Origin of the sequence: Pseudomonas sp. LPB4.O (assembly GCF_038383825.1) — a bacterium.
Classification (GTDB): Bacteria; Pseudomonadota; Gammaproteobacteria; order Pseudomonadales; family Pseudomonadaceae; genus Aquipseudomonas; species Aquipseudomonas putida.
Map to the genome: position 1 here is coordinate 1,952,501 of NZ_CP151298.1, position 56,243 is coordinate 2,008,743.

The following is a 56,243-nucleotide window of genomic DNA, read 5'->3' on the forward strand; positions in this document are numbered from 1 at the left end:
GCGCTTGACTGCGAGACACACACGTCGAGCAGGTACGAAAGTAGGTCTTAGTGATCCGGTGGTTCTGTATGGAAGGGCCATCGCTCAACGGATAAAAGGTACTCCGGGGATAACAGGCTGATACCGCCCAAGAGTTCATATCGACGGCGGTGTTTGGCACCTCGATGTCGGCTCATCACATCCTGGGGCTGAAGCCGGTCCCAAGGGTATGGCTGTTCGCCATTTAAAGTGGTACGCGAGCTGGGTTTAGAACGTCGTGAGACAGTTCGGTCCCTATCTGCCGTGGACGTTTGAGATTTGAGAGGGGCTGCTCCTAGTACGAGAGGACCGGAGTGGACGAACCTCTGGTGTTCCGGTTGTCACGCCAGTGGCATTGCCGGGTAGCTATGTTCGGAAGAGATAACCGCTGAAAGCATCTAAGCGGGAAACTTGCCTCAAGATGAGATCTCACTGGGATCTTGAATCCCCTAAAGGGCCGTCGAAGACTACGACGTTGATAGGTTGGGTGTGTAAGCGCTGTGAGGCGTTGAGCTAACCAATACTAATTGCCCGTGAGGCTTGACCATATAACACCCAAGCAATTTGAGCCTAAGACGCCAAATTGTGGTGGTGAAGATGACACGAACCGAAAGTTCGCAACAACCCACAAATATCGCATATCCGGATTCGCTGGGCTGTCCATCTGGACATTCTGGCTACAGAATTTCTTGACGACCATAGAGCATTGGAACCACCTGATCCCATCCCGAACTCAGTAGTGAAACGATGCATCGCCGATGGTAGTGTGGGGTTTCCCCATGTGAGAGTAGGTCATCGTCAAGATTCATTTCGCAAAACCCCTATCTGCGCATGCAGGTAGGGGTTTTGTCTTTGCAGCGCAAATACCCCAGTCCTGCCCGACTCCCTGTAGGAGCAGCCTTGTGCTGCGAAGAGGCCGGTAAGGCTAAAGATTATCTTGGGTTGCAATGGCCTCTTCGCAGCACAAGGCTGCTCCTACAGGGGCCGCGGAAACAGGTCAGGATCATGAAATGTACGTCATTAATGCCTGATGATCCGTAGGGCAATGCTACGCTCGCGGAAATACTCAGCACGGATACCCACCATGGACATGAACTGGCACCAGGCCCTGCAAGAGAGCCTGAGATGGTTGGCAATCGCTTCGTTCATCACCCTTGTCTGCTTTACCGCTGCCGCGACACTGGCTGTCCGTTGCACACGCTGGGGCAGCCAGTTCTGGCAGCTTGCCGGGCCCTACTTCAGTTTCAGGCGCAGTTGGCGGCCACTATTGGTGTTTGCGCTGTTGCTGGTGTTGACGCTGTTCTCGGTGCGCCTGAACGTACTGTTCTCGTTCTGGTACAACGGCTTCTACAGTGCCTTGCAAGGCCTGGATCAATCCGCCTTCTGGTACATGCTCGGCGTCTTTGCCGTACTGGCCACCATCCACGTGCTGCGCTCGCTGTTCACCTTCTATGTAACCCAGGCATTCAGCATTCGTTGGCGGGTCTGGCTTACCGAGCGCCTGACCCACGACTGGATGCATGGCGATGCCTACTACCGTGGTCAGTTTCTGGCCGAGCCGGTGGACAACCCTGACCAGCGCATCGAGCTGGATGCCAATGCATTTGTCACCAACTCGGTCACCCTGGCCTTGGGCGCTGTCAGTGCACTGGTGTCGCTGGTGGCCTTCACCGGGATCCTCTGGTCGCTGTCGGCACCGCTGGCGGTTGCCGGTGTGGAAGTCCCCCGGGCGATGGTGTTTGCCGTGTACCTGTATGTCATCGTTGCCACCTGGATTGCCTTCCGCCTTGGGCGCCCGTTGATCCGCCTGAACTTCCTCAATGAAAAACTCACCGCCAACTTTCGCTATGCGCTGATGCGCCTGCGCGAGAATGCCGAGAACATTGCCTTCTACCAAGGCGCCTTGGTGGAGCGTGGCACGTTGCTGGGCCGCTTTGGCGCCTTGATCGTCAATGCCTGGGCGCTGGTGTTCCGGAACCTGAAATTCAGTGGTTTCAACCTGGGTGTTAGCCAGGTTGCCGTGGTGTTCCCGTTTATACTCCAGGCGCCACGCTTCTTCAGCGGTGCGATCAAGTTGGGTGACGTCATGCAGACCGCCCAGGCCTTTGGCCAGGTGCAGGATTCATTGTCGTTCTTCCGCGAATCTTACGATGCATTCGCTCAATACCGGGCCACCCTCGACCGTCTGACCGGTTTTCTTGATGCCAACGAGCAGGCGAGCGCCTTGCCGCGTGTCACCACCGAGGCTCAGCAACATGCGTTGGAAATCACTGATCTGCAGGTACTGCGGCCAGACGGGCATGCGCTTGTCGCTGACCTTGACCTGAGCCTGCACGCCGGTCAGGCATTGTTGATCAAGGGCCCGTCGGGCAGTGGTAAAACCACGCTGCTACGAGCCCTGGCGGGTCTTTGGCCATACGCTGAAGGTAAGATCAGGCGCCCGCCAGGCCATCAGGCGTTGTTCCTGTCGCAGCGCCCCTACCTGCCCCTGGGCGACTTGCGGGCGGCCATCGCCTACCCGGCAGCCAGCAAGCCCGAGGACGAAATACGTATGCAACAGGCCTTGCGCCAGGTCAACCTGGCTCATCTGGCGGAGCGGCTGGAGGTCAGTTGCGACTGGTCGCATATTCTCTCGGTGGGTGAGCAGCAGCGCCTGGCGTTCGCACGGGTGCTGTTCAACCGGCCTCAGGTAGTGTTCCTCGACGAGTCCACTTCGGCGATGGACGAAGGGCTCGAGCACGCCCTGTATTCGCTGCTGCGTACGGAAATGCCGGGTGCGCTGCTGGTCAGTGTTGGCCATCGCAGCACACTGGCGGGGTTCCATACTCACCGGCTTGAGGTGGATGGGCGCGGGGGCTGGTCGTTGCTCAAGCAGGAACCGGCGTTGGCCTAATCCGGTGTGCTCACCGTAACAGCATCACCCCCACCAGGGTGGTGCTGGCAAGCCCTGCGCCGACCAGGAAGGTTGCCTGGAACCCCGCACCATCCCACAACAACCCTGCCACCACGCTGGCCGCCAGCAGTGCCACCCCGGTCAGCAGGTTGAACAGGCCGAAGGCGGTCCCGCGCAGGTTGGCGGGTGCGCTGTCGGCGATCATGGCCGCGAAGATGCCCTGGGTGAAGCCCAGGTGCAGCCCCCAGGCGGCAACCCCCAGGGCCAGCGCCGTCCAGCCAGGCAGCAGGGCCAGCAACAGGTCGGCGGCGATCAGCATCCCCAGCCCCGTCATCAGCACGCCGTGGCGCCCCAGGCGGTCCGACAGCACTCCGGCAGGGTAGGCCGACACCGAGTAGGCCAGCGCCATCAGCACCAGCACCGCCGGCGCCCACATTGGCGCCAGGCCCATGTCCTGGGCGCGCAGCAGCAGGAAGGCCTCGCTGAAGCGGGCAAGGGTGAACAATGTGGCCAGGCCGATCAGCCTCCAGTAGGCCGGGCTCAGGCGGACCAGTTCGTGTACCGCCAGCGGTGCGCGCACGGGCCGTGTCGTGGCCGGCGTTTCAGGTTCGCGGACGAAGGCGATGAGGATGTACACCGCCACGAACGCCGGGATCACCGCCACCCAGAACACCGTCTGGAAGTGGCTCGCGGTCAGCCAAATCAGTAAGATCGCCAGCAATGGCCCGAGGAAAGCACCAACCGTATCCAGCGCCTGACGCAGGCCGAAGGCGGCGCCACGCAACTCGGGGGGCGTGACATCCGCCACCAGCGCGTCGCGCGGCGCCCCACGAATGCCTTTGCCGACCCGGTCGACGAAACGTGCTGCGGTCAGCCACTCCAGCCCGGAGGCCATGGGGAATACCGGCTTGGTCAGCGCCCCCAGGCCATAGCCGAGCACCGTCAGCAGCTTGCGCTTGCCCAGGCGGTCGCTGAGGGCACCGGAAAACACTTTGCTGATCGAGGCGGTTGCCTCGGCGATACCTTCGATAACGCCCACCGCCACCACCGAAGTGCCGAGCACGGTGACCATGTACAGCGGCAGCAGGGCGTGGATCATCTCCGAGGAAATGTCCATGAACATCGACACAAAACCCAGCGCCCAGACACTGCGCGGGATCTTAGGCAGGGTTCGGGTGGCATTGGCGGAGCTGCTGTCTTCATTGCTGCGCATCTGGGGGCTCGGCAGTGTTCCTACGATTCAAACTGTAGGAGCCCGGGCGCAGGATGCAAACCGTCCGGCTACCTCAAACACTCAACCAAAGTGCCAGGGCCGCCAAGGTCGCCAGCAGCACCGGCACGGTCAGCAGTACGCCGACCTTGAAGTAATAACCCCAGCCGATCACCACCCCTTTGCGCGCCAGCACATGCAGCCATAGCAACGTGGCCAGGCTGCCTATCGGGGTGATCTTCGGCCCCAGGTCGCAGCCGATGACATTGGCGTAGATCATCGCCTCGCGCACCACGCCCTGGGCTTCGCTGGCATGGATCGACAAGGCGCCGATCAGCACACTGGGCAGGTTGTTCATCAGCGACGAGAGCAGCGCCGCAATCAGCCCGGTGCCCAGCGTAGCCGCCCACAGCCCATGCCCGGCGAGCCAGTCCAGTACCCCGGCAAGGGCGTCGGTCAGGCCGGCATTGCGCAGCCCGTACACCACCAGGTACATCCCCAGCGAAAACACCACGATCTGCCACGGTGCTTCGCGCAGCACGCGGCGGGTTGAAATCACGTGGCCGCGGGCGGCCACGGCAAACAGCACGGCGGCGCAGGCCGAGGCCACCGCGCTGACCGGGATGCCCAGCGGCTCCAGCACGAACAGCGCGGCCAGCAACACCACCAGTACCACCCAGCCCGCACGGAACGTGGCGCGATCGCGCACCGCCAGGGCAGGCAACTGCAGGTCGTCGGTGGCGTACCGCAGCGGGATGTCGCGGCGAAAATACAGCCACAGCACCAGCAGCGTGGCCGCTACCGCCACCAGGTTCACCGGCACCATCACGGCGGCGTAGGCGTTGAAGCCGAGCCCGAAGTAGTCCGCCGACACGATGTTTACCAGGTTCGATACCACCAACGGCAGGCTTGCGGTGTCGGCGATAAAACCGGCGCCCATCACGAAGGCCAGGGTTGCCGTGGGGGAAAAGCGCAGCGCCAGCAGCATCGACATGACGATGGGGGTAAGGATCAGTGCTGCGCCATCGTTGGCGAACAGCGCGGATACCGCTGCCCCCAGCAGCACCATGAAGGCAAACAGGCGACGCCCGTCGCCTCGGGCCCAACGCGCCACATGCAGCGCCGTCCAGGCGAAGAAACCGGCTTCGTCCAGCAACAGGCTGATGACGATCAGGGCGATGAAGGTGGCGGTGGCGTTCCAGATGATTGCCCAGACGGTGGGGATATCGTGCAGTGACACCACACCGCACAGCAGGGCCAGCAGCGCACCGAAGGTGGCACTCCAGCCGACGCCGAGGCCTTTGGGTTGCCAGATGACCAGGGTCAGGGTGAACAGGAAAATCAGCGTGGCTGGGAGCATGAACAGATGGCTCGGGTTAGAGGAAGGCAAGTGTAGCCAGTGCAGAAGCCAATTACTTCAGCATGACCAGGATTCTGTGTGAGCGGGAATACGGCGCTCTACCGCGCGCTTCAGCAAAGTTCGGTTACAAACATGTAAACTTCGTAAATACGATTTACTCTCATTTGCGATTCCCTATATTTACCACCTCTGTTGGCCACCAGACTGTGTTTGCGAGGCCGGTGGGCGAGGGCTCCCGGTTTCCGACCGGGATGTGCCGTTTCGCTCATGAATCGCAGGAGATGTACCCATGCAGTGCAGAACTTCACCCAACAGCCTGGCCTTGGCGTTCGTTGCGCTGGCGTCACCGGCCGTGGTGGCCACCGCGGCCCAGGCTGAAGAGCAGCGCACGGGTGAGGTGCTGGAAGTGCCGGTTGCCGACAACGCGCTGGTGATTCAGGACACCCTGATCACCGCCGAGCGCGAGGCGCGTCAGGCCTTGGGTTCGTCGATCATCACCGCCGACGACATCAAGCGCCACCCGCCATCCAATGACCTGTCCGATATCATCCGCCGCGAGCCCGGCGTCAACCTGACCGGCAACAGCGCCAGCGGCGCACGCGGCAACAACCGGCAGATCGACCTGCGGGGCATGGGTCCGGAAAATACCCTGATCCTCATCGATGGCAAGCCCTCCAGCGCCCGCAACGCCGTGCGTTATGGCTGGAACGGTGACCGTGATACCCGTGGTGAAACCAACTGGGTGCCCGCCGAGGCAGTCGAGCGTATCGAGATCTTGCGTGGCCCGGCCGCCGCTCGCTATGGCTCCGGCGCCATGGGCGGGGTGGTGAATATCATCACCAAACGCCCCACCGACGAGCTCAAGGGCAGCGTCAGCCTGTTCACCCAGTTGCCGGAAGACAGTGCCGAGGGTGCCAGCCGCCGCGCCAACTTCAACCTCGGTGGCGGCCTCACCGATAACCTTGGTTTCCGGCTGTTCGGCGGCCTGGCCAAGACTGACGCTGACGACCTCGATATCAACGCCAGCCACGCCAACAGCGCACTGGTTGCCGGCCGTGAGGGTGTGCGCAACAAGGACATCAACGGCCTGCTCAGCTGGAAGCTGAACGACGAGCACCGCTTCGAAGCCAGTGCAGGCTACAGCCGGCAGGGCAATATCTATGCTGGCGACACCATGAACAGCAACGGCGGCAGCGACGTCGCACTGATTTCCAGCCTGTATGGCCACGAAACCAACGTCATGCAGCGCAGCACCTATGACCTGACCCACCTGGGCGACTTCACCTGGGGTACCAGCAAGACCACACTGGCCTACGAATACGTGCGCAACTGGCGCCTCAACGAGGGTTTGGCCGGTGGCCCGGAAGGGGCGATCAACGACAGCGGCGCGGCGATGTCGCGGTTGCGTAACACGCGCTTGAACAGTGAGGTCAACTTGCCGTTCGCCCTGGGCAGCACCGAGCATGTGCTGACCCTGGGGGGCGAGTACCTGTACGAGTCGCTCAACGACCAGGGCTCGTTCCGTCCGCAGAGCTTCGACCCGAGTGGCTCGGGCAGTGACGCGATCAGCGGTTTCGACCGCAGCGAATCGAAGATGACCGCCAAAAGTTACGCGTTGTTCGTCGAGGACAATATCGTCATCGGCGACACGACGGTGACGCCTGGCTTGCGTTTTGACCATCACGAGATGTTTGGCGACAACTTCAGCCCCAGCCTGAACCTGTCGCACAAGCTCACCGAGGCGCTGTCGGTCAAAGGCGGCATTGCTCGCGCCTACAAGGTGCCGAACCTGTATCAGTCCAACCCCAATTACTTGCTCTACAGCCGCGGCCAAGGCTGCAGTGTGGAGCAGACCAACTCCGGTGGCTGCTACCTGCAGGGTAACGCCGACCTCAAGCCGGAAATCAGCGTCAACAAGGAGATTGGCCTGCTGTACGACCGCGGCACCTGGCGTACCAGCGCCACCTACTTCCGCAATGACTACAAGAACAAGATCATCGGCGGTACCGATGTGCTCTATGCCATCAACAGCGGCCGCCGCGTGACCCAGTGGGAAAACGCCGGCAAGGCGCGGGTGGAAGGTATCGAAGGCAACTTCTTCATCGAGCTGACGCCGACCCTGGACTGGAACACCAACCTGACCTGGATGCTCGACAACGACAATCGCGAGACTGGCGAACCGCTGTCGGTGATCCCGGAATATACCGTCAACACCACCCTTGACTGGCGCGCCACGGAGCAGCTGTCGTTCCAGGTGGCGGGTACTTACTTCGGTCAACAGAAGTCGCCGACCTACAACTACCGCACCCAGCAAGACTACGACAAGGCCGCGCAGCAGGACGTCGAGGCCTATGGCCTGGTGGACGTGAGCGCCGGGTACAAGTTCAACGCCAACTACGACGTGCGGGTGGGCGTGAACAACGTGTTCGACAAGCAGATCCTGCGTGGCGGCAACGCCAGTAGTTCGGGGGCCAACACGTATAACCAGCCGGGCAGGGCGGTGTTTGCTGCGCTGAATATCAACTTCTGATCCAAGGGGCCGCTATGCAGCCCAATCGCCGGCAAGCCAGCTCCCACAGGTCCCGCACAGCCCTTGAACCCTGTGCGGCACCTGTGGGAGCTGGCTTGCCGGCGATTGGGCTGCGCAGCAGCCCTGGCCTCATCACCGGACCTCAAGGAACCCTCCGATGATCAAAGCCCCTGCCTGGCTACAACTACTCTCCCGCAGCGCCGCCGCACTGCTCGGCGGCTACGCCCTCAGCTACGCCGCCAGTGCCTGCCTGGCCCGCATCCTGCCGCTATCTGCCGCCGATGCGGTCATTGTCGCGACCCTGCCGGCGTTCATTTTTTACACCGTCGCCATCCTCTGGGCCTTCGCCTGCCGTGATGCCCTGCGCGCCTGGGCGCCGCTGGCACTGGCTGCGCCCCTTGCCCTGATCGGTTTCTGGCCGCAGGTAATGGAGCGGCTGGCATGAAGAACACTTTCACCCAATCGATGGCCTGGCTGCACACCTGGGCCGGGCTGATCTTCGGCTGGCTGTTGTTCGCCATCTTCGTCACCGGCACCCTGGCGGTGTTCGACAAGGAGCTCAACCACTGGATGCAGCCGGAAATCCCGGCCACCCAGGTGTCCCAGGCCGACGCTGCCCGGCGCGCTATCAACTACCTGCAGGCCCATGAACCGCAGGCCGGCAACTGGGGGATCAGCCTGCCGAGCGAACGCGCGCCCGGGTTGCGCGTGTCTACCGGCGAGCGCCGCCACGGCGGTGGCGTACAACTCGACCCGCGCACCGGCGAGGCCATCGAGGTGCGCGACAGTGTCGGCGGCAACTTCTTCTTCCGCTTTCACTTCACCCTCGACCTGCCACGCAACTGGGGCATTTTCGTCGTCGGCGCGTTGGCGCTGGTGATGCTTGCGGCCTTGATTACCGGCATTGTCATTCACAAGAAGATCTTCAAGGAATTCTTCACCTTCCGGCCGAACAAGGGCCAGCGCTCGTGGCTGGATTTCCACAACGCCAGTGCGGTGCTGTTGCTGCCGTTCCACCTGATGATCACCTACACCGGCCTGGTGATATTCATGCTCATCTACATCCCCGCCGGGGTCGATGCGCTCTTTGCCGGCGACACACGCGCCTACTTCCAGGCCCAAGGCAATGCTCGCGTGGAACAGCCCCGTGGCCTGGCCAGGCAGCCGGCCGCGCTGGTGGATGTCGCACCGCTGTTGGCCCAGGCCGAGGCGCGGCTCGGGCCGATTGGCGGCTTGAATATCCGCAACCCGAACACGGCGGCGGCGCGCGTCGAAATCCGCCCCGAACTGGGCAATCGCATCGCGCTGGCCAAGGGGCAGGCCATGGTCTTCGATGGCGTCAGCGGGCAACTGCTCAGTGACGTGCCTGAATGGCGCGCGGTGCCTTTGACCCAGCGGGTCATGGTCGGCCTGCACTTCGCCCAGTTCGGCGGCTATCCGATGCGTTGGCTGTACTTCGTGTGCGGGCTGGTCAGCTGCCTGATGATCGCCAGCGGCCTGGTGCTGTTCTGCGTGAAACGCGGGCGCAAGTATGTCAATGCCACTGCCGATGCTTCGGCACGGCGCTGGTACCGGGTGGCAGAGGTGTGCAACGTGGGCTTCATCAGCGGTTTGCTGCTGGCGTGCGTCGGGCTGCTGTGGACCAGCCGCTTGTTGCCGGTGGAACTGGTACAGCGGGAGAGCTGGGAAGTACGTGCGTTCTTTGGTGTATGGCTGCTGGCGCTGTTGCATGCGGGTGTCAGGCCGGCACGCCGGGCATGGGCCGAGCAACTGTTGCTGACGGCGTTGCTGTGCATCGGCCTGGGTGCGTTTGGCGGCCTCGAAGACGCCATGCGCCTGGGCGTAGCGGCCTGTGCCTTGGTACTGGGCGTGTTGGTTGGGCTGGTGGCCTGGCGGGTGCGGCAAGCACAACCGGTGCAGCAGAAGGCCCGCACAGGGCGGCAACAGGAGGCCGAGGCATGATGATGTGGATTGCAGGCGCAGTGCTGTTCGCTTATGCCGGTATGCTCGGGCTGTGCCAGGGGCTGGAGCGGCATTACAAACAGGTGTGGAATCGCACCTGCCCGCGCGCGTGGAGGATCAGCCTGCGCAGTGCCGGTTGGTTGGCGTTGCTGGCGAGCCTGACGCTGTGTGCCCAGGCCTGGGGCTGGGCCATGGGGCCGGTGGCCTGGTTCGGCGTGCTGTCGCTGGCGGGGTTGGTGCTGGTGATGTTGCTGCCGTACTGGCCGCGGCTGGCGGTGGCATTGGTGGGGGCGCTGCCGGTGTGGGGTCTGGTGCAGGTGGTTGCCCATTTATGAACTGAACGCGCCTACAAGGGATACGCGTTTGTGCGGGCGGCGACATCGTTGCAGCCAAAAGCCTCGCAGCATGCTAAACCATGGGCCCCTGCCTGCTGCGAGAGAGCCCCCGGTGAAAGCCGTCCGCCTTACCCTGATCTGCCATGCCCTGACCCAGGCCCAGAAGACCGGGCACCTGCACCGTGCAGATGACGGCATCTTGCCGTTGACCCAACACCCCGACGCCATCGTGCCCGGCATGCAGGTGCTGACTGCGCCAGAGCGGCGAGCCTGCGAGACGGCGGCGTGGTTGTCGGGGCCGGCGCAGATCGAGCCGGTATTGGCCGATTGCGACCTGGGGCGTTGGCAGGGTTTGCCGTTGAAGCAGTTGCAAACCGAACAACCGCAGGCGTTGGCAGACTGGCTGCAGGACCCTGCCAGTGCGGTGCATGGTGGGGAGTCGTTTGCTGCGCTATGCCAGCGTGTGGCCACCTGGCTGGCGGCTTTCGACACGCCGGGTGAGTGGCTGGCGGTGACTCACCCGATGGTCATGCGCGCCGTGCTGGTACAGGTGTTGGGGTGCCCGATGCAGGCCAGCCAGCGTATCGACGTGCTGCCGCTTTCGCGCCTTGAGCTGAGCTTTACCGGGCAGTGGCGCCTGCGCCTGGGCTGAAGGTCAGAACGCCAGCTTGTAGCCGATCAGCAGCAGCATCGCCGCCAGGCATGGACGCAGCACGCGGTCGGAGATCCGTCCGGTGAGGTGGCTGCCCAGGTAAATGCCCGGCAGCGAGCCCAGCAGCAGGTAACCCAGCAGCGACCAGTCCATGTTGCCCATGCCGGCGTGGCCCAGGCCTGCTACGAGGGTGAGCGGCACGGCATGAGCGATTTCGGTACCGACCAGGCGGCGCGTGACCAGAAACGGGTACAGCAGGAACAGCGCCACCGTACCCAGTGCGCCAGCACCGATGGAGGTGAGGGTGACCATTACCCCCAGTACCACGCCAGTAAGCACGGTAAGGGTGTTCAGGCTACGGTCGCTGAGGTGGTAGTGGTCACCGGCATGGCGGCTGGCAAAAGCCTGCAGGCGTGATTTGAACAGGATGGCCAGCGCGGTCAGGATCAGTACCACCGCCAGGCCCTGCTTGATGATGGCGTTGAGCGCCGAGGTGTCGGTGTGCAGGGTGTTGAGGAACCACAGCGTCAGCGCTGCGGCAGGCACGCTGCCCAGGCTGAGCAGGCCGGTGATCTTCCAGTCGATGTTCTTGTGGCGCGCATGCACCCAGACGCCACTGGCTTTGGTAATTGCCGCATAGAGCAGGTCGGTACCGACGGCCGTCGCCGGGCTGATGCCAAACCACAACAGGATCGGGGTCATCAGCGAGCCGCCACCGACGCCGGTCATGCCGACGATGAAACCCACGACCAGGCCAGCAATGGTGAAACCGAAAGAACCTACATCCATACGCTACTCGACTGCCCATCTTTGCCCGTTATCGGATGCAGCCAGCATATAGATTTTTTTATAGCCAAATAGACTTGTTCGTTATTAGGTTATAACCGGGCGCCTTCAGCGATCGGTCATCACCACCATCACATGCGCGTCCCCGCCATCCTCACTTTCCGACAGGTAGATGTGCCCCACTTGGCTGTCGAAGTACGCGGTTTCCTGCGGCCCGATGCTCACGGCTTCACCGGTTTCGAACTCGATGCGCACGCGCCCGCTCAGCACCAGGGCGAACTCTTGCCCGGGGTGGCGGATAAAGTCGTCGAACTGGCCCCGTTCGCGGGCGATGATGCGGGCATAGGCCGGGGTCATGCGCCGCTCGGGGAAGTCGCCAGCAATGGGGTGGTAGTCGTAGGTGCCGGTGGAGTACCCCGCCGCTGCAGGTAGCGAGTCGACCACCACGGTCACCGGCACCGGGGTGGTGACCGTACCGCCGGCGCGAAACAACTGGGCAATGTCGACATTCAACGCCCGTGCGGCGGCAGCTAGCTTCTCGTAGCTGACCGAGACTTGTGCCAGCTCCATCTTCGACAGGGTGGACACCGGTACGCCACTGGCTTCGGACAACTGCTTGAGTGTCATCTGGCGCGCCTTGCGCACCTGGCGCAGGCGCTGGCCGACTACAGTGCGGTCAAGCAGGGGTAGGGCAGCGGGCATTCAGGGCTCTCGGCATACGGCGTTGGTCGGGCATCTTACCTTGGACACTTGCGTATTTCTAAATTCTCATATATTAGAATTCTCATAAATGATAATTAGCCTGGCAGGAGCGTGCATGACCCCAACCTTCGACACCCTGATCATCGGTGCCGGCATTGCCGGTGCGTCGCTGGGCTATCGCCTGGCTGGCCAGCAGCGCGTACTGGTGCTCGAGCGCGAATCACAGCCTGGTTACCACTCCACCGGGCGCTCGGCGGCCATGTTCATGGAGGCCTACGGCACCGCGCAGATCCAGGCACTGACCCGCGCCAGCCGGGCCTTTTACGAAACGCCGCCGCAAGGCTTCTGTGAGCATCCGCTGCTGGAACCTCGCGGCTGCCTGTATGTGGCCAGCGTGGAGCAGCGCGAGCTGCTTGAGCAGACCCATGCGCAGAACCTGGCCAATGGCACCGAAGTCCGCCTGCTTGACCGTGACGCCGCCCTGGCCCTGGTGCCCAGCCTGCGTGGCGAAACCCTGGCCGGGGCAGTGCTTGAACCGGGTGCCATGGACCTGGACGTTCACGCCCTGCACCAAGGCTTCTTGCGCGGTTATCGCGCCGCCGGCGGAGAGCTGCGCTGCAACGCCGAGCTTGTCCAGGCCTCGTACCTGGGCGGCCTGTGGCAGGTGGAGCTGGGTGACGGCAGCCGGGTGCAGGCCCGTCAGTTGGTGAACGCTGCTGGCGCCTGGGCTGACCGCGTGGCCGAGCAGTGCGGCGTGGCGCGCATCGGCCTGCAACCTTGCCGGCGCAGCGCGTTCACCTTCCCCGGCCCGGCAGACCAGGACTTCGCCCGCTGGCCAGCAGTGATCGGCGTCGACGAAAGCTTCTACTTCAAGCCCGACGCCGGCCAGTTGCTGGGGTCGCCAGCCAATGCCGACCCGGTCGAACCCCAGGACGCCGCGCCCGAAGAGCTCGACGTCGCCTTGGGCATCTACAACATCGAAGCCATGACCACCTTGGCGATCCGCCGCCCCAGCCACACCTGGGCCGGGCTGCGCTCATTCGTTGCCGACGGGGACCTGGTGATCGGTTTCGATGCACACGCCCCCGCGTTTTTCTGGCTGGCGGCGCAAGGTGGCTATGGCATCCAGTCGGCCGCCGGCGCCTCGCGCCTGGCCGCCGACCTGCTGCTTGGCCACCCCCTGTGTCCTGGTCTTGTCAGCCAGGGGGTGGCGCCCGAGCGCCTGTCCCCGGCCCGTTTCCAGCAAACTTGAAAGGAGCATCTCATGAGCAATGACATCCAGCGTTTCCCCAGCAGCCTGCCGTTTCCGTTTTCCCGTGCGGTGAAGGCGGGTGGTTTTCTGTTCCTCTCCGGCCAGGTGCCGATGAGCACCAGTGGTGAAGTAGTGCGCGGTGATATCCAGGCCCAGACCCGCGCAGCCTGCGAGCGCATCGCCGAAAGCCTGGCGGCTTGCGGCGCGCGCTTCGATCAAGTGGTAAAGGCCACGGTATGGCTGTCGGACATGAGCCATTTCGCCGGTTTCAACGAGGTCTACAAAGAGTTCTTCGGCGCGGCGCTGCCGGTGCGTTCGACCGTGGCCTCGGCCTTGGCGCTGGGGGTGGATGTGGAGATTGAAGTGCAGGCGTTTATCGGCGACGAGTAACCAAGCACGAAGCTTTTGTAGGAGCAGCCTTGCGCTGCGAAGAGGCCAGTAAAGCCAAGCGCTTGCAACGACCTTACCGGCCTCTTCGCAGCGCAAGGCTGCTCCTACAAAAGATATGGGGTGGCAGTAAGACAACAACAATAAATCCAGAGGTTCACATGCAAGAGCAACTGAAGATTGCCGGCGCATTTGTCGGCGTGATCGTGGGGGCAGGGTTCGCTTCAGGGCGGGAACTGTTGTTGTTCTTTGTCGACTTCGGCGTGTGGGGGCTGGTCGGCGCACTGGTCAGCGCCGCCCTGTTCACCTTCCTCGGCATGGCCCTGGCGGCGTTGGGCAACCGCCAGCAGGCCACATCGCACAAGGATGTGATCCAGGCCATCTGCGGCCGCCACCTGGGCCTGTTCGTCGACTGGCTGATCACCTTTTTCATGTTCGCCGTCACCGTGGTCATGCTGGCCGGCGGTGGTGCGCTGCTGGAGCAGCAGTTCGGCATTCCGGCACTCACCGGCAGCGTGCTGGTAACGCTGGTGGTGGTGGGCATCGTGTGCCTGGACGTGCGCAAGGTGATCCTGGCCATTGGCGCCATCACCCCGCTGTTGATTCTGGTGGCGTCGGCAATCGCGTTGTATGCCGTATTCACCCGCGAGCAGAGCTTCGCCGCGCTCGATCACCTGGCCAGCCAGCAACAAGCCGGCACCCGCCACTGGCTGCTGGGCGCGTTCCTGTATGTGTCTTACAACATTGTGGCCGGCGCGCCGATCCTGGCCATTCTAGGCGGCTCGGCCAAGGGCGAGAAAACCGCAATGTGGGGTGGCCTGCTCGGCGGCGCGGCGCTGGGTGGCCTGATGCTGGTGATGAGTGCCGGGCTGTTGTCGCGCCTGGACAGCGTGGCCGACTTGCCCATGCCGATGCTGTCGATTGCTAGCGAGGTGTCGCCGCTGCTGGGGCTGGTGATGTGCCTGATCATCTTCGGCATGATCGTCAACACCGCGGTGGGTACGTTGTTCTCGTTCCTTTCACGGCTGCTGCCGGCGGGCACGGCGAAGTTCCGCTGGGGCTCGGTGGTTACCGGGGTGGTGGCGTTTGGTTGCAGCCTGGTGGGGTTCATCAGCCTGGTGGGCGAGGTGTACCCGTTCTTTGGCTACCTGGGGTTCGTGCTGATGGCGGCGGTGTTGCTTGCCTGGGTGCGGCGGGGGAGGGCCGTCAAGGCGGCGGTGGCATAAGGGGCTGCTGCGCAGCCCAATCGCCGGCAAGCCAGCTCCCACAGGGATATTCAGGGCTTATGGTCAGCGCTTTGGCTGTGGGAGCTGGCTTGCCGGCGATTGGGCCAGTACAGGCGGCAACAGGCGGTGGCCGTTGCCGTCTATGACAGGGCTTAAATCCTGAAGCTGCCCACCAGTTGCTTCAAGCGCCCGGCCTGCTGGGCCAGCTGGTCGCAATGGCGCAGGGTGTCGTTGAGGTTTTCCACACCCTGCTGGTTCAGGGCGTTGATCTGGGTAATGTCCAGGTTAAGGCTCTCGACCACGGCAGTCTGTTCTTCGGTAGCGGTAGCCACCGACTGGTTCATGCCATCGATTTCGCCAATGCGCTGGGTCACGCTGGCCAGGCGCACACCGGCCTGGTTGGCCACCTGCACAGTCTGCTCGCTGGACACCTGGCTGGTGTTCATGGTGTGCACCGCTTCGCGCGAGCCTACTTGAAGGCTGGTGATCATGCGGTGAATCTCTTCCGCCGATTCCTGGGTGCGGTGCGCCAGGTTGCGCACTTCGTCGGCCACCACGGCAAAACCACGGCCAGCTTCACCGGCACGGGCCGCCTCGATGGCGGCGTTCAGGGCCAGCAGGTTGGTTTGCTGCGAGATGCCCTTGATCACGTCGAGGATCTTGCCGATTTCGTCGGTGCTGGCGTTAAGCGTTTCGATCTGCGCGCAGGATTCGCTGATGCGCTGCGACAGGGCGGTCATGGCGCTGATCGCTTCCTCGACCACTTCACGTCCGCCGTGGGCCTGCTCGCTGGCGCCGCTGGCATGCTGCGAGGCATCGGCGGCGTTGCGGGCGATTTCCTGGGTGGCGGCACCCAGCTCGTTGATGGCGGCGGCCACGCTGTTGGTGCGCATGCTCTGTTCTTCAGAACCGCTGATCGAGGCGTTGGACGCGCTGACCACTTTCTCCGACAGGTCATGTACCAGGCGGGTGGCCGAAGACACTTCGCTGATCGAGGCATGGATGCGCTCGACAAAGCGGTTGAACGAGGTGGCCAGCTCGCCGAACTCGTCCTTGTTCTGCACGGTCAGGCGGCGGGTAAGGTCACCTTCACCCTCGGCGATGTCGCGCATGGCGCGGCCCATGGTGGTCAGCGGGCTCATCAGCACCGGGATCAGCAGGCCGAGCAGGCCGGCGATGGCCGCCACGGCAATCAGCATGGCGATGATCGCCGAGGTGCGGAACTGGCTGAGCGCGGCGTAAGCCTTGTCTTTGTCGATCGACAGACCGATGTACCACTGCGCCGACGGCAGCCCGGCCACCGGGGCGAAGGAGATGATGCGGTCCTGGCCGTTCAGGGTGACATCCTGCATGCCGGCGGCAACCCGCAGATTGCTCCCGGGGTAGATGTCCTTGAGGTTCTTCATCACCTGGTCTTTGTCTGGGCTGACAATCACCTGGCCATTGGCGTCGGCCAGGAAGGCATGGCCGATGCCACCGAAATCGACCGAGTTGATGATTTCGACCAGGGTGTCGAGGGTCACGTCACCACCGACCACACCCAGCAGTTCGCCATTGTTCTTGCTCTTCACCGGGGTGGCGATGGTCACCATCAGGCCACCGACGGCGCCCTGGTAAGGGGCTGTCAGCACGGTTTGCCCGGCGTTGGCGGCGGCGCCATACCACGGGCGCTGGCGGGGGTCGTAACCGGCAGGCATCTGGGTGTCCGGGCGCTGGGTGAACACCCCGTTGGCCTGGCCCAGGTAGGTGAACAGGAAATTGCGCGTGTAGGAAGGCTGCTCGATCAGCCCGGCCAGGGTCTCGCCGGCACCTTGCTGGCCGATGTCCTGGGCCAGGTTTTCCAGCACCAGGATGCGCCCGCTCATCCAGTTTTGCACGCTGCTGGCGGTCAGTGCACCGGACTGCTGCACGGAGGCTTCGATGTTCTGGCGAATGGTGTTGCGTTGCAGGTAGTCGTTGTAGAGCGTGAACAGGGCAAATGCCAGGACCACGACGCCGCAGGCGCTGAGCAGGATCTTGTGGCGAAATTTCAGGTTCATGTTTCGAGACCTTGAGCCAATGAGGGGAGGGCGCAGCACGCTCATGACGCGATGCGGGGCCTGTCGATCTGGATATCGGCCCAAGGGGTAAAAGATTGAAGCACTTACAGTAATTTCTTAGGGGCGTTTCGACAGGCGGCAGTCACTGATTCGCCAGCTGTTCAATCAACAGCCGTGCAGCCTGCTGCAGCGGTTGTTGTTTGCGCCAAAAAATGTGTACCGGCAGCTGCAACTCGTTGCGGGTATTGCGAAAATCCAGGCGTACCAGGCGTCCGCTGGCCAGTAGCGGCGCGACCCGCGACAGCGGCAGGTCGCCCCAGCCCAGGCCGGCTTCGACCATCTGCAATGCCAGGTCGAAGCTGTCGGTGGACCAATGCGTTGCACCAATCAGCGGGCGCGGGTCGGCCAGCGGCAGGTCGCGGCTGCGAACAAGAATCTGGCGCACCCCGGTCAGGTCTTCGAGGTAGTGAATACGCCCCTCGCGCAAGGCCGGGTGGGTGGGCGACAGGGTCGCCACCAGCGACTCCATGCCGATGTGCTGGAAGCCTCGGCGGGCATCGACCTGCAGGCCGGCAAAGGCCACACAGAGGTCGGCCCGCCCACTGTCCAGCAGATGCAGGGCTTCTTCGTGCGGGGCGCTGAGCAGGGCGATGTCCAGCAACGGGTGGCGCTCGCCCAGGCGGGCGATGGCCGCCAGCAAGGGGCGGTGATCGATGTCTGGCACAACGGCCACGCTCAAGCTGCTTTCCAAACCCTGGGACAGCTCCTGGGCATGAACCTGCAGCAGCCCCAGTTGCTCGGCAATCAGCCTGGCGTGTGGCTCCAGGGCCAGGGCTTGTGCGGTTGGGCGAACTTCACGCGAGCCACGTTCGAACAGACTGTAGCCAAGTTCGGCCTCAAGGTTGCCGATGGCCATGCTCACGGCCGACGGCACCCGCTGCAGGGCGCGTGCGGCGGCGGAAAACGAGCCGCGGTCGAGCACGGCAAGAAACAGCTGGATGTTGTCGCTGGAAAAGTTCATGGCAGCCTCCTGTCAGTAGATCTGACAGCTGCTGACTTTTGCTGTCAAGCACGATGAAGCATGATCTCGCCCCATCGCTATTATCATTGGAGGTAACCCCGGGTGCAGGGACTGAAACGCAAACTGGTCTACGTGACTTTCTATGAATTGATCGGGCTGTGTATGTCGACCCTCGGGCTGGCCTACCTGTCGGACACCCAGGCGTCGCATACCGGGCCACTGGCGGTCATGATCACCACCATCGCCATGCTCTGGAACCTGGTCTACAACACCCTGTTCGAACACTGGGAGAGCCGCCAGGCCAAGCGCGGTCGCAGCGTGTGGCGCCGAGTGACGCATGCCATCGGTTTTCAGCTGACCCTGGTGGTGTACCTGATCCCGCTGATTGCCTGGTGGCTGGACATGACGCTGGTTGAAGCGCTGCTGGTGGACATGGCATTCATCATTCTGGTGCCTTGTTACACCTTTGCCTACAACTGGGCGTTTGACCGGGTGTTTGGGCTGCCTAGCTCGGCCATGGCTACCGCCTAAGGCGGCAGGCGGATGATCAAAGGTTCTTGCTGCTGCTTCACCTGCTGCTCCGCCGGTTGCTCGGCTGGCCGCGGCATGCTGGCCAGCAAGCTGTCCTCAACCTGCCCCGACAGATAATACACCCCAGCCATTGCCCCGCTCTGGCGGTTCTCCATCAACTCCTGCCATTCCTGGTTCAGTGCCACGTTGAGGATCACCCGCAACTGCTCGACCATCTGCGGCTGTTCGCGGTCATGGGTCATCATGCCGTAGCCGGCCGCGGCGATCGAAATCATGGCCCCTGCCACTTTGCCGACTGCCGATGCCACGGCGCTGGCGATGCCGCGTGGGGCCAGGGTAGCGCCGAGCTTGTCGCTCGCCTGGGTGGCCACCGAATTCAGCCCGATATCGGTCTTCCCGGGGCCTTTGCTGGCCAGTTGGTGAAGGTGCTGGCGCATGGCTTGCCAGGCCGGCTGCTGGTCCAGCGGCTTGGCCCGTAGCAGTTGATACAGACTGGCATTGCGGGCATCCGGTGGCCCCAGGGCGATGGCGGGGATCCGGTTGAGGCGCTGGCTGAGCTGCTCGGGCGGTGCGTTGTAGCGGCTGATGATGGCTGGCAGCTGCTGGCCGAACAGTTGCAGGTACAGCTCGCAGGCCCGGTCGCGGATGCCCTCGGGGTTGATCTGTTCGGCCACCGGCTCGATCACCCGCTCGTGGTACTGCTCCTGCAGGTACAGGGCCAGGCGCTTTTCCGCCGGTTCCCGGCCTTGGCCACTGTCCAGTTTGTACCAGGCCACCTTGAGGGTCAGCCACTGTTGGGTCCAGTAGCCGGTGAACCAGGGGATGAAGTCACTTTCAGTGCGCTGTTGTACCTGCTCCCGCCACACCCGCATGGAGCGCCGGGCATAGTCGTTGGCCGAACCGGCGGCGCCGACCGAGGCATCGATCAGTTCCTGGTCGATGCGTTGCCAGGCGGCGGGCGTGAGCACCGCAGGGGGGGGCGGGGCAGGCGGGCGCTTGCCCGCGCAACCGGCGAGCGCCAGCAGAAGGCACAGCAGCAGAGGGATTCGAGAACTCACGCAACCGCCTCCCTGGTAGAGGCTGGGGTGGTTCTCGCAGTATAGAGTGGGGTTATTGGAGCTGCTGTGCAGCCCATCGCCCGGCCACCGCGGCCCCTGTAGGAGCAGCCTTGTGCTGCGAAGAGGCCGGCAAGGCAAAAGATCATCTTCGCCAGCTATGGCTTCTTCGCAGCACAAGGCTGCTCCTACAGGAACCGCGTCAGCATGAGCGGTTATTTCAGGTCGAGCTTTTCTTCCAGGCGGTCCAGGTGCTTGTGCATCAGCCCAAGCGCCGCCTCGGCATTGCCTTGCTCCACGGCATCGATGATCGCCGCATGTTCCTGCCAGGCGCAGTGGTCGCAGCACGGCGATTCGTAGCGGGCGATGATCAGCGAGGTCATGGGAACCAGGCCATTGAGAAACCGCGCCAGTGGCGCATTGGCTGCAACCTGGGCCAGCTTGAGGTGAAACTCGCCGCCCAGGCGGATCGCCGCGCAACGTTCGCCGCTTTCATGGTGCTGGCGTTCGCGGTCCACCAGTTGCCGCAGCTGGCGCACCTGCGCCGGCCGGGCGCGCTGGGCAGCCAGGGTGATCAGTGTGGTTTCGGCCAGGCGCCGGGCACTGAGCACCTGGCGCGCCTGGTCCGGGTCGGGCGCGGCCAGGTGCGCGGTGTGGCTGGGGCGCTGCACCACCACCTGCTGGTCGGACAGGCGCCCAAGTACACGCCGAATCACGGTGCGGCTGACACCAAAGGCATGGCCCAGCGCCTGCTCGGGCAACAGGGCCCCCGGTGGCAGGCGCTGTTCGAGAATGGCGTCGAACAGCCGAGGGTAGATCTGCTCGGCCGACAGGCGGGTTTCGCCAGCAGCCAGCAGGGATGGCAGGTGGGGGGCGGCGTTCATGGTCGCTCTCCTGGGGTCATGGGCGCGGGTGGTCGTCCGGGATGTTCAACGGGATGCCCATGCGCTGGCCTTCGGCCAGAATGTGCTGGCGCATCTGGGCGCTGGCCTGGGCACTGTTGCGTTCGCGAATGGCGCGAACCACGGCTTCGTTTTCCTTGAGCCGCGCGGCCAGGTGTTCCGGCGAATTGCGCAGCATGTCGGCACTTTGCTTCAAGGCATTGCCGGTCTGCTGCACCACGCTCTGGAAGATCGGGTTGGTGGTAAGGGTGAACAACGCCTCATGGAACGCGATGTAGGCTTTTACCCCGGCTTCGCTGTCACCGGCCTCCAGCGCTTCACGCATGTCCATCAGGGTGAGGCGCAACTGGCCGACGTCCTGGCTGTTGGCCGACTGCGCCACCAGCCCGACGATGAAGGGTTCGAGGGTGTAGCGTAGCTCCAGCACATCGGCCAGGCTGGCCGCAGCGCTGGTGTCCATGCCTGGTTCCTGGATGACGGCGTCGGCGTCCAGTACCAGTACGCCCTTGCCCGGCAGGGAGCGTACCAGGCCCAGGGTTTCCAGTACGGTCACCGCTTCACGCAGGCTTGGGCGGCTGATGCCCAGCTGTTCGGCCAGCTCACGCTGGCCCGGCAGCATGTCGCCGGTGCGCCATTGGCCCCGGGCCAGGGCCTGGCGCAGTTTTTCCACCACTGAGGTGACGACGGTCGATGAGCTGATCACGGTTCGCTCCTGCAAGGGCCGGCGTCATCGCCGGCCACTTTCGGTCAAAATTCCTGTTGATGATGTGTGTTGGGCTGTTTGCGCGGCGTCGGGGTAAAGCCGAGCTTGCCGTCGAGCACGTTCTGTGCGCGCTCCAGGTCAATGTCCTTTTCCCAACGGGCGATGGCCACGGTGGCCACGCAGTTGCCAATCAGGTTGGTCAATGCCCGGCCGATGCCCATGAACCAGTCCACCGCCAGCACCAGCACCAGGCCCACCACCGGAATCGCCGGCACGGCTGTCAGGGTGGCGGCGAGGATCACCAGCGCCGAGCCTGGGATGCCGTGAGCCCCCTTGGAAGTCACCAGCGACACCAGCAGGATGGTCAGCAGGTCGGTCATTTCCAGCGGCGTGCCGGTGGCGTTGGCGATGAACACGATGGCCAGGGTCAGGTAGATGGAGAAGCCGTCGAGGTTGAACGAGTAGCCGGTGGGGATGACCAGGCCGACCGTGGAGCTGCCAATGCCCAGGTGCTCCAGCTTGCGCATGATCTGTGGCAGCACGGCGTCGGACGACGCGGTGCCAAGGACGATGGTCAGCTCTTCACGCAGGTACTTGATCAATGGCAGCAGCTTCAGGCCCGACAGGCGCATCACCGTACCCAGCACGATCAGCACGAAGCCGGCGCAGGTCAGGTAGAACAGTGCCACCAACCCGCCCAGGTGCTGCAGCGACTCCAGGCCGTACTTGCTGGTGGTGAAGGCGATGGCGCCGAACACGCCGATGGGGGCCAGGCGCACGATCATGCCCATGATGCGGAAGATCACATGGCTCAGTTCGTTGATCAGCCTTGAGATGCCGGCGGCCGAGTCACCCACCAGGTTCAGTGCGCTACCGAAAAGCACCGAGAACAGCAGCACCTGGAGAATGTTGTTGTCGGCGAAGGCACCCACAACCGAGGTGGGGATCAGGTCCATGAAGAAAGCCGTGGCGCCATGGATGTGCTGGCCGCGCTCGGCCAGGCCGTTGGCATCGGCGCTGGACAACTGGTCCAGGTGGATGTTGGCACCGCTGCCGATGCCACTGCTGAAGGCGAACACCAGGCCGATCACCAGCGCCAGGGTGGTCAGCACTTCGAAGTAGATCACCGACTTCAGGCCGATGCGCCCGACCTTTTTCAGGTCGCCCGCGCCCGAGATACCGCTGACCACCACGCAGAACACGATCAGGCCGATGAGCATCTTGATCAGCTTGATGAAGCCGTCGCCGAGGGGTTTTAGTTGCAGGGAGAGGTCGGGAAAACTGAGACCGCAGGCGATGCCGAGGGCAAGGCCGAGCACGACTTGCAGGAATATCGAACGCGAGCACCATTTGAGCATGGGGGGAGTCTCTGATCGGTGTCCTTGCTTCGGTAGCCGCACGGGGCGAAAGAGCGCAGGACTTAATTATTGTGGTCTTACCGGTTTGTTCAGCGCGAAGCCATAAAAGCGCGAAAAATCCTACATTGCAAGGGTTTTTGGCCTTACCGGTCTGACCAGTTGTGGTGCAATTTGGCTTGCCAGGCTCTACTTCGGTGCGTGCCGTGAGGGGAGCCCGCACGCGTTTGTGCAGGGCCCGGCCACTGCCGGGGAATACCGCTGCAATCAGCTTGCCAAGCGCAGCCGGGAACGTTGAATCATCGATAACGCCATGATCCGTAAGGTTGATTTGCTTTATGTGGCGGGACTCGTAGAATCCGCGCCTGACCGGGCAGTCACTGAGAGCGCATTGACGGATTTTTTATCCCGCAAAGGCTCGCAGCAAGCGCCTGGCACCCCCTTGAATGGAGTCTCATCGTGCGCCTCAACCTGCCGGTAACCCCGGTCGAGCAACGTTTTCCCTCTGGCCAGCGGCTGATTTCCGCTACCGATACCGCCAGCCTGATCACCTATTGCAACCCCGAATTCGCCGCCATCAGCGGCTACAGCGATGCCGAACTGATCGGCAGCCCGCATAACCTGGTGCGCCACCCGGACATGCCGCCGGCGGTATACGAGTTGATGTGGCGCTACCTGAAGGCTGGCAAGAGCTGGATGGGCATCGTCAAGAACCGCTGCCGTAACGGCGACTATTACTGGGTCAACGCCTACGTCACGCCTATCCTCGAAGGCGGGCGGGTGGTTGGCTATGAGTCGGTACGGGTGTGCCCCACGCGTGAGCAGGTGGCCCGCGCCGAGGCCTTGTATGCGCGGATGCGTACCGGCCAGGCGGTACTGTCGGCGCCGCGCCGGCTGAGCCTGCTGGTGCAGGCACTGGCGTTGCCCCTGGCCGGTGGGCTGTTGGCGCTGGGCGCCAACCAGCTGTGGCCTGGCCTGGTGGGGCAGGGGCTGACCGTGGGGCTGTTCATGGCCTATGGCCTGTGGAAACGCAACGCCCTCGGCCGCCAGATGCAGCAGGTGGTCGAGGGTGCCGAAGGTACCTTCGCCGACCCGGTCGCGGCGTTGACTTACAGCGACCTGCCTGGCGCTGCCGGGCAGCTGCAACTGATGCTGATCAGCGAAGAGGCACGGTTGAAAACTGCGTTGACGCGGTTGAGTGACCTGGCCGGGCAAATGGCGGTGGCGGCCCACGATGCCGGGCAGCTGTCACGCAGCACCGAGGCAGCGTTGCTGGAGCAGCGCGCAGAAACCGACCTGAGCGCCACGGCAATGAACCAGATGGCGGCCTCCATCGGTGAAGTGGCCAACCACGTGCAGTTGACTGCGGCCGAAGCCCACACGGCGCATCAGTTGGCCGAACAGGGTAGCCAGTTGGCCGATGCCAGTGGCGCGGCCATTCGCACCTTGGCCAGCACGGTGACCCAGATCAACCAGGCAGTCAGCCACCTGGCCGGTCAGACCGGTGCCATCGCCGAGGCGGCCGGGATGATCCGCGGTATTGCCGAGCAGACCAACCTGCTGGCCCTGAACGCAGCCATTGAAGCCGCGCGTGCGGGCGAACAGGGCCGTGGTTTTGCCGTGGTCGCCGATGAGGTGAGGGCGCTGGCTGACAAGACCCGCCAGTCGACCCTGCACATCCAGGCCATCATCGACACCCTGCGCAGTGGCGCCGAGGAAGCCGTGACAATTGCCAGCCAGGGCATCACGGGCGCCGAGCAGGGCGTTGCCCAGGTACAGGAAACCCGCGAGGCACTGCATGGCATTCGTGATGCGGTGCAGCGTATCAGTGACATGAGCCAACAGATGGCCACCGCCTCGCAGCAGCAGTCGGCAGTGGCTGAAGACGTTTCGCGGCAGATCAATGGCGTGGCCGGCATTGCCCAGCACAGCGCCCAAAGCGCCAACGCTGCCGCCTCGCGCGGGGCCGAACTGGAACAGGTGTGCGTCGGCTTGCGCGCCCTGGTGGAGCGCTTCAACCGCTAAGGCAGGATGCTTCATGGATGATAACTATCGTGCGGCCGTGGACGCGGCCGCGATCTTTTCCGAAACCGACCTGCGTGGGAACATCACGTACGTCAACCAGCAGTTCTGCAGCATCTCGGGCTACAGCCGCGAGGAACTGCTGGGCGCCAACCACCGTATCCTCAACTCCGGCCTGCACGAGCCGGCGTTCTTCGTCGGCATGTGGCAGGCCCTGACCGCCGGGCGGGTGTGGAAGGGCGAAATCTGCAACCGGTCCAGGGACGGTTCGCTGTATTGGGTCGACAGCACCATGGTGCCACTGGTCGACCCGGCGACTGGCCAGGTGCGCAAGTACGTATCGATCCGCTTTGACGTCACGGAGAAGCGCCAGCTGCTGCATACCTTGCAATGGCGGGTGGGCCACGATGTGCTAACTGGTCTGCCCAACCGCGTCTACCTGTCCGAGCTGCTGAACCAGGCCCTGGCCTACTCGCGCCGCGAAGACATCTCGCTGGCGGTGTGCATGCTCGACCTGGATGGCTTCAAGGCGGTCAACGACGGCTACGGGCATGCCGTGGGCGACCTGCTGCTGGTGGAGGTGGCGCAGCGCTTGAAGAGTATCTTGCGCGGTGCTGATGCCGTGGCCCGGTTGTCGGGTGACGAATTCGTGCTGATCCTGCGCAATGTCGATGATGAGCGCCAGCTGCATGCAGCCCTGAGGCGGGTGTTGCGGGCATTGGCGGCGCCCTGTGTGGTACGCGAACACACGCTGTCGCTCAGCGCCAGTATCGGCGTGACCCTGTACCCCCAGGATGACGAAGATGCCGATACGCTGGTACGCCACGCCGACCAGGCCATGTATGTGGCCAAGCAGCGCGGGCGCAACCGCTATCACTTGTTCGACGTATCGCAGGAGCAGGAGCTCAAGGCCACCCACCAGACGGTGGCGCGGGTGCGACGGGCCCTGAACAACCACGAGCTGTGCCTGTATTACCAGCCCAAGGTGAACCTGCGCAGTGGCCAGGTGCTAGGTTTCGAGGGCTTGCTGCGCTGGCAGCGGCCAGGCCGTGGCGTGGTGCCGCCCGGCGATTTTCTGCCCTGGGTTGAGCAGACCGACCTGATCGTCGAAATCGGCGAATGGGTGATCGGCCAGGCCCTGAGCCAGCTGCAGGCCTGGGGGCGCCAGGGGCAGCCTTGGTCATTGAGTGTGAACATCGCTGCACGGCATCTACAGCGCAGTGACTTTACCGAGCGCCTGCAGCAGCTATTGGCAGCGTACCCGCAGGTGGACCCGTCGCGGCTGGACCTGGAAATCGTCGAGTCAGTGGCCATCGACAACCTGCAGCACGTCAGCCGCTGCCTGGACGCCTGTCGTGCGCTGGGCGTGCGCTTTTCGCTGGACGATTTCGGCACCGGTTACTCGTCGTTGAGTTACCTGAAACGCTTGCCGACCCAGACGATCAAGATCGACAAGTCGTTCGTGCGCGACATCCTGCACGACCAGGATGACCTTGCCCTGACCGCCGCAGTGATCGGCCTGGCGCGAGCCTTCGGCCGCGAGGTCGTAGCCGAAGGACTGGAGAGTGTGGAACACGGCAGGGTGTTGATGGGCCTGGGCTGCGAGCTGGCGCAGGGCTATTGCATCGCCAGGCCGATGCCGGCCAATGAAGTGCAAGCTTGGGCACAGACCTACCGCCAGCCGGTGCAGTGGCGCGACCCTTGAGCGGCCATCAGCCGCTCGGTCAAGTGCAGCATTGGTGCAAATATGGCTTCATCCCGCCCGCAAACGCTTGTACAGCGTGGTGCGGCTGATCCCGAGCCGGCGTGCGACCGCCGACAGGTTGCCGTTGGCTTGCTCGACCAGCATCTGCAGGTCCGTCTCTTCGGCCGCCACCAGCACCGCCATCGGCGACTCGGCCAGAAAGCCCGCAGGCAGGTGCTCGACGCCGATAGGCCCGTTGCCCGCCAAGGCCAGCGCAACTTGCAGCACGCTTGCCAGTTCACGCAGGTTGCCTGGCCAAGGGTGTTGATCCAGCAGGTCGATAATGGCCGGGGACAGCCGCGTGGGTTGCCCAGGGTCGCGAAAACGCGCATGCACCTGCTCGATCAACTGGCGCCGGTCACCGCGTTCGCGCAGCGGCGGCAGCACCACGGCCAGGCCGGCGATGCGGTAATACAGGTCCTGGCGAAAGCGCCCTGCGCGCACTTCTTCGGCCAGGTCGCGGTTGCTGGCCGACACCACGCGGATATCCACTGCCACCGGCTCGCCACTGCCCAGCGGCTGGATGCTCCGTGACTGCAGCACACGCAGCAGGCGTGCCTGGGTGGGCAGTGGCATGTCGCCGATTTCATCGAGAAACAGGATGCCGTGGTGGGCTTTGCGGATCAGCCCCGGGTTGCCCTTGTGGTGCGCGCCGGTGAAGGCGCCTTTGTCGTAGCCGAACAGCTCCGACTCCACCAGCTCGGCGGGGATCGCCGCACAGTTGACGGCGACCAGCGGCCGGTTGGCGCGGCTGCTGGCGCGGTGCAGGCTGTCGACGAACACTTCCTTGCCGACGCCGGTTTCACCTTGCACCAACACCGGGATGTCTTTTTCCAGTAACAGGCCGGCCTGTTGCAACGCTTTTTCCAGGCGAGGTTCGCCACTGTCGGCCTCGGGGCGGCGAGCGGTTTTGCGTGGGGGATGCCACTGGCAATGAAAGCGGTTGCGCCCGGTGGCTTGCAGGGCAAATGCCTGTTCTCGGGGATGACTGAGCAGCTGTTGCAGGGGCAACTGGAACAGCTGCTCGATGTTCTGCCGCAGCGGATTACCACCGAGCAGGCTGTCGGCCCGGTGATTGGCGGCCAGCACCTGCCCGCGCTCATCGAACACCAGCAGGCCGGCCCAAGGGCTGTCGAGGTTGTCGGAGGCACTATTGAAGATCAGCTGCGCATGCCGGTCGGCATGCTCGGCGAGGATCAGGCGGTTTTCCAGGCTCTGGCCCATCATGCGCACCAGGCCAAGCGTCTGGCTGGCCGGCAGGTAGCCGTCGCTGGCAACGTCGAGCACTCCGACCAGCTGCCGCGCGGCGTCGAACAGGGGGGCGGCTGCGCTGGACATGTAGCGGTTCTGGCGCAGGAAGTGCTCGTCCTGGCCCACGTGGATCGCTTGGGCGCAAATTAGCGTGGTGCCCAGGGCATTGGTGCCGACGCCACGCTCAAGCCAATGGGCACCGGCGCTGAAACCCTGCTGCTGGTTCGGCTCGATGAAACGCCGCGAGCCCCAGCTATCGAGTATGCAGCCGCTGGCATCGGCCAGCATCACCAGGTAGCTGGCGTTGCCCAGCAGGTGTGTGTATTGCGGCAGTACCTCCTCGCGGGTCAGCCGCAGCAGCGCCTGGCGCTGTTCCAGCAGGGCGCTTAGCTCGGTGCGGGTCAGGCAGTCGAAATCCGGCGCGTGCTGCGGCTGCAGGCCGTGATCGCGGCAGCGGGCCCAGGAAGCCTGGATCAGCTGGGCGTGGGTCGAAGCGGATGCGGCCATGGGCCTGTCCTTCGGGTTGTTGTTATGGGCCGACCGCTGTTCAGTGTTGTCCACGGGTGTTCATTGTCAAACCGGCAAGTGTTCAGTTGTTCAGTGATTGTGTTCAGGTGTGAAGCCGCGATTTGCCAGCGCTGCCACCCAGGCCCCGGACCAGAGCACCGGGGGGGGACTGGCACGGAACTGGCTGTGCATGGCAGACAACAATCACAAGAAGGCCACGCCATGTCCCTGGTGCTGGAGCAGGTCAGCCGCAGCGTCGATAACCAGCCCTGGATCGTCGAGGCTTCGCTGCGTTTCGAGCCCGGTTCGTTCAACGTGCTGCTGGGCCGCACCCTCGCCGGCAAGACCAGCCTGATGCGCCTGATGGCGGGGCTCGACCGCCCGGACAAGGGCCGGGTGCTGATGGATGGCCAGGACGTCACCGGTGTGCCGGTACGCCAGCGCAATGTGTCGATGGTGTATCAGCAATTCATCAATTACCCGACCTTGAGCGTGTTCGAAAACATCGCCTCGCCGCTGCGCCAGGCGCGCATGGCCGAGGACCAGATCCGCCGGAGGGTGCAGGAAACTGCCGAGATGCTGCGCATCGAAACCTACCTGCAGCGCCTGCCGCTGGAACTCTCCGGCGGCCAGCAGCAACGCACGGCGATGGCCCGGGCATTGGTCAAGGATGCCTCGTTGATCCTCTTCGATGAGCCGTTGGTGAACCTCGACTACAAGTTGCGCGAAGGCCTGCGCCAAGAACTGCGCGAACTGTTTGCGGCGCGTCATTGCATTGCCGTGTACGCCACCACCGAGGCCAACGAGGCGCTGGCGCTGGGCGGCACCACCACCCTCGTGCACGAAGGCCGGATCGTGCAGAGCGGGCCCACCACCGAGGTGTATCAGCGCCCGGGCAGTGTGCTGGCTGCCGAGCTGTTTTCCGAGCCGCCGATAAACCTGGTGGCGGGCCGTATCAGTGGCAACGAGGTGAGCCTTGCCCAGGCTGTACACTTTGCCCGCAATGCCGACTTGCAGCCGCTGGCCGAGGGCGACTACCGCTTTGGCGTGCGCCCCAGCCATATCACCCTGGTGCCGGCCCATGACGATGACCTGGAGCTGGCGGTGCTGGTGGAACTGGCAGAGATCAGCGGTTCAGAAACCTTCCTGCATGTGCGCAACGAATACTGGCGCATGGTCCTGCACCTGCCCGGTGTGCACGAGTACCAGGTGGACACGCCGATTCGCGTGTTCATCCCCACGCACAAGCTGTTCGTCTTCGACAGCGCCGGGACGTTGGTGCAGGCCCCGGGGTTGCGCCAGGCAAGGAGAGGGTGATGGCCGAAATCCGCCTGCGCCAACTGGCGCACAGTTACAGCCGCCAGCCCGCCAGCGAGGCCGACTATGCCCTGCACGCACTGGATCATGTGTGGGAGCAGGGCGGTGCCTATGCCTTGCTCGGGCCATCGGGCTGCGGCAAGTCGACCTTGCTCAATATCATTTCCGGGCTGCTGACGCCGTCCCATGGCGAAGTGCTGTTCGACGGCAAACCGGTCAACCAGCTGTCACCACAGGCGCGCAATATCGCTCAGGTGTTTCAGTTCCCGGTGGTGTACGACACCATGACGGTGTTCGACAACCTGGCCTTCCCCTTGCGCAACCAGGGGCTGGATGAAGCCCGGGTGCGTGCCCGGGTGGAAGAAATTGCCGAGGTGCTCGACCTGGCTGGCGTGCTGCGCAAGAAGGCGCGCAACCTCAGTGCCGACGAAAAACAGAAGGTCTCCATGGGGCGCGGCCTGGTGCGCGATGACGTGTCGGCGATCCTGTTCGACGAGCCGCTGACGGTGATCGACCCGCACCTGAAGTGGAAGCTGCGGCGCAAGCTGAAGCAGATCCATGAGCAGTTCAATATCACCATGATCTACGTCACCCACGACCAGTTGGAGGCTTCCACCTTCGCCGACAAGATCGCGGTGATGCACGGCGGGCGCATTGTCCAGTTCGGCACACCGCGCGAGTTGTTCGAGCGGCCGCGGCATACCTTCGTTGGCTACTTCATTGGCAGCCCGGGGATGAACCTGATCGACGTGCGTGCCAAGGCGGACGGGGTGGTGTTCGGCGATGTCCACCTGGCGCTGCCCGATGGCCTGCGCGAGCGCCTGGCGGCGACAGCATGTGGGCGACTGCAGGTGGGCATTCGCCCAGAGTTCGTGCAGCTGTGGGACAGCCCGTTCGATGATGCCCACCCGGCACGGGTGCTGGATGTCGAAGACCTGGGCACCTACCGCATCGTCACCCTCGAACTGGGCGGTGTCGCGCTCAAGGCGCGGCTGGGCGAGGACCGCCCGTTGCCCGTGGAGCAGGCCTGGGTCAGCCTGCCGGCGCAGTGGCTGATGTTGTACGTCGACGATGTGCTGCTGGAGGCCGGGCCATGAGCAACAAGGTGCAGAACAACAAGGCCTGGTGGCTGGTGCTACCGGTGTTTCTGCTGGTGGCGTTCAGCGCAGTGGTACCGATGATGACGGTGGTCAACTACTCGGTGCAGGACATCTTCGATCAGTCCAACCGCTACTTCGTCGGTGCCGACTGGTACCGCCAGGTGCTGCGTGACCCGGCGCTGCACGATGCGCTGCTGCGCCAGTTCATCTACTCCGCCTGTGTGCTGCTGATCGAGATCCCGCTGGGTATCGGCATTGCCCTGACCATGCCGACCAAGGGGCGTATGGCCTCGCTGTGCCTGATCATCATGGCGATCCCGTTGCTGATCCCGTGGAACGTGGTCGGCACCATCTGGCAGATTTTCGGCCGTGCCGACATCGGCCTGCTCGGCGCCACCCTGGCCAAGCTTGGGGTCAGCTACAACTATGCCGGTGACCCGTTCGACGCCTGGCTCACCGTGCTGGTGATGGATGTGTGGCACTGGACCTCGCTGGTGGCATTGCTGTGCTATTCGGGGCTGCGCGCCATCCCCGACGTGTACTACCAGGCTGCACGCATCGACCGTGCCTCGGGCTGGGCGGTGTTCCGCCATATCCAGCTGCCCAAGCTGAAGAACGTGCTGCTGATCGCGGTGATGCTGCGCTTCATGGACAGTTTCATGATCTACACCGAGCCATTCGTGCTGACCGGTGGCGGGCCGGGCAACGCCACGACGTTCCTCAGCCAGACCCTCACGCGCATGGCCGTGGGGCAGTTCGACCTGGGCCCGGCAGCGGCGTTCTCGCTGGTGTACTTCCTGATCATCCTGCTGGTGTCGTGGCTGTTCTACACAGCCATGACCCATGCCGACAAGGACTAGGCCATGAGCACGCGCAAATCGCTGGCCCTGCTGCTGTACTTCTTCTTCCTGCTGGTGCCGATCTACTGGCTGCTGAACATGTCGTTCAAGAGCAATACCGAGATCCTGGGTGGCCTGACGCTGTGGCCGCAGGCGTTCACCCTCGACAACTACCGGGTGATCTTCACCGATGCCAGCTGGTACAGCGGCTACCTCAACTCGCTGTATTACGTGTGCCTGAACACGCTGATTTCGCTGCTGGTGGCGTTGCCGGCGGCGTATGCCTTCTCGCGCTACCGCTTCCTCGGCGACCGCCACCTGTTCTTCTGGCTGCTGACCAACCGCATGGCGCCACCGGCGGTGTTCCTGCTGCCGTTCTTCCAGCTGTACTCGTCGATTGGCCTGTTCGATACCCATATCGCCGTGGCCCTGGCCCACTGCCTGTTCAACGTGCCGCTGGCGGTGTGGATCCTGGAGGGGTTCATGTCGGGGGTGCCCAAGGAAATCGACGAAACGGCCTACATCGACGGCTACAGCTTCCCGCGCTTCTTCGTGAAAATCTTCATTCCGCTGATTGGCTCCGGTATCGGCGTCACGGCGTTTTTCTGCTTCATGTTCTCCTGGGTCGAACTGCTGCTGGCGCGCACCCTGACCTCGGTGAACGCCAAGCCGATTGCTGCGGTAATGACCCGCACCGTGTCGGCATCAGGGATCGACTGGGGTGTGCTGGCGGCGGCGGGGGTACTGACCATCTTGCCCGGCATGCTGGTGATCTGGTTCGTGCGTAACCATGTGGCCAAGGGCTTTGCCCTGGGCCGGGTGTGAGGAGGGCAACGCATGGAGTGGATGGCCTGGACTCTGCCGACGGCGCTGTTCTTCGTCGCCGTTGGCGTGCTGCTGGTGGGCATGACCCTGCTTGAACTGCGCCGCCCCTGCGTAGCGCGACGGGGCTTCTTGCCGCTGGTCACCAGCCGTGGTGACCGCTTGTTCATCGGCCTGCTGGCCAGCGCCTACCTGCACCTGCTGGTGGTCGGCGTCAGCGACTGGCCCTTGTGGGTGGCCTCGCTGCTATCGCTGGCGTGGCTGGTGGTGGTGCTGCGCTGGGGCTGAGCGAGCGGCCCTGTGGGATAACTGAAACGGGAGATCACAATGTTCGATAACAAGCACAACAGGCGACATTTGACCCTTGCCGCGTTGCTGGTACTGGCCAGCGCGCATGGCGCTGTCTGGGCCGACCAGTACGAAGATGCAGCAAAAAAATGGATCGGCAGTGAGTTCAAGCCTTCAACCCTTACCCCTGAACAGCAACTGGCTGAATTGCAGTGGTTCATCAAGGCCGCCGAGCCGTTCCGTGGCATGAAGATCAATGTGGTGTCGGAAACCATCACCACCCATGAATATGAATCCAAGGTGCTGGCCAAGGCCTTCAGCGAGATCACCGGCATACAGCTGACCCACGACCTGCTGCAGGAAGGCGATGTGGTGGAGAAACTGCAGACGCAGATGCAGTCGGACAAGAACATCTACGACGGCTGGGTCAACGACTCCGACCTGATCGGTACGCACTTTCGCTATGGCAAGGTGGAATCGATTACCGACCTGATGGCCAACGAGGGCAAGGCCTACACCTCGCCGACCCTCGACCTGAAGGATTTCATCGGTATTTCCTTCACCACTGCGCCGGATGGCAAGGTCTACCAACTGCCCGACCAGCAGTTCGCCAACCTGTACTGGTTCCGCGCCGACTGGTTCGAGCGGCCGGAGCTTAAGGCTAAATTCAAGGAAAAGTACGGTTATGAGCTGGGCGTGCCGGTGAACTGGTCGGCCTACGAGGACATTGCCAAGTTCTTCACCGAAGACGTCAAAGAAATCGACGGCAAGCGCGTTTACGGGCACATGGACTACGGCAAGAAAGACCCCTCGCTGGGCTGGCGCTTCACCGATGCCTGGTTCTCCATGGCAGGTGGCGGTGACAAGGGCCTGCCCAACGGCTTGCCGGTGGATGAATGGGGCATTCGCGTCGAGGACTGCCACCCGGTGGGTTCCAGCGTGACCCGCGGCGGCGACACCAACGGGCCGGCGGCCGTCTATGCCACGCAAAAGTACGTGGACTGGATGCGTGCCTACGCGCCCAAGGAGGCCCAGGGCATGACCTTCTCCGAAGCCGGCCCGGTACCGGCGCAGGGCAACATTGCCCAGCAGATATTCTGGTACACCGCGTTTACCGCCGACATGACCAAGCCTGGCTTGCCGGTGGTAAATGCCGACGGCACGCCGAAGTGGCGCATGGCGCCCTCACCGAAGGGGCCGTACTGGGAGGAGGGGATGAAACTGGGCTACCAGGACACCGGCTCATGGACGTTCTTCAAGTCCACCCCCGAGAAGCAACGCCTGGCGGCCTGGTTGTATGCCCAGTTCGTCACCTCCAAGACCGTGTCGCTGAAAAAGACCATCGTCGGCCTGACGCCGATTCGCGAGTCGGACATCAACTCCCAGGCCATGACCGACCTTGCGCCCAAGCTGGGCGGGCTGGTGGAGTTCTACCGCAGCCCGGCGCGGGTGCAGTGGACGCCGACCGGCACCAACGTGCCGGATTACCCGCGGCTGGCCCAGCTGTGGTGGAGCCATATCGCCGAAGTGGCCAGTGGCGAGAAGACCCCGCAGGAAGCCCTGGACGGCCTGGCCCGCGACCAGGACCGCATGATGGAACGCTTGCAGCGCTCCAATGCCCAGGCGACCTGTGCACCCAAGATGAACCCGGAGAAAGACGCCCAGTACTGGTTCGACCAGCCGGGCGCACCGAAGCCCAAGCTGGCCAACGAAAAGCCCAAGGGCGAGACAGTCAGCTACACCGAACTGCTGAAGTCGTGGGAGGCGGCGCGCAAGTGATCGGCTGAGCACCGCGTTGGTTTCTTCGCGGGCTCGGCTGCACCGCTCTCAAGGGTTGTGGGGTTCCTGTGGGAGCGGGCAAGCCCGCGAAGAGGCCAGCAAGGCCAATGCATAAATCACAGGCAAAAAAAACGGCACCTGCCAGAGGTGCCGTTTTCGCATCACGCGCTATTACTTATGCAGCTCTTCCGCCGCATACAGCGTGTTTTCCAGCAGGCAGGCCCGGGTCATCGGCCCGACGCCACCCGGCACCGGGGTGATCCAGCCCGCGCGCGGCAGGGCGGTCTCGTAGACCACGTCGCCGACCAGCTTGCCGTCTTCCTGGCGGTTGATACCCACGTCGATGACGATGGCGCCTTCCTTGACCCACTCACCCTTGACCAGGCCCGGCTTGCCGGCAGCCACGACCACCAGGTCGGCACGCCCGACATGGCCGGCCAGGTCCTTGGTGAAGCGGTGGCAGACGGTCACGGTGCAGCCGGCCAGCAGCAGCTCCATGGCCATCGGGCGACCCACGATGTTGGAGGCGCCGACGATCACCGCATCCATGCCATACAGGTCCTGACCAGTGCTTTCCAGCAAGGTCATGATGCCTTTCGGTGTGCAGGGGCGCAGCAGCGGAATGCGCTGGGCCAGGCGGCCTACGTTATACGGGTGGAAGCCGTCCACGTCCTTGTCCGGGCGAATGCGCTCGAGCAGCAGCGAGGCGTCCAGGTGCTCCGGCAGCGGCAGTTGCAGCAGGATGCCGTCTACAGCCGGGTCGTCATTGAGGCGATCGATCAGCTCGGTCAGGGCCTGCTGCGAGGTTTCGCTGGGCAGGTCAAATGCCTGCGAAATGAAACCGACCTCTTCGCAGTCCTTGCGCTTGTGCGAGACATAGACTTGCGAGGCGGGGTCGGTGCCGACCAGGATCACTGCCAGGCCGGGCGTACGCAGGCCTTGCTGGCGACGCTCCACGACACGTTGAGCGATCTGCTTGCGCAGGCTGGCGGCGATCGCCTTGCCATCGATTAGGTGTGCAGTCATAGACGCGTGATTAACCATCGAGAAGGAAACAATAAAGAGCGCGTATTCTCGCACGACACGCGCCAAGGGCAAAGGCGGGTGGTCGGGCAAATCCCCTAACCCCTTAAATAATTTAAATTTTTTTGAAAAAGGTGTTGACGACTTTCGGGGTCGCCTATAAGATTCGCCGCACTTGTCGGGCACAGCCTAGCACTGGTTGGCTAAGTCGGGCAGAATGAGTGGTTTAGCAGTTACCTGTTAATGACTCGTTCGGTTAGGCTTCAAGCTTAAGCGCCCGTAGCTCAGCTGGATAGAGCATCCGCCTTCTAAGCGGATGGTCGCAGGTTCGAGTCCTGCCGGGTGCGCCATTAGGCAGCATGGGCAAGCAAGTAAGGTTGTAATGCAATATGGTGGGCGTAGCTCAGTTGGTAGAGCGCCGGATTGTGATTCCGGTTGTCGTGGGTTCGATTCCCATCGTCCACCCCATATTCTTCAAAGGCGCCTCGATAGCATCTGGCGCCTTTGTTTTAAGCGTTACGCGGACGTGGTGAAATTGGTAGACACACTGGATTTAGGTTCCAGCGGCGCAAGCTGTAAGAGTTCGAGTCTCTTCGTCCGCACCATGCTTCTGTAAAGCTGTACTGCAACACTGCAACACCAGCAATATGGTGGGCGTAGCTCAGTTGGTAGAGCGCTGGATTGTGATTCCAGTTGTCGTGGGTTCGATTCCCATCGTCCACCCCATATTCCAGAAAAGGCGCCTTGATCGTAAGATCGGGCGCCTTTTTGTTTTGGGTTTTGAGTGGTTGTGGTGTGTATGGCTTGGGTGTTTCGGCGCCAGTGAGATCGAGCGCCGCCCGCGCGGCGCTTCGCAGCACAAGGCTGCTCCTACATTTGTTTTGGGCCAGTCAATCCTGCGGCAGACGCACGCGACCGCCTTGCTTGTACGGCGCGATATCGCGTCATGCGCCAAGGTATTCGCGCGCAAATCTCACAGAAATAATTGGCCCGAAACAAATGTAGGAGCAGCCTTGTGCTGCGAAGCGCCGCGCGGGCGGCGCTCGGTCTCACTGGCGCTGAAAATGTCGTGGCGAACGCCCTCCCAGCCAATTCACATCCGCCCCCCTTGCAATCCTCTAGTGGCATCCCAATAAAAGCTGTTAGATTTCAGCCGGTTGAAACACCGGCCTGGTTGGCCGGCAGAGGAACAGCCCAATGATTGCAAAAGAATCCCGTCAGGCCCTGGCGCTACAGCGCTTTGCCGAGGCCAACCCGCAGCTGCTCGAAGAGATTCGTGAGCTGGATGCGCGCGAGCAGGCCCAGCAGATCGAGTGGGCATTCGAGGATGCGGCCGATGAGCAGGGCATTCAGCCCTGGGAGCTGGCGCTGCAATTGATTGCCGAAACCCCGGAGCAGCTGCAGGCCATGCGCCTGGAGACGCACCGCGAGGTGGCCGAGGCGCTGGGGATGGGGTGGGAAGAATATTGCCAGTTCAACGAAATCGATCCTGAATAATAAAGGAAGCGAATTCGCCACTGGCAGTTGTTTGACAAGGTATTTCGGCTGCAGGTCGCCCCGGGCGTCGTGCCGCCCTTATTGAAGCAGGCTCGGCGGTAAGCCGTGCGGGCCTTGAAAGTTAATCGACCGGCGTGGTTTCCCGTCGTCCCGAGTGGGGTGACTTCTGCTGCGCGACTCACTAGAATGCTTGCCCTTGATTCTGGAGTCGGGCTAACGCCGGCTAACGTCTGTGCAACGAGGAATATCCATGCAAGTTTCTGTTGAAAACACTTCCGCTCTCGAGCGCCGCATGACCATCGCCGTTCCGGCCGAGCGCGTCGAGAACGAAGTCAACAAGCGTCTGCAGCAGACTGCCAAGCGCGCCAAGATTGCGGGCTTCCGTCCTGGTAAAGTGCCGATGAACGTGATCCGTCAGCGTTTCGAAGCTGACGCCCGTCAAGAGGCTTTCGGTGACCTGGTCCAGGCTTCCTTCTACGAAGCCATCGTCGAGCAGAAGCTGAACCCGGCTGGCGCCCCTGCTGTAGAGCCAAAGTCCTTCGAAAAAGGCAAGGACCTGGAATTCGTCGCCATCTTCGAAGTGTTCCCTGAGTTCACCGTTGCCGGCCTCGAGTCGATCAACGTCGAGCGCCTGAGCGCCGAAGTGGCTGACGCCGATCTGGACAACATGCTGGAAGTGCTGCGCAAGCAGAACACCCGTTTCGAGGCTGTCGAGCGCGCCGCGCAGAACGACGACCAGGTCAACATCGACTTCGTCGGCAAGGTTGACGGTGAAGTGTTCGCCGGTGGTTCGGCCAAGGGTACCCCGCTGGTGCTGGGCTCCGGCCGCATGATCCCGGGCTTCGAAGAAGGCCTGGTTGGCGCCAAGGCTGGCGAAGAGCGCGTTGTCAACGTGACCTTCCCAGAGGACTACCAGAACCTGGACCTGGCTGGCAAAGCTGCCGAGTTCACCATCACCGTCAACAGCGTTGCCGCCCCTGTGCTGCCAGAGCTGAACGAAGAGTTCTTCGCCCAGTTCGGTATCAAAGAGTCGACCCTGGAAGGCTTCCGCACCGAAGTTCGCAAGAACATGGAGCGTGAACTGCGCCAGGCGATCAAGACCAAGGTGAAAAACCAGGTCATGGACGGTCTGCTGGCCGCCAACCCGATCGAAGTGCCAAAGGCCCTGCTGGAAAACGAAGTCAACCGTCTGCGCGTGCAGGCTGTTCAGCAGTTCGGTGGCAACATCAAGCCTGAGCAACTGCCTGCCGAGCTGTTCACCGAGCAAGCCAAGCGCCGCGTAGTGCTGGGCCTGATCGTGGCCGAAGTGGTCAAGCAGTTCGAACTGAAGCCGGACGACGCCAAGGTTCGCGAGATGATCGAAGAAATGGCTTCGGCTTACCAGGAGCCTGAGCAGGTCATCGCCTGGTACTACAAGAACGACCAGCAAATGAACGAAGTGCGTTCGGTTGTGCTGGAAGAACAAGTTGTAGATACTGTTCTGCAGAAAGCGACTGTGACCGACAAGTCGGTCTCGTACGAAGAAGCCGTAAAACCAGCCGAGGCACCAGCCGAAGCCGAGTAATACGTTTTCTCTCGTAGGAAACCCCCACAAGCCAGCCTTCGCGCTGGCTTGTGCGTATTCAAGCCATGACTATTTGGGAGTGAGCGCAGGACATGTCCCGCAATTCTTATATTCAGCAGAGCTCTGACATCCAGGCCGCAGGCGGCCTGGTCCCGATGGTTATCGAGCAGTCCGCCCGTGGCGAACGCGCCTATGACATCTACTCGCGTCTGTTGAAGGAGCGAGTGATCTTCCTGGTAGGTCCTGTAGAAGACTACATGGCCAACCTGGTAGTGGCGCAGATGCTGTTCCTTGAGGCGGAAAACCCGGACAAGGATATCCATCTTTACATCAACTCCCCAGGCGGTTCGGTGACTGCTGGCATGTCGATCTACGACACCATGCAGTTCATCAAGCCGGACGTCTCGACCATCTGCATCGGCCAGGCCTGCAGCATGGGTGCGTTCCTGTTGACCGCCGGTGCCAAGGGCAAGCGTCACTGCCTGCCTAACTCGCGGGTGATGATTCACCAGCCATTGGGCGGCTTCCAGGGCCAGGCTACCGACATCCAGATTCACGCCCAGGAAATCCTCAGCATCAAGGCGCGTCTCAACGAGCTGCTGGCCTACCACACCGGCCAGGACCTCGAGACCATCCAGCGTGATACTGAGCGTGACAACTTCATGAGCGCCTCGCGCGCGGCCGAGTACGGCCTGATCGACTCGGTCTACGACAAGCGGCAACTGGCCTCCTGAACCGGGGTGTCAGAGCAGGTAGGCGCGGAAAGCGCCTACCTGCGGACTTGAAAAAGCCCGCAATTGCCTTCATCTTGTGTTGCAAGCCTACCGGATTGGATCGATCGAATGACTGACACCCGTAACGGCGAGGACAGCGGCAAATTGCTCTATTGCTCCTTCTGCGGCAAAAGCCAGCACGAAGTGCGCAAATTGATTGCCGGGCCCTCGGTATTTATCTGCGACGAGTGCGTCGACCTGTGCAACGACATCATCCGTGAGGAGGTGCAGGAAGCCCAGGCCGAGAGCAGCGCGCACAAATTGCCTTCGCCGAAAGAAATCAGCGGCATCCTGGACCAGTACGTCATTGGTCAGGAGCGCGCGAAGAAGGTGCTGGCCGTAGCGGTATACAACCACTACAAGCGCCTGAACCAGCGTGACAAGAAGGGCGACGAAGTCGAACTGGGCAAGAGCAACATCCTGCTCATCGGGCCGACCGGCTCGGGCAAGACCCTGCTCGCCGAAACCCTGGCACGCCTGTTGAACGTACCGTTCACCATTGCTGACGCCACCACCCTGACCGAGGCCGGTTATGTGGGTGAGGACGTCGAAAACATTATTCAGAAGCTGTTGCAGAAGTGCGACTACGACGTGGAAAAGGCCCAGATGGGCATTGTCTACATCGACGAAATCGACAAGATTTCGCGCAAGTCGGACAACCCGTCCATTACCCGTGACGTTTCGGGTGAGGGCGTGCAGCAGGCGCTGCTTAAACTGATCGAGGGCACTGTGGCCTCGGTACCGCCGCAAGGTGGGCGTAAGCACCCGCAACAGGAGTTCCTGCAGGTCGATACCCGCAACATCCTGTTCATTTGCGGTGGCGCGTTCTCGGGCCTGGAAAAAGTCATCCAGGGCCGTTCCACCAAGGGTGGCATCGGTTTTGGCGCAGAAGTGCGCAGCAAGGAAGAAGGCAAGAAGGTTGGCGAGTCCCTGCGTGAGGTCGAGCCGGATGATCTGGTCAAGTTTGGCCTGATTCCGGAATTCGTCGGCCGTCTGCCGGTGCTGGCTACCCTCGACGAGCTGGACGAGGCTGCGTTGATGCAGATCCTCACCGAGCCGAAGAACGCGCTGACCAAGCAGTATGCCAAGCTGTTCGAGATGGAAAGCGTCGACCTCGAGTTCCGCAGCGATGCACTCAAGGCCGTTGCACGCAAGGCCCTGGAGCGCAAGACTGGCGCCCGTGGCCTGCGTTCGATCCTTGAAGGTGTGCTGCTCGACACCATGTACGAGATCCCTTCGAAGAAGGATGTCAGCAAGGTGGTGATCGACGAGAGCGTCATCGAAGGCACTTCGCAGCCGCTGATGATCTACGAGAACAGCGAGCCGCAAGCCAAGGCCGCGCCAGACGCCTGATTCAGGCAATGGCCGGTGACGGTTGCAAGCAAGAAGGGGGCCTACGGGCCCCTTTCTGCTTTTCCTGCGCTAGCGCTTGTAATTTCCCAAGCGTGCCCCCACATTAGGTCCAAGCATCATTTCCACCGGTTTCCGGCCATAAGGCCGCTGTAGAGGCGAAATCATGAAGACCACCCTCGACTTGCCTCTTTTGCCATTGCGCGATGTCGTTGTTTACCCGCACATGGTTATCCCGCTGTTCGTGGGGCGCGAAAAATCCATCGAAGCCCTCGAGGCAGCGATGACGGGCGAAAAGCAGATCCTGCTGCTGGCCCAGAAAAACCCGGCCGACGACGATCCGGGCGAGGACGCCCTGTACCGTGTCGGCACCGTCGCCACTGTGCTGCAGCTGCTGAAACTGCCTGATGGCACCGTCAAGGTGCTGGTCGAGGGCGAGCAGCGTGGCGCGGTCGAGCGTTTCACCGAAGTAGAAGGGCACATCCGTGCCGAAGTCTCCCTGATCGACGAAACCGACGCCGCCGAGCGCGAGTCGGAAGTGTTCGTGCGCACGTTGCTGTCGCAATTCGAGCAGTATGTGCAGTTGGGCAAGAAAGTCCCTGCTGAAGTGCTGTCTTCGCTGAACAGCATCGAAGAGCCAGGGCGTCTGGTCGATACCATGGCGGCCCACATGGCCCTGAAGATCGAGCAGAAGCAGGAAATTCTCGAAATTGTCGACCTGACCACCCGTGTCGAGCACGTGCTGGCGCTGCTGGATGCTGAAATCGACCTGCTGCAGGTTGAAAAGCGCATTCGTGGTCGGGTCAAGAAGCAGATGGAGCGCAGCCAGCGCGAGTACTACCTGAATGAGCAGATGAAGGCCATTCAGAAAGAGCTCGGTGATGGTGACGAAGGCCACAACGAAGTCGAAGAGCTGAAAAAGCGCATCGAAGCCGCTGGCCTGCCCAAGGATGCCCTGGCCAAGGCCCAGGCCGAGCTGAACAAGCTCAAGCAGATGTCGCCGATGTCGGCCGAGGCCACGGTGGTGCGTTCGTACCTCGACTGGCTCGTGCAGGTGCCGTGGAAGGCCCAGAGCAAGGTGCGTCTGGACCTGACCAAGGCCGAGGAAATTCTCGATGCCGACCACTATGGCCTGGAAGAGGTCAAGGAACGCATCCTCGAGTACCTTGCCGTGCAGAAGCGCGTCAAGAAAATCCGCGGCCCGGTGCTCTGCCTGGTCGGCCCACCTGGCGTGGGCAAGACCTCGCTCGCCGAGTCGATCGCTGCTGCCACAAACCGCAAGTTCGTGCGCATGGCCCTGGGTGGCGTGCGTGACGAGGCCGAGATCCGTGGCCACCGCCGTACCTATATCGGCTCCATGCCTGGCCGCCTGATCCAGAAGATGACCAAGGTGGGTGTGCGCAACCCGCTGTTCCTGCTCGATGAAATCGACAAGATGGGCAGCGACATGCGTGGCGACCCGGCTTCGGCACTGCTGGAAGTGCTCGACCCGGAGCAGAACCACAACTTCAACGACCACTACCTGGAAGTCGACTACGACCTCTCGGACGTGATGTTCCTGTGCACCTCGAACTCGATGAATATCCCGCCGGCGCTGCTCGACCGGATGGAAGTCATCCGCCTTCCGGGCTACACCGAGGACGAGAAGATCAACATCGCGGTCAAGTACCTGGTGCCCAAGCAGGTCAAGGCCAACGGCTTGAAGAAGGAAGAGCTTGAGGTCGATGTTTCGGCGATCCGCGACATCATCCGCTACTACACCCGCGAAGCCGGTGTGCGGGGCCTGGAGCGGCAAATTGCCAAGGTCTGCCGCAAGGTGGTCAAGGAACATACCGGGCAGAAGCAGGTCAAGGTCAAGGTGGCCAGCGAGCAGCTGGAGCACCTGCTGGGCGTGCGCAAGTTCCGTTACGGCCTGGCCGAGCAGCAGGACCAGATCGGCCAAGTCACCGGCCTGGCCTGGACCCAGGTGGGTGGCGAACTGCTGACCATCGAAGCCGTGGTCATCCCCGGCAAGGGCCAGTTGATCAAGACCGGCTCGCTGGGCGATGTGATGGTCGAGTCGATCACCGCCGCACAGACCGTGGTACGCAGCCGCGCCCGTAGCCTGGGGATTGCCGCCGACTTCCACGAGAAGCGCGACGTACACATCCACATGCCGGAAGGCGCCACGCCGAAGGACGGCCCAAGCGCGGGCGTGGGCATGTGCACCGCGCTGGTGTCGGCCCTGACGCAGATTCCGGTACGTGCCGACGTGGCCATGACCGGCGAAATCACCCTGCGTGGCCAGGTGCTGGCCATTGGCGGGTTGAAGGAAAAACTGCTGGCGGCACACCGTGGCGGCATCAAGACGGTGATCATTCCAGAGGAGAATGTTCGCGATCTGAAGGAGATTCCGGAAAATATCAAACAGGATCTTCAGATCAAACCGGTCAAATGGATTGACGAAGTCCTGCAAATTGCGCTGCAATACGCCCCGGAGCCCTTGCCAGATGTGGCTCCTGAGATTGTCGCGAAAGATGAAAAGCGCGACGGCGATGCTAAGGAAAGAATCAGCACGCATTAGTAGTTTTTGGCTGGGGGGCTTTCCTTGACAGTTTTTTCGGGCCCTTGCTATAAAGCGGCACGCTATTGTCATCAAGCCACCCAGCGCACGTTTCATAAGCTTTTCATTACATACTTAGAAACAAACTCAATAGAGAAATAAGGGGACTTAGAGTGAACAAGTCGGAACTGATTGACGCTATCGCTGCATCGGCTGACATTTCCAAAGCTACCGCAGGTAAGGCTCTGGACGCTGTGATCGACTCCGTAACCGGTGCCCTGAAAGCAGGCGACGACGTCGTTCTGGTTGGCTTCGGTACCTTCTCGGTAAAGGACCGCGCCGAGCGTACTGGCCGTAACCCGCAAACCGGTAAGGCGATCAAGATCGAAGCCGCCAAGGTTCCAGGTTTCAAGGCTGGCAAAGGCCTGAAAGACGCCGTCAACTAAGTCGTCTTTCAGCCGGACCTGGCTTTGCCGGGGCCGAGCACGCTGAAGGCGGGGCGCAAACGTTCCCGCCTGACACGTTTGCTAAGAAAAGGCGCATCCTCGGATGCGCCTTTCTTTTATCAGGATTCTACCCACGCTCCGCGGTTGTCGACGCAGTGGTACAGCCGTTTCTGGGGGACGCATGCTGCAAAATATCAGGGACAATTCACAAGGTTGGATTGCCAAGACCATCATCGGCCTTATCGTCGTCTTGATGGCGTTGACCGGTTTCGAAGCTATTTTCCAGGCCGCCACCCATAGCCAGGACGCCGCCAAGGTGAACGGCCAGACCATCAGCCAGAACGAGCTGGCCCAGGCGGCCGACATGCAGCGCCGTCAGTTGATGCAACAGTTGGGCAAGGATTTCGACCCAGCGCTGCTGGAAGACAAATTGCTGCGTGAAGAGGCGCTCAAGGGCCTGATCAGCCGCAAATTGCTGCTGCAAGGCGCCGAAGATGCCAAGTTTGCCTTCTCCGAGGCTGCGCTGGATCAGGTGATCCTGCAAACGCCGGAGTTCCAGGTGGATGGCAAGTTCAGTGCTGACCGTTTCGACCAGGTCATCCGCCAGATGGGCTACGGCCGCATGCAGTTCCGCGAGATGCTCGCCGAGGAAATGCTCATCGGCCAGCTGCGCACCGGCCTGGCGGGTAGCAGCTTTGTCACCGACCAGCAGGTCGATGCCTTCGCTCGCCTGGAGAAGCAGACCCGCGATTTCGCCTCCCTGACCTTCAAGGCCGACCCGGCCGCGGTCAAGGTCAGCGACGAAGAGGTCAAGGCGCATTACGAGCAGCACGCCAAGGAGTTCATGTCGCCTGACCAGGTGGTGATCGACTACATCGAGCTGAAGAAGTCGGTGTTCTTCGACCAGGTCAAAGTGACCGACGAAGAGCTCAAGGCCCAGTACGAGAAGGAAATCGCCAACCTCGCCGAGCAGCGCCATGCCGCGCACATCCTCATCGAGGTCAACGACAAGGTCACCGACGCCCAGGCCAAGGCTCGTGCCGAAGAGATCGAGCAGCGCCTGGCCAAGGGTGAGGACTTTGCCGCGCTGGCCAAGGAGTTCTCCCAGGACCCGGGTTCGGCCAACAGCGGTGGTGACCTCGGCTTTGCCGGCCCGGGTGTGTACGACCCGGCGTTCGAGGATGCGCTGTACAAGCTGCAGGACGGCCAGGTCTCGACGCCAGTGCGCACCGAGTTTGGCTACCACCTGATCAAGCTGCTGGGTGTGCAGGCACCTGAAGTGCCGAGCTTCGCCAGCTTGAAGGACAAGCTGACCCGCGACCTGAAGACCCCGCTGGTCGAGCAGCGTTACGTCGATGCCAGCAAGCAGCTGCAGGATGCTGCCTACGAGGCTTCCGACCTGGCCCAGCCGGCTCAGGACCTGAACCTCAAGGTGCAGACCTCTGCAGCCTTCGGTCGCGAGGGTGGTGAAGGTATTACCGCCAACCGTTCGGTGGTGCAGGCTGCGTTCTCCGAAGAAGTGCTGGAGGAGGCTGCCAACAGCACCGCCATCGAGCTCGACCCGGAGACCACCGTGGTATTGCGCGTCAAGGAGCACCGCAAGCCGGAGCAACTGCCGCTGGAAGCGGTGGCCAGCAACATCCGCGAACACCTGGCCAAAGAGAAGGCGACTGCCGAGCTCAAGGCCAAGGCGGACAAGCTGATCGCCGGCCTGCGTGACGGTTCCATCGCAGCTGACAGCGTGCACGAAGGGCAAGGCTGGAAGGCCTATGAAGCAGTTACCCGTGGCGAGGACGGTATTGACCCGGCCGAACTGCAGGCGCTGTTCCGCCTGGGCAAGCCGCAAGCCAAGGGCAAGCCGGTGTATGGCAGCGTAGTGCTGCGTGACGGTAGCCTGGTGGTGCTGCAGCTCAAGGGCGTCAACGAAGGCGCTACCGCCACCGACGAAGAGAAGCAGCAGATCCGCCGCTACCTCGCGTCGCGTGCTGGCCAGCAGGACTTCGCGGCCTACCGCAAGCAGCTGGAAGCCAATGCGGATATCACCCGTTACTAAGGTGATCGCTGCATGAAGAAACAGGCCGCCTCGTGCGGCCTGTTTCGTTTCTGTCGCTAGTGCCGGCCTCTTCGCGGTTGCTACGACGCTTAGCGTTTCACCCCTTCATAGTTATCCAGCGTATCCCGCGCAATCTCCCGTCCCAACGCAATCAGCTCGGGCGCTTTGTAGAACTCGAAGAACCGGCAGACCCGCTTGGGCACGTTGATCAGCACATCCGGTGGATACCCGGCGATCTTGTATTGCGCCAGTGAGGTCTGCATGACCTCGAAGCTCTGGTTGATCAAGTCCAGCAGCGAAGCAGGCCCCACGTTGTCGATGATGAACGAGCCAGTCGCCGACTTTGGCGCGCCCTGGCGTTCCGGTGCCGCCGCCGGTTGCTGGCCTTCCGGGTCGGCGGCATCTGCCAGCCACGGGTTGGGCGGCGCCAGGCCCTCGGCGACTATTTCCTGTTCGATGCGCATCAACTCTTCCGCCGGCTTGCGCCGGAATGGCAAGCGAGAGCCCAATGAGCTCAGCAAGGAGTCAAAGCGCATCTTGAACGCCGCGGGGCGCTCGATCACCGGCAACTGGTACTGCTTCTGGTTGGTGGCGTTGAGGTTGACGGCGATGATCAGGTCGCAGTGGCTGGACACCACAGGCACAATCGGCAGCGGGTTGAGGATGCCCCCGTCGACCAGCATACGGTTGCCCTGCATCACAGGGGTAAACAGGCTGGGGATGGCCGCCGAGGCGCGCATGGCCTGGTGCAGGCAGCCTTCCTGAAACCAGATTTCCTGCTGGTTGGTAAGGTCGGTCGCAACCGCTGTATAAGGGATGCGCAATTGCTCGATGTTGATCTCGCCGACGATCTTGCGGATTTGCCCGAACACCTTGTCGCCGCGAATGGCGCCGAGGCGAAAGCTTACGTCGACCAGGCGCAGTACATCCAGATAGTCGAGGCTCTCGATCCAGTTGCGATAGTCGCTCAGTTTGCCGGCAGCATAGATGCCGCCAACCACTGCACCCATGGAGCAGCCGGCAACGCAGGCAATGTCGTAGCCGCGCCGCTCGATTTCCTCGATCACACCGATGTGTGCATACCCCCGGGCTCCGCCCGAGCCCAGTACCAGTGCCACGCGTTTGCTCATGAATAATCCCCGTCCAGTGCAACCTTGGTCCTACAATGCACCCATCACAGGCTGTGCTTCAATGTAGATCGTGCTGAGCTACTGTAATAAAACTGGCCGGGCCCAGCCGGCCGGGCAGGGCACTTTTCAGCTGCCGGGGCGTCGAACAGCCACTGTTTTTTCCATTGAGGTATTACCGATGAAAGCCTGGATCTGCCTTCCACTGATTGCCTTGGCCCTTGCTGGCTGCGCGGGCAAGACGGCCTACCGTGACAGCTGCGCGACCCAGCTGGATGCCGCCTGGAAGGAACTGGACCTGGCCAAGGCCGAAGGCTTTGCCGGTGCAGTGAGTTACTCCAAGGCCTTGTCGCTGCTGACCGGGGCCAAGACCCAGCAGCAGTTCGAAGGTTACGAGAGCTGTACGCGCAAAGCCGAAAAGGCGCGCTTCTACATTCGTGAGTCGCGCGCCGGGCGCTGACCAAGGAGCGTCGTATGTCTGCCATGCTAGACCATGTAGTAGCCCAGATACTGGCCTTGCAGGTGCGCCTGATGGCCTGCCGCGAACGCCTGGCTGCCGATACCGACAGCGAAGCCTTGCACGACTTGCGCATCAGCCTGCGGCGCCTGCGCAGCCTGCTGCGGCCGCTGCGCGGGCTGCCTGGCGTGGAGCAGCTGGAGGGTGCCGCCAGCGCGTTGGGTACCCTGACCACGCCGCTGCGTGACCGGGAGGTGCTGGCAGCCGAGCTGATCGGGCGCGGCTATACCGCCGCCGGCCAGCGGCGCCTGGAAGGGCGTGGCAGGACCTTTGCCAGTGTCGCTGCCAGCCCGCAGCTGGCCCGGGTGCTGGCGATTGTCGACGCGTTTCCGTTGTTCCTGCGGGCGGCAGGCCGCGAGGGGCTGGTCAAGTCACTGGACAAACGCATTGACAAACGCCTGGTCAAGCAATGGCGCAAGTTGCACGAAGCCTTGCAAGACCCCGCTCACGACCGCCACCGCCTGCGCTTGCTGATCAAGCGTGCGCGGTATGGCGACGAGGCCTACCCACAACTCGACCACGCCGGGAAGAAACTGCAGCGCCTGCTGAAAAAGGCACAGGGCGACCTGGGCAAATGGCATGACCGCCTGCAGTGGTTGCTGCAGGCACGCGAGCATGCTGACCTGGCCCCCTGCAAAGTCGCGTGGGAGCAGGAGCTGCACGAGGCCGAGCGCAAGTCGGATGTGACGCTGGATGCCCTGCTGCAGGTGCTGGCGCGTCGCTAGCCCGACAATTGACCGATATGCGGGCTGATCGCCCGGGGTTTGCTAGCTACGATGGGCAGACCTTTTCACTGCGGGCAGGAGCCAGCCAATGAACTTCAACCAACTGCTCGACGCCGTGCGGGCCAACCCGGATGCCGTCAGCATTCCGCCTGGCTGGGCCCAGGGCCGCGCTGCCTTTGGCGGGCTGATGGCGGCCATGGTTTATGAGGCCATGCGCCTGAAACTCTCCGACAGCCGCCCTGTGCGCTCGCTGGCCATCAGCTTCGTCGCCCCTGCGGCTGCAGATGTACCAATCCGTTTCGAGGTGGAGGTATTGCGTGAAGGCAAGTCGGTCAGCACCTTGCTAGGCCGCGCTGTCCAGGATGGCCAGGTGGTGACCCTGGTGCAGGGCAATTTCGGTGCGGGCCGGCCTTCGGTGGTCGACGTGCCCGCGTCACCGGCGATGGAAATGCCAGCACTCGACGACGCTGCTCCCGAGTTACCGTATATCAAAGGCGTTACCCCGGAGTTCATGCGGCACGTGGCCTTGCGCTGGGCGGTGGGAGGGTTGCCGTTCAGTGGCAATCAGTCGCGCAGGATGGGCGGCTGGGTGCGCTTGCGGGATGTAGCTGAAGAGCAGGTCAATGAGTCGCATTTGCTGGCGCTGGTCGATGCCTGGCCGCCGAGCCTGATGCCGTTTCTCAAGCAGCCCGCAGCGGGCAGCACCCTGACCTGGACCATCGAGTTCATCCAGCCCACGGCGAAGCTGTCGACCCTGGACTGGTGCCGGTACTGCGTGGAGACCGAGCATGCGCGGGAGGGTTATGGGCATGCTGCTGCGGCGTTGTGGACGGCAGAGGGCGAGTTGCTGGCCCTGAGCCGACAGACCGTCACTGTGTTTGCCTGATCAATCTGGGAGCGCTGCGCGCTCCTTTCGCGACACAAGGCCGCTCCCGCAAGGATCTCGCAATTTTCAGATTGCGCGTGATTCCTGTGGGAGCGGCCTTGCGTCGCGATTGGGCTGCAAAGCAGCCCCATGGCATCAATGGCGGTGTTTGTGCCGCTCCCGCCAGGCCTTCCACCAGGCCCCACTCAGCACAAAGCGCGGAAAGGTAATGAACTGCTCCGTCAGCAAACGTTGCACGGCATCCTGGCGATTGGCGAACGGCTCAGGTTGTTCGGCCTCCAGGCGATGACCATGGCGCTGTAAGCCAAGGCCGGCAATCAGGGCGATCACGCCAACGGCAATCTGGCCCAGGTCCAGGCCGAACAGCCCCGACAGAATCAGCAGCGCGCCGAGAATGAACAGCGGCACGGCAATCAGGTGCAGCACCAGATTGGCCGGGTGGCGATGGTTATTGTGGTAGCCGCGCCATTGCCAGGCGGGCAGGTTGGGCAGGCGTTTGCTCATGGGCATTTCCTCTCGGTCATGCTCAAAGCTTAGTGCGGCCCCCGGGCGGGGGCCAATCGAGGCTGGCTATGGTGACTATAGCTTGAGCTGGCCAATGGCCCTGTTCAGTTCGCCGGCCAGGGTCGCCAGTTCGCTACTGGTGGTTGCCGAGCCCACTGTCTGTTGCACGGTCTGTTCGGTGACATCGCGGATGCTGACCACGGCGCGGTTCATTTCCTCGGCCACCTGGCTTTGCTGCTCGGCCGCCACGGCAATCTGGGTATTGCTTTCGCGCATCTGCGCCACAGCACCGGTAATCTCCGCCAGCGCCTCGCCGGCCTCCTGGGCCTGGCGGACGCAATCGTCGGCCTTGTACGAGCTTTCCTGCATGAATTCCACTGCATCGCGGGTGCCTGATTGCAGGGCAGAGACCATGGTGGTGATTTCGTCGGTAGAGGTTTGCACGCGCTTGGCCAGGTTGCGCACCTCATCGGCTACTACCGCAAAGCCGCGGCCCAGATCTCCGGCGCGCGCCGCTTCGATGGCGGCGTTGAGCGCCAGCAGGTTGGTCTGCTCGGCGATGCTGTGGATTACACCGACCACGCTGTTGATCTTCTGGCTGTCTTCGGCCAGTTGGCGAATCATTTCGGCGGTTTGCTGCACACCGCTGGACAGCCCGGAGATCGAATCCTGCACCCGGCTGACCACCTCTTTGCCGCTGCCGGCCAAGGTGTCGGCGGTTTGTGACAGGTCACGGGTGGCACCGGCATGCTGGGCAATGTGGTGCACCGTCGCTGACATTTCGTTGATGGCGGTGGCGGCCTGGTCAGTCTCGCTCTGCTGGCCGAGCATGCCGGTGCGTACGTTGTTCATGCTGGCAGCCAGGCGTGCGGCGCCCGAGTCCAACTGTGCAGCGGTGTGGGCGACGGTGCTGACCACGCGGTGGTAGGTGGCCTGCATGGCATTGAAGGCCCCGGCCATCTGGCCGACCTCGTCGCCGCAGGCCAGCGGCACACGGGCCGCCAGGTCGCCGGTCCTTTCCACGTGCAGCATCACATCCTTCAGGGTATTGAGCTGGCTGAGCAGGAAGCGGATCAGCAATTGCGAGGCGCCGAGCATGGCCAGCATCAGGACCAGCACACATACCGCGTAGTTGCTGAAGCGCTCGAAGAATACCTGGCGCAGGCTTGGCGACTGGGCGAGCACGGCCACCTGTTGGTCGCCGTGGCGCACTACCTGCGCCCCGCGCAGCGGGTTTTCGCCGAGGATCCAGGCGCTTGGTAGCTCCACCCAGCCCTGGGCGTTGCGCAGGCTATCGAGCGCCTCGCCGGCGAAAGCCGGCGTTTGCCCGGCCGACCAGCTGATGACGTTGTCCGGGCGCGGCAGTGCTTGCCCGGCAGGCCAGGCAGCCAGCAGCTGGGCTTGCGCTGCCGCCTGCGCCTGCGCCGCTTCGGCGCGGGCGCGTTGCTCCAGGTGCACGGCATAGAGCACCAGCAGCAGGGTCGTGACAAAGGCCACCGCATTGACGGCCCAGAATTTGTACTTCAGGGAAACATTGCTAAGCCAGGCACCCATGGGCAGGTCTTCTCTGAGTTGAGCGGAAACAATTTTGGCAAGGTGCCATCATTGTGCCTGCACTCGCTCAGCTAGATGTTGACCCATATCAACAGCCAGCGTGCAGGGCTCAAGGGAGCTGGAAGAACGCCCGCGCCGTCGCGGTGGTATGCGCCGCCGTATGCTCGGCTGATTCGCCCCGATGCAGCGCCACTTCGCGCAACACTTCCGGCAGAAACGCCGGCTCGTTGCGCCCGCTCTTCGGCTTGGGCCGCAGGCTGCGTGGCAGCAGGTAGGGTGCATCGCTCTCCAGCATCAACCGCCCTTCGGCGATGTTGCCCACCAGCGGGTGCAGGTGGGTGCCACGGCGCTCGTCGCAGATCCAGCCGGTGATGCCGATGTGCAGGTCCATGTCCAGGTAGGCGAACAGTGCCTCGCGCTCGCCGGTAAAGCAGTGCACCACCGCGCCGGTCAGATGGTCGCGGTAATGCTTGAGAATCGCCAGCAAGCGCTCGCTGGCGTCTCGCTCGTGCAGGAACACCGGCAGGCGCAGCTCTGCGGCCAGTGCCAACTGGGCTTCCAGGGCTTGTTCCTGGAGTGGGCGAGGGGAGAAGTCACGGTTGAAATCCAGGCCGCATTCGCCCACGGCGCGCACGCGTGGTTCATTCAACAGCTGGCGCAGCTGGCGCTCGCTGCCAGCATCCCAGGCCTTGGCATCGTGGGGGTGCACGCCTGCAGTGGCGAACAGGTGCGCACCGCTGGCGTCCAACTGCTGGCACAGCTCCAGCGCCTGTTCGCTGACTGCCAGGCTGGTGCCTGTCAGCACCATTTGCGTCACCCCGGCCTCAAGGGCGCGCTCAACGATTGCCTCCTGTTGATCGTGGAAACTGCTGTTGGTCAGGTTGACGCCGATATCGATCAGTTGCATGGTGCTATCTCGTGCCGCGGGGCGGCCAGCATAGCAAAATCCGCGTTTTTTCTGAAAAACCAAGAACTTCATGCTGTTACCGTGGTCTTTTATCGTCATTTCTCACTTGGCGGTGCAGTCCATGGATGCCGCCCAACCACCACGGACACGTTTTGCATGCTGCGATGCTGGCTTGTTTTCCTGCTGACGCTCGGGCTGACCCTGACCGGCCCGGCACAGGCGCGCGCGCCGGGGCCGCAGCAGAACATACCGCCCGCCAAGGTGCGTGACCTGCAGCAGATTCGTACCAGCAAAGTGCTGCGGGTGCTGGTCAACCAGAGCCGCAACAGCTCTGGCGAGGTCAAGGGCGAGCCGGTCGGCATCGAGTATTACCGCCTGCGGGCGTTGGAGCATTATCTCAATGCGCGTGCCGCCGATGACCAGCGGATCCAGCTAAAGCTCATACCGCGAGCCAAGGAGCAGTTGCTGGGCGCTCTGGCCCGCGGCGAGGGCGACCTGGCTGCGCCGGGCGAGCTGCTTGACCCCAGCACGGTGCGCGGCATGGGCAGCAGTGCGCCGATACTCGACCAGGTGCCGTTGATGCTGGTCGGGCGCAAAGGCGAGCGAAGCTTCAGCAAGGTCGAGCAGCTGTCCGGGCGGACCGTGGCCTTGACCAGCGCCAGTGCCGCCGGACCGCTGATCCAGCAGGCTAACCAGCAACTGGCACTGCGCAAGCGTCCGCCGATCAAGGTGGAGTGGGTCGACTCGACGCTGGCGGTGGAGGATGTACTGGAGATGGTGCAGGCTGGCATCTACCACCTGACGGTGGTTGAGCAGCCCATTGCCCGGCGCTGGGCGCGGGTCATGCCGCGCCTGCGCCTGGACAGTCGGGTACGCCTGGGGGCGCCGCAAGCCATGCGCTGGTATGTGGGGCGTGATGCGCCGCAATTGTTGGCCACGGTCGATCACTTCCTGCAAGGTTACCGCGCACCAGACAACCAGGATGCCGCCTTCGAGCGTATCTACCGGCGCCAGTACCGGGTGCACAACCCGTTGGCCAGCAAGGACCGCCAGCGCCTGGCCTCGGTGCGGGCGGTGCTGCAGAAGCATGGCCAGGCGCAGCAGATCGACTGGCTCAACCTGGCCGCCCTGGCCTTCAAGGAGTCGACGCTGAACCCGGCTGCACGCGGCACGGGAGGCGCCCATGGTCTGATGCAGATTACCCCTTCGGCCGCCCAGCGCGTGGGAGTGAGCAACACCGCCACGGTGGATGGCAATGTGCAGGCCAGCGCCCGCTACCTGGCGCTGATCCGGCGCAAGTTCTTCGCCAGCGCCAAGATCAACGAGCGCGAGCGCATGGCTTTTACGCTGGCGGCCTACAACCTCGGCCCCGAACGCGTCCAGGCGATGCGCTCCGAAGCCCGGCGGCGCGGCCTCAACGGGGACCAGTGGTTCTTCCAGACCGAACGCATCGCCATGGAGCAGGTGGGCATGGGGCCGGTCAACTTCGTCAACAGTGTCAACAAGTACTTTTTGGCGTTCAACCGCGAGCGGGCTGCGCTGGAGCGTGTGGCAAAGCGCTGATAAATCGATTATATCGATTGTTATGTTGGGTTTTTTACGATTTTCATATCTATCGAATTGATTATGATGGCGTCCATCCCAACACAACTTCTTCGCTTCAAGGACGCTTCGACATGAACAACACTACCCTCAACGCCCTGTTCTCCACCCGCGCCGGCGCCGGTCTCAGCGTTATCCGCATCCTGGTCGGCATCATCTTCATGGCGCACGGCGCGCAAAAACTGTTCGGCCTGTTCGGCGGTTATGGCCTGGAAGGTACCGGCCAGTGGATGGAAAGCATCGGCCTGGCCCCGGGCTACCTGATGGCCCTGTTGTCCGGTAGCGCCGAATTCTTCGGCGGCCTGGCACTGGTGGTCGGCTTGCTGGCTCGCCCGGCGGCCCTGGCGCTGAGCGTAACGCTGGTGGTGGCGATCCTCTCCGTGCACATCGGCAACGGCCTGTTCATGTCAAACAACGGCTACGAGTTCGCCCTGGCGCTGCTGGCCGGCACCGTTGCCGTCATGATCGAAGGCGCTGGCCGCTTTTCGCTGGACCGCCTGATCGCCCGGTAAACAGCTGCAAGCAGTGAACTGCAAGCCGCAAGCAAGAGCGGGCCGGTACTCGGCCTGCTTTTGCTTGCGGCTTCTAGCTTGCAACTTGTAGCTCATCGCTCTAGCATACCGCCTGCGCCGATTTAAACAGCTACTTGCGGGGCGCAGGAAAGCCCCCTCCGGGCCCACCGAAATACCGCTAAAGCGCTGGTTCGGTGACGCCTCCCACCGCTGCCCAGCGGGATTCGCGAGGCGGAGAGAAGCTCCATGAGTTGTCCACGTACCAGTGTCTGTTTGAGCCCTTTGCCAGCCAGCCAGGCGGCCCGCACACCGCGCATTCTGCTCGGCGGCCAGCATCAGCCCACCCTTTTGCGTCACCTCGAAGGCCTGTCCCGTCGCAGGGGCCAGGCGCGTGCCTTCCTGATCCAGTTCGTCGATATCGGCTGCCACCTGGCGCAATACGGCAATGACCGTTTCGACCTGGCCGTTATCCAGGCCCCGGCGCCGGACGAGGCCGCCGAAGTCATTGGCCACCTCACCCGCATCGCGCGCCAAGGCCTGATTACCCGCCGCTGAGGAGTGCGCTGTTGAGTACCAACATCATCACCACGGAAGGCCATGAGGCGCTGAAGAAAGAGCTGGAGCACCTGTGGCGCGTCTATCGCCCGGAGATCACCCAGAAGGTTGCCTGGGCGGCGTCACTGGGCGACCGCAGCGAAAATGCCGACTACCAGTACAACAAGAAGCTGCTGCGCGAAATCGACCGCCGGGTGCGTTACCTGCGCAAGCGGCTTGAAGATGTGAGGGTGGTGGCCTACTCGCCGCAACAGGAAGGCAAGGTGTTTTTTGGTGCCTGGGTCGAGATCGAGAATGACGATGGCGAGACCATGAAGTTTCGCATTGTCGGCTATGACGAGATCTACGGGCGCAACGATTACATCTCGATCGACTCGCCCATGGCGCGGGCCTTGCTCAAGAAGGAGGAGGGCGATGAGGTGGTGGTGCACACACCTACCGGTGAAGCGACCTGGTATGTGAAGGGCATCACTTACGGCCGGTAAGTTGATGTTGTCTTTGCCGGCCCCTTCGCGGGCATGCCCGCGAAGGGGCCGGTGCAGGTAACCCTCAACCCTCGCGCAACACCGCCAACGGGCTGGCATTCAGCGCCCGCCGCGTCCCCAGCACCCCTGCACCGCCCACCAGCAGCGCCCCCATCAGCGGCAGCGCCAGCAGCCACGGGTGCGGGCTCCACTGCAAGTCGAAGGCATAGCGGTACAGCACCAGGGTAATCAGCTCACAGCCCACTGCGGCCAACAACCCGCTGGCCGCCCCCAGCAAGCCGAACTCGATACGCCGTGCCTTGACCAGCAATGGCCGCGCCGCCCCCAGCGCACGCAGCAAGGCACCCTGGCGGATGCGTTCGTCCAGCGTTGACTGCAGGCCGGCAAACAACACCGCCAGCCCGGCGGCCAGTACGAAGAGCAGCACATACTCCACCGCCAGGGTCACCTGGGCGAGGATGCTGCGGAGCTGGTCGAGCAAGGCATCCACCTGCAGGATGGTCACCGCCGGGAATGCCCGTGACAGCGCCACCACGTCCAGGTCGTGGCCCGGCGCCAGGTAGAAGCTGGTCAGGTAGGTGGTCGGCAGCCCCTGCAGTGTGCCGGGCTGGAAGATCATGTAGAAGTTTGGCTGGAAGCTGTCCCAGTGCACGCTGCGCAGGCTGCTGACTCGGGCCTGGCGTTGCTGGCCGCCGATTTCGAAGGTTAGCAGGTCGCCCATTTTCAGTTTCAGGCTGCTGGCCAGCTCCGCCTCCACCGATACACCGGGGATTTCGTCGCTGCCGGGCAAGGCTTGCCACCAGTTGCCTGCGGTCAGTGCATTGCCTTCGGGCAGCTCGGCGGCCCAGGTCAGGCTGAGGTCGCGCTGCACGGCGCGCTCACCTGCCGTGTCCTTGCTGACGATTTGCTGTACCGGTTGCTCGTTGATTTGCACCAGGCGCCCCGGCGTTACCGGGTACAAAGGCGCTGAAGTGGCGTTGACCTGATGCAGGCGTTGAGCGAACGGCTCACGATCATCCGGCAGGATGTTCAG

49 protein-coding genes, 4 tRNA genes and 2 rRNA genes (2 of these 55 running past the window's edge) are annotated in these 56,243 nt (G+C 62.9%); 38 read left to right on the forward strand and 17 right to left on the reverse strand.

The genetic code is table 11. The annotated features are described in order from the left end of the window. From MRBLPB4O_RS08840 to MRBLPB4O_RS08850, 3 genes are all read left to right on the forward strand, one after another. Window positions 1–566 (forward strand): 23S ribosomal RNA (locus tag MRBLPB4O_RS08840) (it extends 2,327 nt beyond the left edge of the window). A gap of 140 nt (window positions 567–706) precedes the next feature. Next, a 5S ribosomal RNA gene (gene rrf, locus MRBLPB4O_RS08845) occupies window positions 707–822 on the forward strand. Between the two features lie 280 nt (window positions 823–1,102). Then, on the forward strand, window positions 1,103–2,911 hold the full coding sequence (locus MRBLPB4O_RS08850; RefSeq protein WP_341798122.1) for an ABC transporter ATP-binding protein/permease: 1,809 nt from the start codon (window positions 1,103–1,105) through the stop codon (window positions 2,909–2,911). Window positions 2,912–2,921: 10 nt separating this feature from the next. Here the strand turns inward: MRBLPB4O_RS08850 and MRBLPB4O_RS08855 are convergent, their stop codons facing one another. Both MRBLPB4O_RS08855 and MRBLPB4O_RS08860 read right to left on the reverse strand, forming a co-directional pair. Beyond that, complete coding sequence (locus tag MRBLPB4O_RS08855; protein WP_341798123.1) at window positions 2,922–4,124, reverse strand: MFS transporter; 1,203 nt, start codon at window positions 4,122–4,124, stop codon at window positions 2,922–2,924. 73 nt (window positions 4,125–4,197) lie between these two features. Continuing rightward, entirely contained in the window at window positions 4,198–5,481 is a 1,284-nt protein-coding gene (locus MRBLPB4O_RS08860) for an arsenic transporter (protein WP_341798124.1), read from the reverse strand. A gap of 289 nt (window positions 5,482–5,770) precedes the next feature. Here MRBLPB4O_RS08860 and MRBLPB4O_RS08865 point away from each other — a divergent pair, with 289 nt between their 5' ends. The 5 genes from MRBLPB4O_RS08865 to MRBLPB4O_RS08885 all read left to right on the forward strand — a co-directional run bounded on the left by MRBLPB4O_RS08865 (window position 5,771) and on the right by MRBLPB4O_RS08885 (window position 10,960). Beyond that, window positions 5,771–8,011, forward strand: a complete 2,241-nt coding sequence (locus MRBLPB4O_RS08865) for a TonB-dependent siderophore receptor (protein WP_341798125.1) — start codon at window positions 5,771–5,773, stop codon at window positions 8,009–8,011. Window positions 8,012–8,168: 157 nt separating this feature from the next. Beyond that, window positions 8,169–8,456: a hypothetical protein gene (locus MRBLPB4O_RS08870; RefSeq protein ID WP_028613446.1), complete on the forward strand. Its 288-nt coding sequence runs from the start codon at window positions 8,169–8,171 to the stop codon at window positions 8,454–8,456. Next, window positions 8,453–9,973, forward strand: coding sequence for a PepSY-associated TM helix domain-containing protein (locus MRBLPB4O_RS08875; RefSeq protein ID WP_341798126.1), 1,521 nt, complete (start codon window positions 8,453–8,455; stop codon window positions 9,971–9,973). Before MRBLPB4O_RS08870 ends, MRBLPB4O_RS08875 begins: the two co-directional genes overlap by 4 nt. Continuing rightward, on the forward strand, window positions 9,970–10,308 hold the full coding sequence (locus MRBLPB4O_RS08880; RefSeq protein WP_341798127.1) for a DUF3325 domain-containing protein: 339 nt from the start codon (window positions 9,970–9,972) through the stop codon (window positions 10,306–10,308). The genes MRBLPB4O_RS08875 and MRBLPB4O_RS08880 overlap by 4 nt, the downstream gene beginning before the upstream one ends. Window positions 10,309–10,420: 112 nt before the next feature. Further along, a complete protein-coding gene (locus tag MRBLPB4O_RS08885; protein ID WP_341798128.1) occupies window positions 10,421–10,960 on the forward strand; it encodes a histidine phosphatase family protein in 540 nt (179 codons plus the stop codon). Window positions 10,961–10,963: 3 nt separating this feature from the next. On the opposite strand, the gene MRBLPB4O_RS08890 is transcribed toward MRBLPB4O_RS08885, so the two are convergent. Both MRBLPB4O_RS08890 and MRBLPB4O_RS08895 read right to left on the reverse strand, forming a co-directional pair. Further along, entirely contained in the window at window positions 10,964–11,749 is a 786-nt protein-coding gene (locus tag MRBLPB4O_RS08890) for a sulfite exporter TauE/SafE family protein (protein WP_043204391.1), read from the reverse strand. A gap of 105 nt (window positions 11,750–11,854) precedes the next feature. Then, entirely contained in the window at window positions 11,855–12,448 is a 594-nt protein-coding gene (locus MRBLPB4O_RS08895; protein WP_049275195.1) for an XRE family transcriptional regulator, read from the reverse strand. A 115-nt stretch (window positions 12,449–12,563) separates the two neighbouring features. On the opposite strand from MRBLPB4O_RS08895, the gene MRBLPB4O_RS08900 reads away from it, so the two are divergent. From MRBLPB4O_RS08900 to MRBLPB4O_RS08910, 3 genes are all read left to right on the forward strand, one after another. Then, complete coding sequence (locus MRBLPB4O_RS08900; protein ID WP_341798129.1) at window positions 12,564–13,700, forward strand: FAD-dependent oxidoreductase; 1,137 nt, start codon at window positions 12,564–12,566, stop codon at window positions 13,698–13,700. Window positions 13,701–13,712: 12 nt separating this feature from the next. Next, window positions 13,713–14,090 (forward strand): RidA family protein, encoded by a 378-nt coding sequence (locus MRBLPB4O_RS08905; RefSeq protein WP_341798130.1) that lies wholly within the window; start codon window positions 13,713–13,715, stop codon window positions 14,088–14,090. A gap of 158 nt (window positions 14,091–14,248) precedes the next feature. Continuing rightward, a complete protein-coding gene (locus MRBLPB4O_RS08910) occupies window positions 14,249–15,313 on the forward strand; it encodes a hypothetical protein (RefSeq protein ID WP_341798131.1) in 1,065 nt (354 codons plus the stop codon). 152 nt (window positions 15,314–15,465) lie between these two features. Here MRBLPB4O_RS08910 and mcpA read toward each other — a convergent pair whose 3' ends face one another. Then, a complete protein-coding gene (gene mcpA / locus MRBLPB4O_RS08915) occupies window positions 15,466–17,352 on the reverse strand; it encodes a methyl-accepting chemotaxis protein McpA (RefSeq protein WP_049277966.1) in 1,887 nt (628 codons plus the stop codon). 142 nt (window positions 17,353–17,494) lie between these two features. Then, on the reverse strand, window positions 17,495–18,373 hold the full coding sequence (locus MRBLPB4O_RS08920) for a LysR family transcriptional regulator (protein WP_341798132.1): 879 nt from the start codon (window positions 18,371–18,373) through the stop codon (window positions 17,495–17,497). Between the two features lie 102 nt (window positions 18,374–18,475). Here MRBLPB4O_RS08920 and MRBLPB4O_RS08925 point away from each other — a divergent pair, with 102 nt between their 5' ends. Further along, on the forward strand, window positions 18,476–18,904 hold the full coding sequence (locus MRBLPB4O_RS08925; RefSeq protein WP_341798133.1) for a PACE efflux transporter: 429 nt from the start codon (window positions 18,476–18,478) through the stop codon (window positions 18,902–18,904). Here MRBLPB4O_RS08925 and MRBLPB4O_RS08930 read toward each other — a convergent pair. From MRBLPB4O_RS08930 to MRBLPB4O_RS08945, 4 genes are all read right to left on the reverse strand, one after another. Then, window positions 18,901–19,962, reverse strand: coding sequence for a hypothetical protein (locus MRBLPB4O_RS08930; protein WP_341798134.1), 1,062 nt, complete (start codon window positions 19,960–19,962; stop codon window positions 18,901–18,903). The two genes, MRBLPB4O_RS08925 and MRBLPB4O_RS08930, sit on opposite strands and share 4 nt — an antisense overlap. Window positions 19,963–20,174: 212 nt before the next feature. Next, window positions 20,175–20,843: a GntR family transcriptional regulator gene (locus MRBLPB4O_RS08935; RefSeq protein ID WP_341798135.1), complete on the reverse strand. Its 669-nt coding sequence runs from the start codon at window positions 20,841–20,843 to the stop codon at window positions 20,175–20,177. Between the two features lie 16 nt (window positions 20,844–20,859). Further along, window positions 20,860–21,564, reverse strand: coding sequence for a FadR/GntR family transcriptional regulator (locus tag MRBLPB4O_RS08940; RefSeq protein WP_341798136.1), 705 nt, complete (start codon window positions 21,562–21,564; stop codon window positions 20,860–20,862). 44 nt (window positions 21,565–21,608) lie between these two features. Then, window positions 21,609–22,922, reverse strand: coding sequence for a C4-dicarboxylate transporter DctA (locus tag MRBLPB4O_RS08945; RefSeq protein WP_016485879.1), 1,314 nt, complete (start codon window positions 22,920–22,922; stop codon window positions 21,609–21,611). Window positions 22,923–23,378: 456 nt separating this feature from the next. On the opposite strand from MRBLPB4O_RS08945, the gene MRBLPB4O_RS08950 reads away from it, so the two are divergent. Both MRBLPB4O_RS08950 and MRBLPB4O_RS08955 read left to right on the forward strand, forming a co-directional pair. Continuing rightward, on the forward strand, window positions 23,379–24,944 hold the full coding sequence (locus MRBLPB4O_RS08950) for a PAS domain-containing methyl-accepting chemotaxis protein (RefSeq protein ID WP_341798137.1): 1,566 nt from the start codon (window positions 23,379–23,381) through the stop codon (window positions 24,942–24,944). Between the two features lie 13 nt (window positions 24,945–24,957). Continuing rightward, window positions 24,958–26,646, forward strand: a complete 1,689-nt coding sequence (locus MRBLPB4O_RS08955) for an EAL domain-containing protein (protein WP_341798138.1) — start codon at window positions 24,958–24,960, stop codon at window positions 26,644–26,646. 48 nt (window positions 26,647–26,694) lie between these two features. Here the strand turns inward: MRBLPB4O_RS08955 and MRBLPB4O_RS08960 are convergent, their stop codons facing one another. Then, window positions 26,695–28,443 (reverse strand): sigma-54-dependent Fis family transcriptional regulator, encoded by a 1,749-nt coding sequence (locus MRBLPB4O_RS08960; protein WP_341798139.1) that lies wholly within the window; start codon window positions 28,441–28,443, stop codon window positions 26,695–26,697. A 222-nt stretch (window positions 28,444–28,665) separates the two neighbouring features. On the opposite strand from MRBLPB4O_RS08960, the gene MRBLPB4O_RS08965 reads away from it, so the two are divergent. From MRBLPB4O_RS08965 to MRBLPB4O_RS08990, 6 genes are read left to right on the forward strand one after another with little or no spacing between them, the layout of a single operon-like run. Next, on the forward strand, window positions 28,666–29,760 hold the full coding sequence (locus MRBLPB4O_RS08965; RefSeq protein ID WP_341798140.1) for an ABC transporter ATP-binding protein: 1,095 nt from the start codon (window positions 28,666–28,668) through the stop codon (window positions 29,758–29,760). Continuing rightward, window positions 29,760–30,857: an ABC transporter ATP-binding protein gene (locus MRBLPB4O_RS08970; protein WP_341798141.1), complete on the forward strand. Its 1,098-nt coding sequence runs from the start codon at window positions 29,760–29,762 to the stop codon at window positions 30,855–30,857. The genes MRBLPB4O_RS08965 and MRBLPB4O_RS08970 overlap by 1 nt, the downstream gene beginning before the upstream one ends. Then, complete coding sequence (locus MRBLPB4O_RS08975; protein ID WP_341798142.1) at window positions 30,854–31,720, forward strand: sugar ABC transporter permease; 867 nt, start codon at window positions 30,854–30,856, stop codon at window positions 31,718–31,720. The genes MRBLPB4O_RS08970 and MRBLPB4O_RS08975 overlap by 4 nt, the downstream gene beginning before the upstream one ends. 3 nt (window positions 31,721–31,723) lie before the next feature. Beyond that, on the forward strand, window positions 31,724–32,524 hold the full coding sequence (locus MRBLPB4O_RS08980; RefSeq protein WP_016500566.1) for a carbohydrate ABC transporter permease: 801 nt from the start codon (window positions 31,724–31,726) through the stop codon (window positions 32,522–32,524). Window positions 32,525–32,536: 12 nt separating this feature from the next. Further along, a complete protein-coding gene (locus tag MRBLPB4O_RS08985) occupies window positions 32,537–32,809 on the forward strand; it encodes a DUF2160 domain-containing protein (RefSeq protein ID WP_016500565.1) in 273 nt (90 codons plus the stop codon). A 39-nt stretch (window positions 32,810–32,848) separates the two neighbouring features. Next, window positions 32,849–34,588, forward strand: coding sequence for an ABC transporter substrate-binding protein (locus tag MRBLPB4O_RS08990; RefSeq protein ID WP_341798143.1), 1,740 nt, complete (start codon window positions 32,849–32,851; stop codon window positions 34,586–34,588). 171 nt (window positions 34,589–34,759) lie between these two features. On the opposite strand, the gene folD is transcribed toward MRBLPB4O_RS08990, so the two are convergent. Then, complete coding sequence (folD, locus tag MRBLPB4O_RS08995; RefSeq protein ID WP_016500563.1) at window positions 34,760–35,614, reverse strand: bifunctional methylenetetrahydrofolate dehydrogenase/methenyltetrahydrofolate cyclohydrolase FolD; 855 nt, start codon at window positions 35,612–35,614, stop codon at window positions 34,760–34,762. A 270-nt stretch (window positions 35,615–35,884) separates the two neighbouring features. On the opposite strand from folD, the gene MRBLPB4O_RS09000 reads away from it, so the two are divergent. The 11 genes from MRBLPB4O_RS09000 to MRBLPB4O_RS09050 all read left to right on the forward strand — a co-directional run bounded on the left by MRBLPB4O_RS09000 (window position 35,885) and on the right by MRBLPB4O_RS09050 (window position 45,836). Continuing rightward, a tRNA-Arg gene (locus tag MRBLPB4O_RS09000) sits at window positions 35,885–35,961 on the forward strand. A 42-nt stretch (window positions 35,962–36,003) separates the two neighbouring features. Beyond that, window positions 36,004–36,079, forward strand: a tRNA-His gene (locus MRBLPB4O_RS09005). A 52-nt stretch (window positions 36,080–36,131) separates the two neighbouring features. Then, window positions 36,132–36,216: transfer RNA gene (locus MRBLPB4O_RS09010), tRNA-Leu, on the forward strand. A 45-nt stretch (window positions 36,217–36,261) separates the two neighbouring features. Further along, window positions 36,262–36,337: transfer RNA gene (locus MRBLPB4O_RS09015), tRNA-His, on the forward strand. A gap of 471 nt (window positions 36,338–36,808) precedes the next feature. After that, window positions 36,809–37,108, forward strand: a complete 300-nt coding sequence (locus tag MRBLPB4O_RS09020; protein ID WP_016500560.1) for a DUF6388 family protein — start codon at window positions 36,809–36,811, stop codon at window positions 37,106–37,108. 250 nt (window positions 37,109–37,358) lie between these two features. Next, window positions 37,359–38,672, forward strand: coding sequence for a trigger factor (tig, locus tag MRBLPB4O_RS09025; RefSeq protein ID WP_016500559.1), 1,314 nt, complete (start codon window positions 37,359–37,361; stop codon window positions 38,670–38,672). Window positions 38,673–38,764: 92 nt separating this feature from the next. Next, a complete protein-coding gene (gene clpP, locus MRBLPB4O_RS09030) occupies window positions 38,765–39,406 on the forward strand; it encodes an ATP-dependent Clp endopeptidase proteolytic subunit ClpP (protein WP_012271562.1) in 642 nt (213 codons plus the stop codon). Window positions 39,407–39,514: 108 nt separating this feature from the next. Next, on the forward strand, window positions 39,515–40,798 hold the full coding sequence (clpX, locus tag MRBLPB4O_RS09035) for an ATP-dependent Clp protease ATP-binding subunit ClpX (RefSeq protein ID WP_016485885.1): 1,284 nt from the start codon (window positions 39,515–39,517) through the stop codon (window positions 40,796–40,798). Between the two features lie 163 nt (window positions 40,799–40,961). Continuing rightward, on the forward strand, window positions 40,962–43,358 hold the full coding sequence (gene lon, locus MRBLPB4O_RS09040) for an endopeptidase La (RefSeq protein WP_049276841.1): 2,397 nt from the start codon (window positions 40,962–40,964) through the stop codon (window positions 43,356–43,358). Window positions 43,359–43,510: 152 nt separating this feature from the next. Continuing rightward, the gene (locus MRBLPB4O_RS09045) at window positions 43,511–43,783 is read left to right on the forward strand and encodes an HU family DNA-binding protein (protein WP_016485887.1); all 273 of its coding nucleotides are present in this window, start codon (window positions 43,511–43,513) and stop codon (window positions 43,781–43,783) included. 181 nt (window positions 43,784–43,964) lie between these two features. Beyond that, window positions 43,965–45,836, forward strand: a complete 1,872-nt coding sequence (locus MRBLPB4O_RS09050) for a SurA N-terminal domain-containing protein (RefSeq protein ID WP_049276840.1) — start codon at window positions 43,965–43,967, stop codon at window positions 45,834–45,836. 89 nt (window positions 45,837–45,925) lie between these two features. Here the strand turns inward: MRBLPB4O_RS09050 and MRBLPB4O_RS09055 are convergent, their stop codons facing one another. Then, entirely contained in the window at window positions 45,926–46,966 is a 1,041-nt protein-coding gene (locus tag MRBLPB4O_RS09055; RefSeq protein ID WP_341798144.1) for a patatin-like phospholipase family protein, read from the reverse strand. Between the two features lie 178 nt (window positions 46,967–47,144). On the opposite strand from MRBLPB4O_RS09055, the gene MRBLPB4O_RS09060 reads away from it, so the two are divergent. From MRBLPB4O_RS09060 to MRBLPB4O_RS09070, 3 genes are all read left to right on the forward strand, one after another. Next, window positions 47,145–47,423 (forward strand): lipoprotein, encoded by a 279-nt coding sequence (locus tag MRBLPB4O_RS09060; RefSeq protein ID WP_003250254.1) that lies wholly within the window; start codon window positions 47,145–47,147, stop codon window positions 47,421–47,423. 14 nt (window positions 47,424–47,437) lie between these two features. After that, entirely contained in the window at window positions 47,438–48,205 is a 768-nt protein-coding gene (locus MRBLPB4O_RS09065; protein ID WP_341798145.1) for a CHAD domain-containing protein, read from the forward strand. A gap of 88 nt (window positions 48,206–48,293) precedes the next feature. Further along, the gene (locus tag MRBLPB4O_RS09070) at window positions 48,294–49,091 is read left to right on the forward strand and encodes a thioesterase family protein (protein ID WP_341798146.1); all 798 of its coding nucleotides are present in this window, start codon (window positions 48,294–48,296) and stop codon (window positions 49,089–49,091) included. A 135-nt stretch (window positions 49,092–49,226) separates the two neighbouring features. Here MRBLPB4O_RS09070 and MRBLPB4O_RS09075 read toward each other — a convergent pair whose 3' ends face one another. The 3 genes from MRBLPB4O_RS09075 to MRBLPB4O_RS09085 all read right to left on the reverse strand — a co-directional run bounded on the left by MRBLPB4O_RS09075 (window position 49,227) and on the right by MRBLPB4O_RS09085 (window position 52,056). After that, on the reverse strand, window positions 49,227–49,595 hold the full coding sequence (locus MRBLPB4O_RS09075; protein WP_016500553.1) for an Mpo1-like protein: 369 nt from the start codon (window positions 49,593–49,595) through the stop codon (window positions 49,227–49,229). 75 nt (window positions 49,596–49,670) lie between these two features. Then, on the reverse strand, window positions 49,671–51,149 hold the full coding sequence (locus tag MRBLPB4O_RS09080) for a methyl-accepting chemotaxis protein (protein ID WP_341798147.1): 1,479 nt from the start codon (window positions 51,147–51,149) through the stop codon (window positions 49,671–49,673). Between the two features lie 109 nt (window positions 51,150–51,258). Continuing rightward, complete coding sequence (locus MRBLPB4O_RS09085; protein ID WP_341798148.1) at window positions 51,259–52,056, reverse strand: TatD family hydrolase; 798 nt, start codon at window positions 52,054–52,056, stop codon at window positions 51,259–51,261. Window positions 52,057–52,212: 156 nt separating this feature from the next. Here MRBLPB4O_RS09085 and MRBLPB4O_RS09090 point away from each other — a divergent pair, with 156 nt between their 5' ends. The 4 genes from MRBLPB4O_RS09090 to greB all read left to right on the forward strand — a co-directional run bounded on the left by MRBLPB4O_RS09090 (window position 52,213) and on the right by greB (window position 55,210). Next, the gene (locus tag MRBLPB4O_RS09090) at window positions 52,213–53,619 is read left to right on the forward strand and encodes a transglycosylase SLT domain-containing protein (RefSeq protein ID WP_341798149.1); all 1,407 of its coding nucleotides are present in this window, start codon (window positions 52,213–52,215) and stop codon (window positions 53,617–53,619) included. 113 nt (window positions 53,620–53,732) lie between these two features. Then, a complete protein-coding gene (locus MRBLPB4O_RS09095) occupies window positions 53,733–54,170 on the forward strand; it encodes a DoxX family protein (protein WP_016500549.1) in 438 nt (145 codons plus the stop codon). 246 nt (window positions 54,171–54,416) lie between these two features. Beyond that, window positions 54,417–54,725 carry a hypothetical protein gene (locus tag MRBLPB4O_RS09100; protein ID WP_341798150.1) on the forward strand — a complete coding sequence of 103 codons (309 nt, stop codon included), beginning with the start codon at window positions 54,417–54,419 and terminating at the stop codon, window positions 54,723–54,725. A gap of 11 nt (window positions 54,726–54,736) precedes the next feature. Continuing rightward, window positions 54,737–55,210 carry a transcription elongation factor GreB gene (gene greB, locus MRBLPB4O_RS09105; RefSeq protein ID WP_341798151.1) on the forward strand — a complete coding sequence of 158 codons (474 nt, stop codon included), beginning with the start codon at window positions 54,737–54,739 and terminating at the stop codon, window positions 55,208–55,210. 64 nt (window positions 55,211–55,274) lie between these two features. On the opposite strand, the gene MRBLPB4O_RS09110 is transcribed toward greB, so the two are convergent. Next, window positions 55,275–56,243, reverse strand: the 3' end of a protein-coding gene (locus MRBLPB4O_RS09110; protein ID WP_341798152.1) for an FtsX-like permease family protein. 1,539 nt of this gene lie beyond the right edge of the window; 969 of the gene's 2,508 nt are visible here — the last part of the coding sequence; the start codon falls outside the window, past its right edge; its stop codon occupies window positions 55,275–55,277.

Coding starts and splice junctions, on each gene's coding strand:
- MRBLPB4O_RS08935 (WP_341798135.1), bottom strand. CDS start 20,843: ATGAACGCCGCCCCCCACCTGCCATCCCTGCTGGCTGCTGGCGAAACC.
- MRBLPB4O_RS08980 (WP_016500566.1), top strand. CDS start 31,724: ATGAGCACGCGCAAATCGCTGGCCCTGCTGCTGTACTTCTTCTTCCTG.
- tig (WP_016500559.1), top strand. CDS start 37,359: ATGCAAGTTTCTGTTGAAAACACTTCCGCTCTCGAGCGCCGCATGACC.
- MRBLPB4O_RS09080 (WP_341798147.1), bottom strand. CDS start 51,149: ATGGGTGCCTGGCTTAGCAATGTTTCCCTGAAGTACAAATTCTGGGCC.
- MRBLPB4O_RS09100 (WP_341798150.1), top strand. CDS start 54,417: ATGAGTTGTCCACGTACCAGTGTCTGTTTGAGCCCTTTGCCAGCCAGC.
- MRBLPB4O_RS09075 (WP_016500553.1), bottom strand. CDS start 49,595: ATGAGCAAACGCCTGCCCAACCTGCCCGCCTGGCAATGGCGCGGCTAC.
- MRBLPB4O_RS08890 (WP_043204391.1), bottom strand. CDS start 11,749: ATGGATGTAGGTTCTTTCGGTTTCACCATTGCTGGCCTGGTCGTGGGT.
- MRBLPB4O_RS09065 (WP_341798145.1), top strand. CDS start 47,438: ATGTCTGCCATGCTAGACCATGTAGTAGCCCAGATACTGGCCTTGCAG.
- lon (WP_049276841.1), top strand. CDS start 40,962: ATGAAGACCACCCTCGACTTGCCTCTTTTGCCATTGCGCGATGTCGTT.
- MRBLPB4O_RS09050 (WP_049276840.1), top strand. CDS start 43,965: ATGCTGCAAAATATCAGGGACAATTCACAAGGTTGGATTGCCAAGACC.
- MRBLPB4O_RS09055 (WP_341798144.1), bottom strand. CDS start 46,966: ATGAGCAAACGCGTGGCACTGGTACTGGGCTCGGGCGGAGCCCGGGGG.
- MRBLPB4O_RS09020 (WP_016500560.1), top strand. CDS start 36,809: ATGATTGCAAAAGAATCCCGTCAGGCCCTGGCGCTACAGCGCTTTGCC.
- MRBLPB4O_RS08850 (WP_341798122.1), top strand. CDS start 1,103: ATGGACATGAACTGGCACCAGGCCCTGCAAGAGAGCCTGAGATGGTTG.
- MRBLPB4O_RS09090 (WP_341798149.1), top strand. CDS start 52,213: ATGCTGCGATGCTGGCTTGTTTTCCTGCTGACGCTCGGGCTGACCCTG.
- MRBLPB4O_RS08975 (WP_341798142.1), top strand. CDS start 30,854: ATGAGCAACAAGGTGCAGAACAACAAGGCCTGGTGGCTGGTGCTACCG.
- MRBLPB4O_RS08910 (WP_341798131.1), top strand. CDS start 14,249: ATGCAAGAGCAACTGAAGATTGCCGGCGCATTTGTCGGCGTGATCGTG.
- MRBLPB4O_RS08985 (WP_016500565.1), top strand. CDS start 32,537: ATGGAGTGGATGGCCTGGACTCTGCCGACGGCGCTGTTCTTCGTCGCC.
- clpP (WP_012271562.1), top strand. CDS start 38,765: ATGTCCCGCAATTCTTATATTCAGCAGAGCTCTGACATCCAGGCCGCA.
- MRBLPB4O_RS08990 (WP_341798143.1), top strand. CDS start 32,849: ATGTTCGATAACAAGCACAACAGGCGACATTTGACCCTTGCCGCGTTG.
- MRBLPB4O_RS08970 (WP_341798141.1), top strand. CDS start 29,760: ATGGCCGAAATCCGCCTGCGCCAACTGGCGCACAGTTACAGCCGCCAG.
- mcpA (WP_049277966.1), bottom strand. CDS start 17,352: ATGAACCTGAAATTTCGCCACAAGATCCTGCTCAGCGCCTGCGGCGTC.
- MRBLPB4O_RS09070 (WP_341798146.1), top strand. CDS start 48,294: ATGAACTTCAACCAACTGCTCGACGCCGTGCGGGCCAACCCGGATGCC.
- MRBLPB4O_RS09095 (WP_016500549.1), top strand. CDS start 53,733: ATGAACAACACTACCCTCAACGCCCTGTTCTCCACCCGCGCCGGCGCC.
- MRBLPB4O_RS08865 (WP_341798125.1), top strand. CDS start 5,771: ATGCAGTGCAGAACTTCACCCAACAGCCTGGCCTTGGCGTTCGTTGCG.
- MRBLPB4O_RS08870 (WP_028613446.1), top strand. CDS start 8,169: ATGATCAAAGCCCCTGCCTGGCTACAACTACTCTCCCGCAGCGCCGCC.
- MRBLPB4O_RS08945 (WP_016485879.1), bottom strand. CDS start 22,922: ATGCTCAAATGGTGCTCGCGTTCGATATTCCTGCAAGTCGTGCTCGGC.
- MRBLPB4O_RS09060 (WP_003250254.1), top strand. CDS start 47,145: ATGAAAGCCTGGATCTGCCTTCCACTGATTGCCTTGGCCCTTGCTGGC.
- MRBLPB4O_RS08920 (WP_341798132.1), bottom strand. CDS start 18,373: ATGAACTTTTCCAGCGACAACATCCAGCTGTTTCTTGCCGTGCTCGAC.
- MRBLPB4O_RS08955 (WP_341798138.1), top strand. CDS start 24,958: ATGGATGATAACTATCGTGCGGCCGTGGACGCGGCCGCGATCTTTTCC.
- MRBLPB4O_RS08895 (WP_049275195.1), bottom strand. CDS start 12,448: ATGCCCGCTGCCCTACCCCTGCTTGACCGCACTGTAGTCGGCCAGCGC.
- MRBLPB4O_RS09085 (WP_341798148.1), bottom strand. CDS start 52,056: ATGCAACTGATCGATATCGGCGTCAACCTGACCAACAGCAGTTTCCAC.
- MRBLPB4O_RS08965 (WP_341798140.1), top strand. CDS start 28,666: ATGTCCCTGGTGCTGGAGCAGGTCAGCCGCAGCGTCGATAACCAGCCC.
- MRBLPB4O_RS08900 (WP_341798129.1), top strand. CDS start 12,564: ATGACCCCAACCTTCGACACCCTGATCATCGGTGCCGGCATTGCCGGT.
- MRBLPB4O_RS08860 (WP_341798124.1), bottom strand. CDS start 5,481: ATGCTCCCAGCCACGCTGATTTTCCTGTTCACCCTGACCCTGGTCATC.
- MRBLPB4O_RS08880 (WP_341798127.1), top strand. CDS start 9,970: ATGATGATGTGGATTGCAGGCGCAGTGCTGTTCGCTTATGCCGGTATG.
- MRBLPB4O_RS08855 (WP_341798123.1), bottom strand. CDS start 4,124: ATGCGCAGCAATGAAGACAGCAGCTCCGCCAATGCCACCCGAACCCTG.
- folD (WP_016500563.1), bottom strand. CDS start 35,614: ATGACTGCACACCTAATCGATGGCAAGGCGATCGCCGCCAGCCTGCGC.
- clpX (WP_016485885.1), top strand. CDS start 39,515: ATGACTGACACCCGTAACGGCGAGGACAGCGGCAAATTGCTCTATTGC.
- MRBLPB4O_RS08960 (WP_341798139.1), bottom strand. CDS start 28,443: ATGGCCGCATCCGCTTCGACCCACGCCCAGCTGATCCAGGCTTCCTGG.
- MRBLPB4O_RS08905 (WP_341798130.1), top strand. CDS start 13,713: ATGAGCAATGACATCCAGCGTTTCCCCAGCAGCCTGCCGTTTCCGTTT.
- MRBLPB4O_RS08875 (WP_341798126.1), top strand. CDS start 8,453: ATGAAGAACACTTTCACCCAATCGATGGCCTGGCTGCACACCTGGGCC.